Origin of the sequence: Streptomyces sp. NPDC007164 (assembly GCF_040634135.1) — a bacterium.
GTDB lineage: Bacteria > Actinomycetota > Actinomycetes > Streptomycetales > Streptomycetaceae > Streptomyces > Streptomyces sanglieri.
Genome location: NZ_JBEYFB010000018.1, coordinates 1 through 55,500 on the forward strand (window position 1 = coordinate 1; position 55,500 = coordinate 55,500).

Consider the following 55,500-nt stretch of genomic DNA (forward strand, 5'->3'; position numbering starts at 1 on the left):
CACCACTAAAAACATTTTTTTTTTTTTTTTTTGTGATTTTATGTGGTGTCATATACACGCCGTGATAGCTCCCCCACAACAAAAAAGACGACACAGCTAACGCGTCGTGCGCTCAATGGATCTATGGCGTTAGTAGAGTGACGAACTATGACGACACCCGACACCAGGGGCGACCGAGAGAAGGTCGTCTCGAAGCTGCCCTCCTGGCTTCGCCAGGAACTCAAGGTCCGCGCCGTTCAGCACGGCATCGACATGCAAGACGCCGTCGAAGCCGGCATTACGGCATGGCGCGGTCTCGGATCCAACCTCTCCCCCATCGACACTTCCAGGGCGGAGTCCTTCGCGACGTTCCTGCCCTCTCCCCTGTGGACCGGATTCCGCTCTGACTGCAAGCGTCGCGGGGTCTCCCTCATCCAGGGCCTGGCCCAGTCCGTACGGGTGTGGCTGGACAGCCATCCCGCACCTGTGGTGAAGCGCCCCGACATCGTCCGACGCGTCGTCATCTGCAACCAGAAGGGCGGCGTCGGCAAGACCGCCGTCACTGCCGGGACCGGCGAGGCTCTCGCGGAGGACTCCACCTCCCTGGTGCCGGTCCGTGTTTCCAAGCACTTCGCCGCGCTCCTCGAAGAGGACCAGGAAGCTGTCGGCGATCCGCTCGCGCTGGAGGATCTGCCCGGTCTTGGGCAGCGTGTCCTGCTCGTCGACTTCGACCCCCAGGGGCACCTCACTAAGCAACTGGGCCACGCTCCCCTGGCCATGGATGGGGACTCCCTCACCAATCACATGGCTGGTGATGGCAAGGGTTCGCTGAGCGATCTCATCGTGCCGATCGAGGAGGACCGGTTCGGTGGGCGCCTGCACCTTCTGCCTGCCTGCACCGATGCCTTTCTCCTCGATGTACGACTCGCCTCCGTCCGTGCACGGGAGTCGGCCCTCGAACGAGCCCTTGCCGCAGTCGAGCCCGACTACGACGTCATCCTGATCGACTGCCCTCCGAGCCTTGGGCTCAGCATGGACGCTGCCACCTACTACGGGCGCCGTCGCCCGCAGGAAGTGCCGGGCAACTCCGGTGTTCTCATCGTGGTCCAGGCCGAGGACAGCAGCGCCGACGCCTACGAGCTGCTCACGTCGCAGATCGAGGACATGCGCAATGACCTCGCTCTCGACGTCGACTACCTCGGCCTGGTCGTCAACCACTACGACGCCCGTCGCGGTTACATCGCCACCTCCTCGCTCCAGTCCTGGATGGCCATAAAGGATCCGCGAGTCGTGGGCGTCATCGGAGACCTCAAGGAACAGAAGGAAGCCGTCCGTGCCAAGCGGCCGCTTCTTGCCTATGCACCCCGCTGCGAACAGTCCGTTGCGCTTCGCGCCCTCGCCCGGGAGATCAGCAAGTGAGCAAGGCCAAGAACCTTGGGGCCGGTTCCTCCTTCGCCCAGGCCCGCCCCATCAGTGCCCGGCGGGCCGCGATCGGTGCGGCTACGGGTGTGCCGACGGCCGGCGTCCCCGATCCGACCGAGCTCTCTCTGAACCTCATCAGCCAGAACCCCGACAACCCCCGCGAGGAGCTGCGCGATCTTGAGGGGCTGGCAGAGAGCATTGCGGAGATCGGCCTTGTCAACGCTGTAACGGTGGCTTCGATCGAGGCCTACCTGGAAGAGCGTCCGCACCGTGCGGCCGACCTCGACGAGGGGGCGCGGTACATCGTCGTCGACGGCCATCGGCGTCTTGCCGCGGCCCGTCTTGCCGGTGCTGCGAAGATTCGCGTCAGCGTCGACAACGCCCTGGTCTCTACGGACGAGGCGCTGCTTGAGGCAGCGTTCGTGGCCAACGTCCACCGTGACGACATGAACCCGCTGGAGCAGGCGCAGGCGCTTCGTACGCTCGTCGACTTCTACGGTTCTCAGACCAAGGCTGCCAAGAGGCTCGGCATCGCGCAGTCGACCATTTCGTCGAAGCTCTCCGTCCTCGACCTCGATCCCCAGCTCCAGTCGGATCTGGTGGAGGGGCGCCGCAAGATCGAGCACGTACGGAATCTCTCCAAGCTGCCGCCCGAGGAGCAACGCCAGCAGGCGGATGCGCGGGCTGCCGCAGGGGTTCAGCGACGCTCGGCGGTACGCGAGCTATCACGGCGTGATAGCTCGGAGAGCGGGAATGCGGATGAGTCGGGGGGTGGGGCCGATACGTCAGATGGTCTCGCCGTCCCGGATAGCTCTGGGGAACATCGGTCGGAAGTATCACGGCGTGATAATCCGGGGGAGGCTCCGGCAGAGCTATCACGGCGTGATAGTTCGGGGGAGAGCCAAGCCGATCTATCACGGCGTGATAGCCCGAGCGAGGAGCAAGCCGACCTATCACGCCGTGATAATCCGGGAGCTCGGGCCTCGGAGCTATCACGGCGTGATAGCTCCGAGGCCCGGGAAGAGGTGTCGGCGACGCACGATGAAGTGCCCGGGCAGCGGTCGGAACGCGCCGGACGTCAGGTCGCTCCGGCTCAGCTGGCCCCGGGGGAGTCGGGCATCGTTGCACTCGGCAAGGTTACGAAGATGCCCTGGCACGACGGTCATCAGGTTGCCGACCTTGTTCTGAGGAAGATGGACGAGGCTCAGCGGAAGATCCTTGTCGACAGGATTCTTGCCGAGGGCACCAACTCGGTTCGATGAGTGGTCCGGTGGGGAGGTGGGCCGGGGTGCCGGGGTATGGACTCCGGTTCCTGGCCCACCTCCGCCACGGCCACGGCCCGCTCACCGGGGTGGTCTGCTGCGGGCCGGCCTGTAGTGGTGGGGCGGGCGAGGAACTGCTCGGCGCAGCAGGTGTGTTGGCTGCCGGTGTGACAGAACTCCGGTTGTCCGGCCTGCAGTTTCATGACCTCGACAGGCGCGACTGGCTGGTTTGTGCTGTGAGCGCAGTCGAAGGGGAAGCCGCTTGAGCCTGGACGGAGACCGGCTTGAGTGGCTTGAGCGGTGGGGGAGTGGGCTCAGCGACTGGATGTCAGCGACTGAATCAGCGTTGAGTCGCTTCGTTCTACGAGGGAAAACCGCAGGTCAGAGGGGCTTGTTGGGGGAACAGCGACTGAAGCGACTCAAGTTTCAGGTATATGGAGACATTCGTGCGTGTGCGTGTGAGCGCGTGTGTGCGTCATATATGGCGAGCTTGAGTCGCTTCAGTCGCTGTTCTGTGCCGAACAGGCCTCTGACCTGCGGTTCCATGCGTCTGTTGGTCAGCGACTGAGCGACCGTCCGTCTCTGGGCCCTCGGTCGTGCCTTCGCTGGAGCATCTTGCAGATGCGTACACCTGTTCTGTCCCATGTGCCTCTCCTCTCCCCCAGATTTCGCTAATCTGATTTTGGGAGTTGAGTCGCTTCAGTCGCTGATGGGGGAAGTGAATGGCAGCTGAGCTGCAGGTTTCGCGCAGCGACCAACGGCAGTTCGGAAGATCTGCATCGGTCGCTGCGCAGCCTCTGACAACTGCCTCGTGGTGTGCGCGCCAGGGGTGGCCGGTTCATCCTCTTGCTCCGGGCCGTAAAACGCCTGTGGGCAACTGTGAGGTGTGCCGCGTTCAAGGTCATGCCCGAGGGGGGTGCGACTGTATTCGTGAGGGTCGCTGGTGTCATGGTTTTCATGCGGCGACGCTTGATTTCGACCGGATCCAGCAGTGGTGGGGATCCCGGCCCGATCTCGGGGTGGGAGTTGCCACCGGTCCTGCCGGCCTCGTAGTCATCGATATCGATGCGCATGCGTGTGAACTCCCCGACCGTGACCGGCTGCTGCCCGGTGTCGGGATCTCCGCAGGCGTCGACCTGACCGGGCTGGCCAATGGCTTCCACACACTGGGTGTGCTGGCTGCCCTGCGTGGCACTGCCAGCCCGGCGGACGACGAGTCGACGCTGCGTGTCCGTACCCCGTCCGGGGGGCTCCACGTGTGGTACCGCAACGACAGCGGTCACCGGTGGCAGTGTTCCTCCGGGTCGGGCGGTGGCCGCGCGCTCGCCTGGCAGGTCGACGTCCGGGCGCACGGCGGGTACATCGTGGCGCCCGGGACCGTGACCCCTGCGGGGGTCTACCGGCCCGTGGGGCCAGTGCGCGTACCGGCTGCGCTTCCCGCCTGGCTTGCCAGGGAACTGGAGCGCACCGGGCATCTGCCGTCTGCTTCCGTGCCGGGAACCCGGCCGGTGCCGCCCCGTGCCCGGCAGGCGGTTCTCGCGGCCGGTGGTGGCCGTGGTGTGGGGGACCGGGTGCTGACCGGAGTTCTCGCCGAGGTCGTCGCGTGTGCGGCGGTATCCGAAGGCGCCGCGTTCTCCGAGAAGTTGAACCGGGCCGCGTACACCGCAGGAGGTCTGGTCGCGGCGGGGCACCTCACCGAGGACGAGGCGACGCGGGTGTTGCAGGACGCGGCCGAGCGGGCCCGTCCGGGGCAGCAGCGGCGTTGTCTGGCGATCATCCGGGGTGGTCTGAGCGCAGGTCTGTCCCGCCCGCTGTCCCTCGGGGGGCGGGCATGACTGTGGACGAGGAGAGAGCACTCTCTGCCTTCGACGTTCAGGCGGTGGCCGCGCAGATCCTTGCGCAGCCGGTTCCGGCGCCCCGGCAGAGCGAAGAGTCCGCGCGGTATCAGGCTGCTGCCGCGCAGGGGGAAGGCGAGGCGACGGCGGACGGGTTGCTGCCCGACACACTGACCGACCGCGGGAACGCCAAGCTGTTCGTCAAGCTCTACTGCAACGACTACCGGCACGTCCCCGGGATCGGCTGGTACCGGTGGGACGGCACCCGGTGGCAGATCGACGAGGACGACACGGTGATGTGGTCGGCGGGCGATCTGGCGGAGTCCATTGCCACTACGGATCCGCGAGGCGTCTACACCCCGACAGCGTTGCAGCAGCATCGCCGCCGCACGCTGAGCACCAGCGGGATGAACGCGATGCTGACCCAGGCGAAGTCAGCCCCGGGGATGGTGCTCAACGCGGCGCGGCTGGACGCGGATCCGTACGCGTTGTGTACGCCCGCAGGCGTCGTCGATCTGCGTTCGGGGCGCATTCGTCCCGCCGAGCCCACGAAGGACTTCCATTCCCGGTCGACCTCGGCCGCGCCGGAGCCGATGCCGACGCCGCGTTGGAACCGGTTCCTGACCGACACCTTCGGTGAGGGGCCGGACGGTGCGGAGATGATCGACTTTCTCCAATTGCTGCTCGGCTACTCGGTCACGGGGGATGTCGGCGCCCAGGTCATGCCGTTCCTGTTTGGCTCCGGGAAGAACGGAAAGTCCGTACTGCTGGACGTCTTGATGAAGTTGCTCGGGGACTACGCGGACGCGGCGCCTCCGGGGTTTTTGATGTCGCGTCCGTACGAGGGGCATCCCACCGATCTGGCGGAGCTGCACGGCCGGCGCGTGATCGTGTGCAGCGAGGTCAAGCCGGGGGACCGCTTTGACGAGGCCCGGGTCAAGCTGCTGACCGGTGGCGACCGGATCAAGGCGCGCCGGATGCGGCAGGACTTCTTCAGCTTCGAACCGACGCACAAGATGTGGCTGCTCGGCAATCACCGGCCCGAGGTGGGCACGGGCGGCTTCGCGTTCTGGCGGCGTATGCGGCTGATCCCGTTCGAGCGGGTCGTCTCCGACGATCGCAAGATCGACAACCTGGCGGACATCCTCGTCACCCAGGAAGGTCCGGGCATCCTCAACTGGCTCATCGAGGGCGCCCGCCGCTACCTCGGGGGCGACAAGGACCTGACGGGCCCCGAGCGGGTCCGCATCGCGACCACGGCGTACGCCGAGACCGAGGACCACACCGGGCGCTTCGTCCACGAGACCTGTCGGCTTGAAGCCGATCTGCGCGCAGAGCAATCCCAGCTCTACGCGGCCTACAGGAGCTGGTGCCAGAATGAGGGGGCGCCGGCGATATCGTCCCGGGCCTTCGCGGCACGTGTCCGCGAGGTGGTGGGACTGGCGTCACCGAAGGAAATGATCCTTTCCAACCAGCGCAAGTACTACCCGGGCATCGGCCTGCTCGCGGACGAGGAGACAGTATGAGTGCCCTCATCGCAGAGGACGAGATCGTCGACGAGATGGATCTCGTCTGGCTTGAGGACATCAGTCGGCTCGACTATGTCCGTCAGAGCCTGGACCGGTTGCCGACCCGGCGGGGGAGACCCGCGTACCACCGTGACGGCCGGATGGTCGGGTACGCGCTGCTGGGTCCGAAGGCCAAGCCTTCCCGTTCCTCGGGTACGTTCCGGCGGCGGGTGTTCTGGTTGCTTCCGCACGACCGGGACACCGAGCCCGACGGGCTGTACGCGAGGGGGGCGCCGGCGGAAGCCGTGGATGTGCGGACGCTGGCGCCGGGCAGCAAGGGGCACAAGACCGAGCGTTCAGAAGGCGGTCCGATGTCGTCCACGATGCGGGAGCTTCAGCCGTAGTCTCAGCCTCGACTCCAGCCGTGGTCTCAGCCTCGACTTCAGCTTCAGCTTCAGCTTTGGCTTCGGTTTTGGCTTCGGCTTTGACTTCGGCTTTGACTTCGGCTCCTGGACCGGTGTCGGGCGCAGTTGGGCACGGCTCGGCGGCCGGTTTCCTCGGCGGATGGATTAGAAACAGGCCGTCCGGTATATTTTTCCACGGGGATGGATCATGGCCAGGGGAGGCGTCGCGGTGCAGGGGGAACAGCCGGTGCGGGCACAGGTCGTGGTGGTCGGTGGGGGACCGGTGGGCATGCTCATCGCCGCCGAGCTCGCCGGGTACGGAGTCGACACAGTGCTCCTGGAGTCCAGGGCCGAGGTGTCCGAGCAGCCCAAGGCGACCACGCTGCACGCCCGGGCGGTGCAGACGCTGGCTCGGCGCGGCCACCTGCCGGGGCAGGGATATCCGTACACCGGTGGCGCGGCGGAGAGTGCCTTCCACTTCGCGGGGCTGCCAGGACTGGTCATCACGGCTCCCGCGCGCGAGCCCGAGCCGATCCTCAAGTGCCCCCAGGCCGAGCTGGAGCGGCACTTCGAGGAGCGGGCACTGGCGGCCGGGGCACGGATCCTGCGTGAGCACCGGGTCACCGAGCTCGTCCAGGAGGGCGGCGGGGTACGGGTCACGGCCGATGGGCCGCAGGGGAGCGTGGTCTGTCTCGCCGAGTACGCGGTGGGGGCGGACGGCGCCCGCAGCACGGTCCGGGCCCGGGTGGGTATCGCCTCCGACACCCACCCGGCGACGGTGTCCGCGCTCATGGGGACCGTCATGCTCGCGCAGCCGGACGATCTCACCAAGGGCTGGCACCAGACCCCGCGCGGCTGGATCGTGGCCAAGCGTGACGCGGAGGGCCGGACACACATCCGGACGCTGAACTGCACCGGCGCCCACGCGGATCGACAACTGCCGCTCACTCTGGAGGAGTTGCGGCAGGAGGTCTCCTGGATCGCCGGCCGGGACATCGCGATGGACGAGCCGCGCTGGCTCAGCAGGTTCAGCGACTTCGCGCGGCTGGCCAGGAGCTACCGCGCGGGGCGGGTCTTCCTGGTGGGCGACGCTGCGCATGTGCACTTCCCGATCGGCGGGCAGGGCCTCAGCGCCGGGGTGCTGGACGCCCTCAACCTGGGCTGGAAGCTGGCGCTGGCGGTGCACGGCTCGGCGGGCGCGGGGCTGCTGGACACCTATGGCCTGGAGCGCCGTCCGGTGGCCCGGCAGGTCATCGAACAGACGCAGGCGCAGCTGGCGCTGATGCGGCCCGGTACCGAACTCGACGCGCTGCGCCGGGTGTTCACCGGAATCCTGTCGGCGGACCGTGAGCACGGGCATCTCGGCGGTCTGATCAGTGCCCAGGACACGGTGCTCCCGGACGACCGGGACGGTGGGGCCTCCGGTGGAGCGACGGGGACGTTCCTGTGCAATGCGGTGCTCAGTACGGCGGATGGAGAGACCGATGTGATCGGGCTGCTGCGCCAGGGCAGGCCGTTGCTGCTGCTCTTCGGCGAGGGGGGCGCCGACCGGCGGGAGACGGCCCGGGAATGGGCGGGGATCCTGAATGTGGTGCGCGCCCGGCCCACCGCCGAGGTGCCGTACGACGCGTTGCTGGTGCGGCCCGACGGCTACATCGCCTGGGTGCCGGGCGGTCGTGACCTGAAGGAGGCGTTGTCGGAGTACTTCGCCGAGGGCGCTGTGGCTGCGGGGCGTCGTTGACGGTGCCCCGCAGCCACGAGCGGTGCTCAGCCGGTCGCTTCGACCAGGTCCCGCATCTCGGCCGCCTTCAACGCCTCGTCGTAGACCGCGGCTCCCCGGCCCTCGGAAAGATCGAGCGAGGCGAGGATCGAGGGCACCACCGCACTGGGCAGTACGTGGCGCATCAGGGCGGAGACCCGGCCCACCAGGTCGCGGTACTCGCAGACGGCCTGCGACATGGACTGGATGCCGGCGAAGGAACCCACGATGACATCGGCCGTCTCGGACGGCGAGATGTGTGGGAGCAACTCGCCCTGGGCCTGCGCCTGTTGGAGCAGGTCGAGGCCGACCTCGACCCAACGCAGAAACGGACCGCTGCGATCGAGGTTCTGCGCCAGCTGGTCCATGGTCAGCCGCACGCCGGCCCGGACCATGGGGTCGGTCTGCAGCCGGTGGGCCTGGAGCATCACGACATCCACGATCTCCTGCACCTTGGAGACGCGGGGAGGGACGATGATGCGCTGGTCCTGCTCGGCGAGGACTCCCTGGGCCAGATCTTCCTTGGAGTGGAAGTGGAAGTACAGGGCGCCCTTGGTGACTCCTGCCTCGGTGAGGATCTGGGAGATCGTGGCCGCTTGGTACCCGTGTTCCTCGAAGATCTTGGCCGCTGCCGAAAGGATCGTCTGACGGGTACGGATGGCTCGTAGCTGCTCAGCCACTCTGCCTCCTCCCTCCTCAGGGTGGTGAACGTCGGGTGGCGGTAAAGAAACCGTCCAGTTCGTATCTTACAGGCCGCTTCCTTGGCAGTACCGGCCGGGAGAATGTCGGGCAAGAGAGGCAAAACCAATGATTCTTGTCACCGGTGCCACGGGGACCATCGGGCGGGAAGTTGTCCGAAGGATCCCTGCTGACCTGGCAGTTCGCATCATGGCCAGGGATCCGGGACGGGTCACGGGAGCGGGAGCGGCGGCCGAGATCGTCCACGGAGATTTCTCGGATCCGGGATCACTGGCGGGTGTTCTGCGTGGTGTTCGCACCGTTTTTCTGGTGACCAACCCAGGCGGTGACGACGACGCGGGCTTCATCCGGGCCGCCCGGTCGGCGGGGGTGCGGCACGTGGTGAAGCTGTCCGCCGCCGCGGTCGCCGACAGCCGGGCCGAGGACCTGATCACCCGGTGGCAACGCCGTAACGAAGAGCTGTTGCGCGCATCCGGTATGGAGTGGACCTTGCTGCGTCCCCGCGCGTTCATGTCCAACGCGCTTTCCTGGGCCGGCTCCATTCGCTCGGGCGACGTCGTACGGGCCCTGCACGGGTCGTCGTCCAACGCCTGCGTCGATCCTCGCGACGTGGCGGAGGTTGCGGTATGCGCCCTCACCGAGGACGGCCACGCGGGCCGGACCCACACCCTGACCGGACCGGAGGCGGTCTCCGCGGTCGAGCAGACGGCCCAGCTCGCGGAACTGCTGCGCCGTCCGCTCCGGTTCGAGGAGCTGGGCCCTGAGCGGGCGCGTGCCGCGCTGGGCGCGCGCTATCCGGCGGACATCGTCGAGGCGCTGCTGGAGAGCGCGGAGCGCGGCCGTGAGGGCGCCAAGGCGGCGGTGGACGGCACGGTCGCCGCTCTGCTCGGCCGGCCGGCCGGGACCTTCCGCGGATGGGCGGGCGATCACCTGGGTGCCTTCGGGAACGGGGACCGGTGAGGACGCACAGGTGAGGACGCAGGGACGGCGGCTGCCCAGGTGGGCGGCCGCCGTCCGGCACGGTTGAGTCACTGTTCGGCACGGATCAGACCCCGTGCGGCCCCGCGGTCACCGTGGAGCTGAAGACCAGTGCACCGTCCTGATGAGCGGTCACCAGGACGCTCCGGTGGCCCTCGGAGGAGGTGTCGGGCAGCACTGCCGCCTCGATCGTGCACGGGAAGTCCAGTTCGACGTACCGCTTGAACTCATTGGCGATGGTGAGTGGGAGGTAGGACGACCGGCCGAGGGCCGCCGCCGTGGCCTGGCGGGCGGCTTCGACGAGCACCATGCCCGGCACATGGTCGACCGCATGCTCGAAGAGCACGGGGTGGCGGGTGTCCACCCGCAGCTGCCAGTGGTTCTGCTCGTTGGTGGGGGAGAGCACCACGTCCATGGGGGACATGCGCCCGACGCTCTGCGGGGCTGCCGGGCTGCTCAGCGGCATCTGGTACCGCTCCCCGCCGGGAATGTGCTCGCCGCGCACCCGACGGTAGACCGCGGGCGCCATGCAAGAGAAAGAGCCGCCACCGGTCGCGACGGTGTTCCCGTCATGGTGGAAGACCGCCTCGAAGCGCAGCCCCGACAGGTTCCGGCCCCGCCGGTTGATCTCCGTGCAGTGCACGTCGATGCTGAGAGAAGCCGGCTCGTACCCCATCAGCAGATACTGCGGACGTACGGAGAAGTCGAGGTCCCAGACGAGGAACTGGTGGCCGAAGGGCACCCCGAACTCCGCGTGCCCCAGGAGTATGCCGATCTGGCGGACCGTCTCGCAGCCTATGAGCGGATCGTGGTAGCCGTCCGCGACCGGGGTGAAGAAGCTGTGGCCGCGCGGCCACTGGGCGGACACGACGAAGCGGGTGTCGTCGACGCGGTCCCAGTCGGTGAGCATGACCTCCGAGACAGTGGTCCGGTGTACGAGTTCTTTGGGAACGGTCATAGTCAAAGTGGTGGGGTAGAAGCCGCCGGGCTTGATCGTGGACGCCTTGGCGCCCCTTGCCAATTCTCCGTCGAACGCTGTCTGTTCGACCTGAAACGTGCTCGCAGACATTGCTCCCCCTGTGCGGGTGCGAGAGGTGTGGTAGAGGCTGTTCCTTGGCCCGAAAATACAGACCAGCCGGTTTAATTTCTAGTGTTCTTGGCTCCTTCTGACCCACAAACAGCGGAGGGGTTCACTCCGATTCGCCTGTTTTTGGGAACGGGCCAGGCCGAAGCGTTCTGGAGCAGGGGTTTGCGTAGCTCTTGGCCTTGTGGATCGAGATGCGCCGCGGTGTTCTGCCGCACGGTTGGGCCGCTTCGGGGTTTTGGTGGATGGGTGAGAGATCCTTCAAAAACCGCATGTACGGTTTGTTATAGTTGCCGCCTGCCCTTTGGCAAGCACGGCAACTTCTGGCAATGACGGAGCAGTTGATGGCCAAACAGGAACGTGCGGTGCGTACGCGTGACACCCTGATCCGGTCCGCGGCCGAGGTATTCGACCGTGATGGCATCTCGACGGCGTCGCTCACCGCGATCAGCTCACGAGCGGGGGTGAGCAACGGGGCGCTGCACTTTCACTTCGCCAGCAAGGCCGCCCTGGTGGACGTCGTCGAGGAGGTGGCGCTGACCAGGTTGCTGGCCGTCACGAGCAGCACGTTGCCACTCGGGGCGAGTCATGTGCAGCTTCTCGTCGACGTCACCCATGCGCTCGCCGACGCGCTGCGCGGCGATGTGGTGCTGCGCGTCGGATTCGCGCTGAGCGGTGAGACGTCCCGCGCGCGCCGGGTGGATCTGCGGGAGCGCTGGCGCTGCTGGGTCGAGGAGACGCTGCAACGGGCCGAGGCCGAGGGCGAGCTGTGCCGGGGGGCCGAGATCAGGGACGTGGGCACCGCCGTGGTGGCCGCTACCGTGGGATTCGAGGTGCTCGGGGTGCGGGACTCGACGTGGCTCGCGGCGTCGACGGTGGCGCGGTTCTGGCGGCTGCTGCTGCCGTCGCTGGTGCCGGCGGTACGTCTCGCCGTAATCGAGGCCGGAGGGACCCGGAGTCCGTAGGCGGTGGTGTGATGGAGCCCCGGTCATTCGCGCGGTGCGAAGGACCGGGGCTTCTTCGTGCTCGGTTGCGGCGACGACGTGTTGCGCGAACGGTTGGCGGCGATCCTGTGCTGAGACACGCGGAACACCGTCGATATTTCCGACGCCTTTGACTGCGCCCGCCCTTTCACTCCGTGGCCGGAAAGGTGCGCTGCCGTGGTGATGAATCGGATTGCAGTGGTGCTGGAGTGGTCATCGAATACCTTCGGGGAATACTGAAGGCCGGTCGCTGTGGTGCAATTGGTGGATCGGAATGTGGGTGGCACGAATGGGAGTGCCGTGGATTCGGGCTGCGGCACTTTTGCATACGGCGGCCACTGGCCACGCGTTGTATATGTCTTACGGGCAGCCCCCGAGTACCGGTCTCTTGCGTGTTGTGTCCTGTGCGCTGTTCCTTATCGCTTATGCCTTACGGCCGGAACGGCGGTAGGCATAAGCCGCGTACGCGCCGAAGATCAGCAGCCAGGCGACCAGCACCACGATGCCCGTCATGCTCGGCGCCTCGCCGTCCGTCGTGTGCCAGCCCAGCTCGCCGAAGCGGTAACCCGGCGTCCACTTGGCCACCGAAGCCATCCAGCCCGGGAACTCGGTGATGGGGAACCACAGCCCACCGACCAGCGCGAGCGCCAGGTTGCAGACGATGTTCGTGACGTTCGTGGTCTGGGACGAGAGCTGGTAGCCGTTGGCGATCCCGAGCATGGTGAACGGCAACGAGCCGACCCACAGCAGCAGCGTCAGCACGACCCACTGCCAGGCCTCCAGCCGTACACCATTGACGATCATGGCCGTGAGCAGGACCACCACGATCGCCGGCAGCACCATCAGCGAGCCGGTCACTGCCCGCCCGAGAACCACCTGCGCCGGAGACAGCGGTGTGATCCGCAGCTGCCGCAGCCACCCCACGGCCTTGTCCTCGGCGACCGCAGTGCCCGAGCTGAGACCGGCGCTCAGCGCACCGTACGACGCCAGCCCCACCATCGCGGTCACGGCCCAGTCGTCCGTTCCGCCGGAGCCGCCGCCGACATTGGTGAACATGATGTACATGAGCACCGGCGTGCCGATGCCGAAGATGACGAAGCCGGTGTCACGGAACGTACGACGCAGTTCAAGATTTACGTAGTTGGAAACGAGGGCGACCGAACTGGCCATCACGCGCCTGCCTTCGGGGTCTGGACAGCGGAATCGGACGAGGCGGAGGGGATGGAGGGGGCGGAGGGAACGAGCGGGCGGTCCGCGTCACGACCCGAGTGGTGCGCCGTCAGGGCCAGGAACGCGTCCTCCAGGCCCGCTGGGGCGACTTCGAGACCCCGCGGCGACAGCACGCCCGGAAGGGCGCCGACCGTCGCGTCCGAGTCCGACGTACGCAGCCGCACCCGGCCGTCCACGACCTCGACCGACAGCACACCCGGCAGCGCGGCCAGGCCGTCCGGCAGCGTCCCGTCCGGCAGCGTCCCGTCCGGCAGCGTCCCGTCCGGCACGGTGAAGGAGACCATGCTGGACCCCACCGTGTGCTTGATGTCCGCGCCGCTTCCGTCGGCTATCAGCTGTCCGCTGTCGATGACGACGATCCGGTCGGCGTTCTGGTCCGCCTCCTCCAGGTAGTGCGTGGAGAACAGCACCGTCTTGCCCCGGTCGGTGAACGCGCGCATCGACTGCCAGAACAGCCGGCGGGCCTCCACGTCGAGCGCGGCCGTCGGCTCGTCCAGCACCAGCAGATCGGGGTCACCGGCCAGCGCGACCGCGAAGCTGACCCGCTGGGCCTGACCGCCGGAGAGCTTGTCCGCGCGCCGCCCCGCCAGGTCGGCCAGGCCCGCCAGCTCCAGCGCCTCGTCCACCGGCATCGGATCGGGATACGTCCGGGTCACGAAGGACACCAGTTCACGCACCGTCACCCGGGAAACCGGCTTGGAATCCTGCAGCATCGCGCCGACCCGGCCGTCGCTCACCGCATGGCTCGGGGGCTTCCCGAACAGTTCCACCGTGCCGGAGGTCGGGTCGTCCAGACCCAGCAGCAGACCGATGGCCGTCGACTTGCCCGCGCCGTTGCGACCGAGCAGGGCGACTCTTTCGCCCGGCCCGATGGTGAGATCGAGTCCGTCGACAGCGCGCACTGCGCCGAACTCCTTGACAGCGCCGGTGAAATTAACCACCGGTATCGCCCCGTGTGTTGTTGTCATGATCGGAACTGTAATGAGACGGCCGGGCATTCGGTAGACAGAGATGTGGGGATTTCAGTCGTGCAGAACGCGTCCTGTACCGGGCGCCGTTACGGGGATCCGCGACTTCTTGAAGGGGACGGATCGCCGTGCCCCGATTCACCGTGCGGTAGTTGGTGATTCCGCACAGCAGGAATGTGCCGGGTGATCGGTGGCCGGAAACGACGTGCCGTAGTGCCGGGTGGTGGCTTCGCCGAGCACCGTAGCGGGATTCCGGGCCTGTCCGGTCGCTACTGTGCGGTCACTACTGTCCGGTCGCTACTGCGCGGTCGCCATGTGCGGCAGCCGTGTGCGCGCTCTTCTTGCGGGCGCGGTAGGCGGCCGCCTTGATCTTGTTCCCGCAGGACTCCATGCCGCACCACTGTCGCCGCATCCCGCGGGAGCGGTCGATGTAGACGCGGGTGCACTCGGGGTTGCCGCACTCCTTGAGCAGGGGCACGTCCGGCCCGCTCAGGAGTTCGACCGCTTGGCGCGCCACGGTGGACAGGGCTTCGTCCGGCGTCGCCTCCGTCCAGCGCCCCGAGGCGGTGAGCTGCGGTGCGGCGGGCGGTTTGCGCGCCGCACCGTTCAGCACGTCCAGGGCGTCGTCGGCGTACTCCTCGCCGAGGCGGCGGGCCGTGACCAGCTGGTAGACGGCCTCCCGCACGGCGATCGCGCGGTCGACGTCGGCCCGGTCGCCGGGGGAGACCGCGTCGACGATGCCCGATTCCAGGTACCACGCCCTCAGCCGCTCCGGCGTCGCGAGCATTTCGAACCGCACCGAGCGCCGTGCCCGGAGTGTCGCGGCGAAGTCGAGCGCCGGATTCCCGCATACGAAGACATGTTCCAGGTTCACATCACCATTCTGGCAGGTGACGATCGGGCGGGCAAGGCTCGTCACCGTGCGCGCGGCCGGAGCGCAGCCGGATCTCGCGGCCCTGCCAGCGCCTGCGCAGCCAGCGGTCGTGGCTGGCCAGGACGATCGCGCCGGGCCCGGCACCCAGGGCGGCCTCCAGCTCGTCGCACAGCCGAGGGGACAAGTGGTTCGTCGGCTCGTCGAGCAGCAGCAGCTCCGGCGGACGCGCCACCAGGAGCGCCAGCGCGAGCCGGCGGCGCTGACCGACCGACAGCTGACCGACCGGCTTGTCCAGGTCTGCCTCGTGCAGCAGCCCCAGCGAACGCAGCGGGACCTTCTCCACCCGCTCGGCACCGAGCGAGCGCTCATAGGTCTCATGCCCGGTCCGGTCGGGGTGGGAGAACACGGTGTCCTGGGCCAGCAGCCCCACCGTCAGCCCCTTCCGCCGTCTCACGTCGCCCTCGGCCGCCAGACGCCCGGCGAGCACGGACAACAGCGTCGACTTCCCCGCGCCGTTGCCGCCCGTGACGAGGAGGCGCTCGGTCGCCGGTATGTCCAGTCGTGCGACGTCGAGCCTGCCCGGCACCCGTACATCACGCAGGGAGACGAGGGTGACGAGGGTGGCGGGGGAGTCGACGGAGTTGGGGGAGTTGGGAGAGTTGAGGGGGTTGAGGGGGTTGGGGGAGTCGTCCACCGGGTTCTCGGCGGGCGCGGTGACGGTCAGTGCGGTGCCGTGGAATCGCAGCGGCTGCGGCGGCTCACCGGTCTGGCTGCGCTCCAGCCCGTCCAGCCGGCGCGTGGCATTGCGCACCCGTCGCGAGATCTGGCTCTGCACCCGTCCGGCGCGATGGCCGTAGCCCATCTTCTCGTTGTCGCGCCGCTCACGGTCCGGCGCCACGAGGCGCGCGGTGACCCCGGCCGAGTGGCGCAGCGCCGCCAGTTCCTCCTGCTCATCGGCGTACCGCCGCTCCCAGCGTTCCCGCTCGGCGCGCTTCTCGCCCAGGTAGGCGCTGTAGTTGCCGCCGTAGCGGACCGGGCCGTCCATGGCCGGGTCGAGGTCGACCAGATCCGTGCAGACGGCGTCGAGGAAGGCCCGGTCGTGGCTGGCCACCACGACGACCCCGGGCAGACCGCGCACCTGCTCCTCCAGGAAGGCGGCGGCGCCGTCGTCGAGGTGGTTGGTCGGCTCGTCCAGCAGCAGCGCCGAAGGGCGCCGGACCAGCAGAGCGGCAAGCGCCAGCCGGCCGCGCTGCCCGCCGGAGAGGGAGCCGAGCGTCCGGTCGTGCCGGAACGCGCCGAGGCCGAGCCCGTCGAGCACCATCGCGGCCCGCCGGTCGGCGTCCCAGGCCTCCCGGTCCTGGGCCTGTTCGAGTTGTCGGCCGTACGCGTCGAGCAACTCGGCACAGTCGGGAGAGTCCTGCGGTGCGTGGGCGAGCCGCTCGGTGAGGCGTTCGAGCTCGGCCAGGTCGTCGCGGGCCTCGCGCAGCGCCTCGTCCAGCACGTCGGCGATCGTCGACGCGTCGTCGAACGGCAACTCCTGGTGCAGAAAGCCCAGGTCGGCAGGGCGGGTGATGCTCCCGGCATCGGGTTCGTCCGCTCCGGCGAGCAGCCGCAGCAGCGTCGACTTGCCGACGCCGTTCTCCCCGATCAGCCCGATGCGGTGGCCGGGGGAGGCGGTGAGGGAGACGCCGTCGAGAACCCGCCTGGCTCCCAGGGTACGGACGACGTCATGGGCGAGCAGGGACGGTCGAGACAAGGTGGTCCACCTGATGTGATCGGTGCTGCGGCCCGCCGGGTGGTGTTCCACCTCGGGCGCGGGCCCGGTCGGCACATCAGCGGCTCACATCTCGGGTGTCCCGGTTCCCCGTGATCCCGTCCCGGTCCCGTGTGTTCCCGTTTCGCGCGTTGCCGTCTCCGGGGCTCCGGTCTCCGTCAGCCTGCCGTCGGCCAGCCGCAGCCACCGGTCCACGCCGATCCGGGCGAGAAAACGCTCGTCGTGGCTGACCACCACGAACGCTCCCCGGTATGAGCCCAGCGCGCTCTCCAACTGGCCCGCGCTCACCAGGTCCAGGTTGTTCGTCGGCTCGTCCAGGAGCAGCAGCTGCGGAGCCGGTTCGGCGCACAGCACGCAGGCCAGCGTGGCGCGCAGCCGCTCGCCGCCGGACAGCACGCCGACCGGAAGGTGGGCCCGGGGGCCCCGGAAGAGGAAGCGGGCGAGCAGATTCATCCGCTCCGCCTCTGTCCGGTGCGGTGCGGACGCGGTGAAGTTCTCCGCGACCGTACGGTCGAGATCCAGCAGGTCCAGCCGCTGCGAGAGGTAGGCGATGCGGCCGTCGGCCCGCTTGATCTGCCCGCCGTCCAGCTCCAGTTCGCCGTTGAGCAGCCGCAGCAGTGTGGTCTTCCCGGAGCCGTTGGAACCGGTCAGCGCGATGCGCTCGGGGCCCCGGACGGTCAGGTCGACGCCCGCTTCGGTGAACAGGCCCCGGCCGCCGTGGCGTACCTGCATCCGCTCGCCGAGCACGAGTGTGCGTCCGGCCGGCACGACGGTGTCCGGCAGGTCCAGCGTGATGCGCTGCTCGTCGCGCAGGGCGCGCCCCGCCTCGTCCAGCCTGGCCTTGGCGTCGGAGACCCGGGAGGAGTGCAACTGGCCGGACCGGCCCGCGGACTCCTGGGCGCCGCGCTTCATGTTCCCGGCGAAGATGCGTGGCAGGCCCGCGCTCTTGAGGTTGCGGGCGGCGTTGCTCGCGCGGCGCTCGGCGCGTTCGCGGGCCTGCTGCATCTCCCGCTTCTCCCGCTTCAGTTCCTGCTCGGCGTTGCGGATGTTCTTCTCGGCGACCTCCTGCTCGGCCCGCACCGCCTCTTCGTACTCGCTGAAGTTGCCGCCGTAGAAGCGCAGTTCGCCGCGTTCGAGTTCGGCGATGCGCTCCATCCGGTCGAGCAGCGCCCGGTCGTGGCTGACCAGCAGGAGGCAGCCGTTCCAGTCCTCCAGTACGTCGTAGAGCCGATGGCGGGCGTCGAGATCGAGGTTGTTGGTCGGCTCGTCGAGCAGCAGTACGTCGGGCCGTTTCAGCAGCTGGGCCGCGAGGCCGAGCGAGACGACCTGGCCGCCGCTGAGCGTGTTCAGGCTCCGGTCGAGGGCCAGACCGGCGAGGCCCAGCCGGTCCAGCTGGGCCCGGGTGCGTTCCTCGATGTCCCAGTCGTCGCCGATGGCCGTGAAGTGTTCCTCGCTCACGTCCCCGGACTCCACGGCGTCCAGGGCCCGGATCACCTCGGCGACGCCCAGGACCTCGGCCACCGTGAGATCACCGGTGAGGGGGAGGCTCTGCGGGAGATGGCCGAGCGTGCCGTTCACGGACACGGACCCGGTGCCGGGCCGCAGCTCGCCGGCGATCAGCTTGAGAAGGGTGCTCTTGCCGGAGCCGTTGGGCGCGACCAGGCCCGTCCGGCCGCTGCCCATGGTGAAGGACAGGTCGTCGAAGACCGGGGTGTCGTCGGGCCAGGCGAAGGAGAGGTTCGAGCAGATGATGGCGGCGTCGGACATGGAGATACCTCGAATGAGATACGGGCAGACGCAGAATGCTGCCCGGAACATGGAAGAAGGGGACGACTGAACGGCCACGACGGCGATGCTCCTGGGCATCGGCCGCTGGCCTGACAGGTCGGGGTCTCACCCCGAGATGTCGTCGTCACCCACCATGTCTGGTCTCCTCGATACGCGATCAACGCTTTCGCGAGCTTAACAGCCGCCCCTCGGCGACCTCTCGCGGTTTTTCCGGCGAGCGGGAGGGATCGTACGAGGGGCGGGCGTGGAGCGGACGCGGGGCAGGTGTGAAACAGGCGCGGGACGGGCGTGGGGGCTAGGGCCTCTCGTTTGGATCATGCCGGGCTCGCGTGCCCCGGTGCCGCACCTCGCCGCGTTGTCGTCGGTTGCCATGGCTCCTTCCCCAAGCTCTCGACTCCGCTCGAGCAGGGGAGACCCCATCTGTCGCCCTCCTCCGCCTTGCGATGCACGACACCGGACCCCGCTCCCTGATCCGACCTGATCCAAACGAAAGACCCTAGCGGCGTGGGCTACAGGCCGAGGTCGGCGGCCAGGCAGGAGAAGGACATCCACGAGCTCTCCGGGTCGTACGCATCCCTCGCGGACTCGTTCGGCGAGGCGGGCCTCACCTCGACCATGTCCTGGTAGGGCACGCGCTCGGGCAGCTTCCCGAACCGCTCGTGCCGGGCCGCTGCCGCGCTGTCCACCGCGATCTCGGTGATCTCGGTGTTCGCGGCGCCCACAGTCTCCAGGGTGTCCGCACGCTTCGCAGTACTCGCAGTGGTGGCGGTGTTGGCGGTGGTGGTGCTGTTCATGGCCGGACTCCGCTCGATCGTTGCGGATCGCGCCGTAGCGCCGGGCTGGTATCAGCGTCGCACCAGGGTCGTCACCTGTCAAGCCAGTGACGCTTGGGTGGTGCGGTCAGGAGTGGTCCACGTCCATGACCGCCCGGACGAAGTCGGCGGGTGCCGAGTGCACCGTGGTCATGTGGTGCGGCAGAGAGCGTGGTCGATGAGGTTGCGCAGTGCTTCTTCCTGACGGGCCGCGGTCTGCGGGTCCGCGGAGCGGCTGTGCGCGGAGACGGTGACAGCGCGCCGTCCGTCTGTGGTTGTCGCTGTCCGGATGACATATCCGAAGCCGCTTCCCCCGTGCCCGAGGTATCCGTCGCCGCAGGACAAGGGGGTGAAGAACAGTCCCAGGCCGTCCCGGGCGCCTGCCGGGTGGCCACTGTCCTGCGGTACCGGGACTGTGGTCCGCATGGCATCCAACTCGGCGGGCTTCAGCAGCCGTCCGTTGGCCAGGGCGGTGAAGAAGCGGTTGAGGTCGCGGGCTGTGCCGGTCATCGAGCCGTCGGCCCCGCTGTCGAAGGGCCGGTAGGGGATCGTGGTGTCGACCATCGGGCCGTACGCGGTGAACTGCTGGTAGTTGGCCGTATGCGGATGCGGGAGGAAAGGCTTTGTGCCCGGGGTGTCGGTGTGCCGCAGGCCGAGGGGGCGCAGGATGCGGTCGTGGACCTGCTGTTCCCAGGTGCGGCCGGTGACCTTCTCGATGATCATTCCGGCTAGTACGTAGTTCGTGTTGGAGTACGCCCAGCGGGTGCCGGCCGGGAAGTCGGGCTCATGGCGCATGGCCAGGGCGACCAGCTCTTCGGGCTGGTGGGCACTCCACCGGTTGGCGAAGTAGGTCTGGGCACTGGGGTCGGGGAAGACGTCGTAGATGTAGTCGGACAGGCCGCTGGTGTGCTGCAGCAGGTCGCGGATGGTGATGGTCCGGCCGTCGTTTCCGGTTCCGGACACGACCCCGGGCAGCAGCTGCTCCACTGTCTGGTCGAGGGAGATGCGCTTTTCGCCCACCAGTTGCAGCACGACGGTGGCGACGAACGTCTTGGTGGTACTGCCCAGACGCAGGTAGCCGTCGGCCGGAACCGGGCGATGAGTGACCAGGTCACCCACCCCGGAGCGGGCCGTGACGGTCCCGCGCGGGGTCTCCAGGCGAACCGCGACGCCGGTGACCTCGGCATCGCGCAGCGCGTCGGCGTCACGCTGCACGGACCAACCCGTGCCGGAGGGGTGCGGCGCGGCCGAAGCCGCAACGGAGGGCAGAGACGACACGGCCAGCGCAAGCACCGCAGCTGGTAACCACACACGACGAAAGATCATGACCTGAGGCTAGGAACGAGAGGGGCCACCAGCCATCCGGCACACGCCCCTTGTGAACGGGTGCCAGCCGGATGGACAAGCGCACCAGGCGTCCGGCACCATCACTGAGCTTCCACATCTGATCACGCCCTCTGAACAGCAGAAAGAGCGAACTCGACGAAGGAGAGCCGGACATGACGGCCCCGTACCCGCCGATCGACCCCTATGAGCACGGGATGCTCGACACCGGCGACGGCAACCTCATCTACTGGGAGACCTGCGGAAACCCCGACGGAAAGCCTGCTCTGGTCGTCCACGGAGGTCCCGGTTCGGGCTGCTCGGCGGGCCCGCGCAAGTCCTTCGATCCGGAGCGCTACCGGATCATCCTGTTCGACCAGCGGGGCTGCGGCCGGAGCACACCCCACGCCGCCGACCACACCACCGACATGACGCTCAATACCACCGAGCACCTGATCGCAGACATGGAGCAGCTGCGCGAACACCTCGGTGTCGACCGGTGGTTGCTGTTCGGCGGCTCCTGGGGTTCCACGCTCAGCCTCGCGTACGCCGAGCGGTACCCGGAGCGGGTGTCCGAGATCGTCCTCGCCGCTGTCACCAGCACCCGCCGCAGTGAGATCGACTGGCTCTACCGGGGCGCGGGCCGGTTCTTCCCGGAAGCGTGGGAGCGCTTCCGGGACGGTGTCCCCGAGGCCGACCGCGGCGGCGACCTCCTCGGGGCGTACGCACGTCTCATGGACGATCCCGACCCGGAGGTACGGGCCAGGGCCGCGACCGACTGGTGTGCCTGGGAGGACGCCGTCGTCTCCGCGGAGCCGAACGGCACGCCCAACCCGTACGGCGGCAGGCCGCCCCGGGCCATGCTGGCGCTGGTACGGATCTGCTCGCACTACTTCTCCCGCGGGGCCTGGCTGGAGGAGGGGCAGCTGATCCGCGACGCGGGGCGTCTGGCGGGTATCCCCGGTGTCCTGATCCACGGCCGCCTCGACATCAGCGGGCCGCTCGACACGGCCTGGGAACTCGCCCACGCCTGGCCCGGCTCGGAACTCGTGGTCATCGAGGACTCCGGCCACAAGGGAAGCGCCGCCATGAGCGCGGCCCTGTACGCGGCGTTCGATCGGTTCGCGCAACGGTAGAGCGGCGGGAACGCCCGGGTGCGCGAGTGCGTGCGTACCCGGGCATCACTCCAGGAACGCTGCGACCGTTGCCACGAACCGGTCCGCGTCGTCGAGCCAGGGGTAGTGACCTGCTTCTGGCTGTACGACGAGTGCGGCATCGGGGAACGACCCGGCCGCCTCGGCCACCGACCGGGGCGGGCTGTTCACGTCGAACTCCCCGGCGAGCAGTAGGACGGGAGCCCCGAAGCCGGCGAGCGCCGCGCGGGTGGCATCCGGCGCGAAGGCGCCCTCGGCCGCGAAACGGGCGACGGCCTCTTCGTTCTCCGGTCGGCTCGCCGTCAGGTGCTGCTGGGCCGCGGCGTCCCACCGCCCGTAGAAGAAGGGGCCGACGGCCTCCCAGTCGCTGCCGGTTCCCCCGGTGATCGCCTCCAGCGCGGCGAACGCCGCCGGGAACCACGGTTCCGCCCCGCGAAGCCGCGCGAGTTCACGCCGGGCCTCCCCGCTGATCGTGATTCCGAGGGCCCGGATGCCCGGGGCGATCAGGGCGAGCCTGCCGATGCGCTTCGGGTGGCGCGCCGCGTACCGCATCGCGAGGTTCGCTCCGGCGGAGTGGGCGAGCAGGTCGATCCGGGGGAGTCCGAGGTGGGTGCGCAGGGCCTCGACGTCCGCGATGAGGCGGTCGCAGCGGTAGGAGGAGATGTCGTCGGGAACCGCGGACCGTCCGGTGCCGCGGAGGTCCAGGACGACGAGCCGGCGGTGCGCCGACAGGCCGCCGAGATCGCCGAGGTAGCGCGAGTCGGCAGGGCCTCCAGGGATGCAGACGACCGGGGCGTCGTCGTTGCCGTCGTCACGGCCGTTGCCGTTGTCACGGCTGTTGCAGTTGCTGTTGTCGTTGTCGTCGCCGATTCCGTGTACGCGGTAGGCGAGCCGGGTTCCGTCGGGTGCGAAGAAGGTGGGCATGGCAGGGACCATGCCATTCATAACCAGGTTGTACAACCTGGTTATGAAGCTGGATCCGTGAGGTGTATAACCGACTCATGGCAGGCGAAGAGAGCACGCACCGGATCCCCGGGACGCTGACCGAGCAACAGGCCGGGCGGATGCTCGCCGACATGAACGAGGTCATCCGCGCGGGCGAGGAGATGCGGAAGCTGCGCGCCGAGATGATCAAGCTGTTCATCGGCTTCGGCTGGACGCAGGACAGGATCGCCCGGCTCGCGGCCATGAGCCAGCCCGCCGTGTCCAAGCAGATGGCGAAGTACCGGCCGGACGACGACCCGGCGCCCCCGATGGAGCTCTCCCTCGACCAGTACGACACCCCATGGCTCGAAGGACGGCTGTGGGCCCTCGCCGAGGAGATCTCGGAGACCCTCTCCGACACTGCCCGCTGCACCCGCTACGTCAATGCCGTCGCGCGCGGGAAGAAGCGCTTCACCCCCGAGAACGTCGACGAGCTGCGACGCCTCGTCGAGGAGGACCTGCGACTGCACCGGGCGACGCTGCCCGTCGGCCACCGGGACGCGTACGACAGGATCAGCCGCGGCCTCGACACCCCCTCGAAGCCCACCGCCACCGCCCCTGCCACCACGACCCCTGGCGCCGCCGGCGCGTCGGCCTCCGTGCGCCGCACCCTCGCACACCGGATCCAGCGCGACCGGCTCAGGGGCGACGCCTGATCCTTCGGGCGCGGCCCTCCACGTACACCGTTCATCTGCCGGGACGGCCCCGGTTGCTGCCGCCGGGGGAGCGGCCGAGACTGTCGAGCAGCCCGGCGGCCGCCCACCGGGGACGCATGCTGTCTGCCCGAGAGCAGGAAGAACATGGCCTCCACCGTTCCCACCGACGTCGAGAATCGTCCGGTCGCCGTCATCGGATCCGGCACGCTGGGCCGCAGGATCGCCCTGATGTTCGCCACCCGCGGTGGTGAGGTCCGCATCTACGACAAGTCGAAGGAAGCGGGCGAGGCGGCACGCGCCTATGTGGCGGCGAACGTGGCCGAGGTCGCCGCCGGGATCGAGGGCGGCTGCCCGGGGCGGGCCAGTGTCACGGACGACCTGGCGGAGGCGCTCGCCGGAGCCTGGCTCGTGGTCGAGGCCGTCCCCGAGCGCCTCGATCTGAAGAAGAGCATCTACGGCGAGCTGGACCGTCTCGCCGACCCCGACGCCATCCTGGCCAGCAACTCCTCCTCGTACCCGACCAGCCAGTTCATCGACGAGGTCAAGCACCCCGAGCGGGTGCTGAACATGCACTTCTACATGCCGCCCAAGCAGAACGCGATCGACATCATGTCCGACGGCCACACCGACCGGGCGATCATCGACCTGCTGGAGCGCGAACTGCCGCGCTACGGCGTGTACCCCTTCGAGGCGCACAAGGAGTCGACGGGCTTCATCTTCAACCGCATCTGGGCCGCCATCAAGCGAGAGTCCCTGGCGGTGGTCGCCGAGGGGGTCTCCACTCCGCAGGACGTCGACAAGATGTGGCAGATCAACATGGGCACGCCCGCGGGGCCGTTCCGCATGATGGACCGTGTCGGCCTCGATGTCGTCCTGGACATCGAGAACCACTACGCCGTCGAGCGCCCCGACCTGCCCGCCGGACCGCGCGAACTGCTGAAGAAGTACGTGGACGCCGGGCACCTCGGGGTCAAGACCGGCCAGGGCTTCTACGACGACTACGACAACCACGACGACCAGGCCGGCCACGACGACCAGGCCGACAACATCTGACCGCTGCTGAAACGCCGCCGGCTGCCGTTCGTAGACGCACGCGTATGTTGTTGAGCGCTATGGCTATGGTTCGTCTCGCCGCGTCGGAGTTGACTGATCCGCATGACGAACGAACAGAACATTCAGCAGAGCACTCAGCAGAACACCGAGCAGGCCGCCCCGAAGACGATCCTGGTGATCGGCGGCACCGGCAAGACCGGGAGCCGGGTGGCGGAGCGGCTCACCGCACAGGGGCTGCCGGTGCGTGTGGGATCCCGCAACGGCGAACCGCCCTTCGTGTGGGAGGACCCCGACACCTGGGAGGCAGCGCTCGACGGCGTCGGATCCGTATACGTCACCTACTACCCCGACCTCGGGTTCCCGGGGGCGGCCGAAGCCGTCGGAGCCTTCTCCGAGCTTGCCGTGAAGAAAGGCGCGCGCCGGCTGGTGCTGCTCTCCGGACGGGGTGAGGACGGCGCGGTCAACAGCGAGAACAAGCTCAAGGAGTCGGGCGCCGACTGGACCGTCGTACGGGCCAGTTGGTTCAACCAGAACTTCAGCGAGAGCTTCTTCCTGGAGCCCGTACTCGCCGGTGAGCTGACGCTGCCGACCGCGGAGGCCGTGGAGCCGTTCGTGGACGTCGAGGACATCGCCGATGTCGTCGCCGCCGCCCTCACCGACGACAGGCACATCGGCAGGACGTACGAGCTGTCCGGGCCCCGGTCGCTGAGCTTCCGCGACGTGGCCGCCGAGTTGTCGCGGATCACCGGCCGGGAGATCACGTACACCCCGGTCGGCCTCGACGACTACCGGGCGTTCCTGCGGGAGAACGGGCTGCCCGTCGAGTTCGCCGACCTGTTCGTCCTGATCGTCGACGGGCGCAACGCCGGGGTCGTCAACGGGGTGGAGGAGGTACTCGGCCGCAAGCCGCGCGACTTCTCCGCGTTCGTGAAGGATGCCGCCGCCACCGGTGTCTGGAACGTCTGACGACGCCCGGCAGCACACTGGAAACATCTGAGAGCGCCGGTACGGATCGTCGGTACAGGCCGTCGGTACAGGCCGTCGGTACGGATCCGGCCCGGTGCCGTACTCGCAAGCCGAATGGGGGATCACCACATGGACGTGCTCACCGGACTCCTGGACGGGCCGAAGGCGCGCGGCGCCTTCCTGCTCAAGTCCGTCTTCGACCCGCCCTGGTCGCTCCGTGTAGAGGACCGCGCTCCGATCTCCCTGGCCACCATGGTCCAGGGCAGCGCCTGGGTGATGCCGGACGGCGGGGTGCCGGCCCTCATCGGTCCCGGCGACATCGCCGTGCTGCGGGGCCCCGACCCGTACACGATCGCCGACGCGCAGGACACCCCCGTCCAGATCACCGTCGGTCCCGACCAGCGCTGCAACACCACCGTCGGCGAGGACGTCACCGACACGATGGCGCTGGGGGTGCGGACCTGGGGCGACCCGCTCGGGCAGGGCTCGTCCGTGATGCTCAGCGGTACGTACCAGGGGCCCGGCGAGATCGGGCGTCGGCTGCTGGGAGCCCTGCCCACTCTCCTGGTGCGGCCCGCCGCCCTCGGTGACACCCCGCTCGTGGATCTGCTGGCCGAGGAGATCGGCCGCGACGAGCCGGGGCAGGAACTGGTCCTCGACCGGCTCCTCGACCTGCTCTTCGTCAGTGTGCTGCGCGCCTGGCTCGCCGAGCCGGACGCCGGTGCGCCGGCCTGGTACCACGCCAGGTCCGACCCCAGGGTGGGACCCGCGCTGCGGCTTCTCCACGGTGATCCGGCCCATGCGTGGACGGTGGATTCACTGGCCCGCAAGGTCGGCGTCTCCCGGGCGGGTCTTGCCCGCCGCTTCGCCGAGGTCGTGGGGGAGCCGCCGATGACGTACCTGGCCTCCTTGCGGCTGGCTATGGCCGCCGACCTGCTGCGGGAATCGGACGTCACGGTGGCCACGGCGGCGCGTCAGGTGGGTTACAGCAGCGCGTTCGCGCTGAGCTCGGCCTTCAAGAGGGTGCGGGGGGTCAGCCCGCAGGAGTACCGCAGGAGCGGTGCTTCGCAGGTCGTCCTGCCCACGGCGACGCCGTCCCGGACCGTGGTGCTGGGCAGCGGCGGCTGACGGCCCGATCCGATCCCGTCACATCCCGCACGATTCTTGGTGCGCCGACTGTGACGGCGGCCGTTGCCGCGATCGAGTACCGCAGGGGCGCCGTACGGTCGCCCTGTGGGCGGGGCGGGGGCGCAGCCGCGCTCTACGTGGTGGCGTTGGTGATCACGTTCGCCTGAGCATCCCATCAAGGGGGTCTGGGAGACGGCCGACATCATGCGCACCCTGTTGTGGACCGCCGCTCTGGGCTGCCCGGCGCACCGCCTGAAACTGCACGGCCGCGGAGCGGCCGGTGTTCCGGACTGATCGTCCGGTGGTCGTGTTGTGCCGACCGACACCGGCCATCCGCGGCCTGGTTGCGCTGTGTTGGGCTCCCGCCCCGGTCACCGCCGGGTGCCGGGCTTCGGAAGCGGTCGGGGACGGGGGACCGAACGGGGCTTCAGCGGCTGCGGGCCGCGGCCGCCGAGGTTGAACTCGGTGAAGGTGCCGGCGCCGTGCCGGGTGGTGAAACGAACTCGCAAGTTGACTCCTGTGTGTGACTGCGATGTACCCTCCGTTTGGAGTGCTTTGAACGTAGTACTTCACTTGAAGTGGTGTCAATGTTTTTGGAGGATCTCATGCGTCAGAACCCGGCCCGCCGTGCCGCGTTGCTCGACGCGGCCATCGAAGTGCTGGCCGCCGAGGGCTCGCGCGGGCTGACCCTGCGGGCCGTGGACGCCAAGGCGCAGGTGCCCGTCGGCACCTGCTCCAACTACTTCGCCAATCGCGCCGAACTGCTGCGGCAGATCATGGAGCGCACCCGCGAGCGCCTGACGCCGGACCCGGCGGAGGTCGCCGAGGCCCTGGCCGCCCCGTCGTCCCCCGAGCTGGTCGCGCAATTTCTGCGCGACGTCTACCGGCGCATGGATGCCGACCGCAGCAGCTACCTCGCCATGATGGAGCTGCGCCTGGAGGGCGTCCGCCGCCCCGAACTGGGCGCCGAGCTCAACAGGATCTTCCGCGTGGCGCTGGAGGAGAACATCCGCTTCCATCTCGATGCGGGGCTGCCCGGCGACCGGGTCGATGTCATCCTGCTGTACCTCGCCGTGCACGGCATGATCGTGGACGACCTCACCGTGCCCGACGTCCTCGCGGGTTCTGCCGGCGAACTGATCGACGAGCTGTGCCGACGCCTCCTGCCCCGCGACGCGGCGGGGGACGCCTGAGCGGAGGCGGCCCTACCCGGGGACCTCCGTGCGCTCCCACCATTCGTAGACGGGCAACTGCCCCTCGGCCGTTTCGCGGTGGCGTGCCGTGGCCCTGAAGTGTTCGTACCCGCCACGGAACGGGACCTTGATATCGGGCCCGGGCCCGGGTGCGGTGAGAGGGACGATCCGGTCGGGGAGATCGTCGGGGCCGCCTTCGAGGACTGCTTTCGGTGCGTCGGTCATGGCGAGAGTTTCTCCGGGTGGTGGCCCGGCTCCTCCGTGACGCGCCGAAGGGCTCACCGTCGCCCACCGCGCCCCACTCCGACGGCGCGCATGATAACTTCGTAACAAGTTGAATAGTTGTCCCTCCGGGAGGTGCGCGGGTGCTGCAGATCCAGATCGGTGCCGAGCGCGCGGCGGACCCGGACGACCGTCTGATGCGGACCACCCTCGGGTGGCGCCGGGGCATGAGCGAGGACGAGGCGTGGGAAGCCGGACGCGGCATCTGGAAGTTCAACGCCGACCGGGCCCTGTCGCAGGACGAGGTGCAGATCATCAACACCGAGGGCACGGTCCTCGCGGTCGCGAGGATCATCGGCATCTCCAAGCACGGTGACCGTTACGCTCTTGAGGGCGACCTGCTGCGTGACGACCCCCGCGTCGGCCGCCCGACCGGTAGTCCGCATCTGTCCCGCAACCCCGTCACCTACATCTGACGGGCCCATGAAACCGACGGGCCCCATGACACTTCAGTCGCCGCGAAGGGAGCGCTCCGGTGAGTGACTTCGACGCCATCGACGCGCTGCTCGCGGAGGTCGGCCCGCAGGCCGAACTCCCGCCGCCGGACGTCCGTCGCGAGCTGCGGGAGCAGGCCAGGTTCTCCAAGGCCCAGGTGGCCCGGGCGCTCGGCGTGAGCCCCAGCACGGTCGGCGCGTGGGAGGGCGGCCGCGACCCGTCGGACGAGATCCGCGCCAAGTACGCGTATTTGCTGAACGGGCTGGCTGCCAAGTTCCCCAACGAGCCGGCAACGGAAGCGCCGCCCGCGGAGGACGAGGACGAAGCCGGGGACGAGAGCGACAACGGGAGTGAGGGCGAGAGCGAGGCCGGGGACGAGGTGGAGTCCCTCGTCGCTCCCGAGGCGTGCGTGCTGTGCGGAGCACCGGCCACGCACCGGGTGGCGGGCTTCGCCCAGCACCTGGACCCGTCCGACTGCCGCCCCGCGACCGCCACCAGCACGCAACCAGCCGGTGAGCAGCCTGCCGGTGAGCAACCTGCCGGTGCACAGCCCACCAGCACGCGACCCACCAGCACGCAGCCCGCCGGTCCGGTCCCTGAAACCACTCCGTACCCCTCCCAGCGCCCCCGGAGCCCGGCCAAGCGCGCGTTCCAGGAGCAGTCCGGGCCCGGAGACCTGATCGGGCAGACCGTTCAGGCGGCGCTCGCCGAGTACCGGGGCGATGTCGAGGCGACCCTCGCGGCGCTGCTGAAGCGGGCGATCCCGGACGCGATGCGGCTGCTCGACGAGACCCGTAAGGGCGCGCGGTACGACATCGTCGCGCACCCGTGGATCCCGGACATCCTCCGCAAGCAGACCTCCAAGGGCGCGGACCGGATCTGGGAGGCGCGCCCGAAGTGGACCCGTCATGAACTGCCGCCCGGCCGCCACGAGGTGACCGCGCTCGACATCAACGGCGCCTACCTCTCCGCCCTGAAGACCCACCTCCCGCTCGGCCAGCTGGAACACAGCGCCGGATTCGCCCACGACCGCCGCCGCGCCGGCGTCCACCTCATCACCCCGCCCGCGTGGGAACACGAAGCAGTGCTGCCCAACCCGATCGGCAACCGGGACGAGCCCGGCCCGCTGTGGGTCACCGAACCGACCCTGCGCCTCCTGCTGCGCCTCTCCGGCCCGAAGCACGCCCTGTGCGAGCCCCCGGAGATCCACGAGTCGTACACGTCCGGTGCTACGGAGAACCTGCTGGAGAAGTTCCGCGTCGCCCTCAAGGAGGCCAGGGACACCGCGATCGCCGCCGACGACGAGGTGACGCTGGAGTACGTGAAGGCGATGTACTCGAAGTTCGTCTCCACGATGGGGGAGTCGAACTACAACCGGGAGCTCTACCGCCCGGACTGGATGCACATCATCCGCAGCCAGGCGTTCTCCAACCTCTGGATGAAGGCCCTCAAGGCCCACGACGAGGGACTCACCGTCGTACGTGCGATGGGCACCGACGAGCTCCACGTCATCGGCGACTGGCACCGTGTCTTTCCCGAGGGCCGCGGTGTGACCGAGGTCAAGATGAAGGACGTCTACACCGCGGGCGTCGATGTCGTCGATCTCGTCGATGACGTCGAGGGCACCGAAGACACAGAAAACACCGGGGACATGTCGGGGGAGGAGGAGTAGGTGCCCGAGAGGACCATCGACTTCGGGAAGTTCGGCGCCCGGGGCATCAAGGGCAGCGATGCCGTCGCGCACAAGCTCGACGAGCTGTCGGGCGGCATCGTCACTCCGGTGACCGTGAAGCGTGGTCTGATGGCGCGGCTGCACTACCTCACCAAGACGGAACACAGCCGCCGAGCGGCCAGGGACGCCGGACTGACGGTCACCGACCGCACGCTGAAGGCATGGCTGGAGGAGAGGCGCAGCCCGACGAAGGCCAATCTGGAACGCATCGAGGCCGCCTACCGCCAGGTGCGCCGCCAGAACGTCGCCCGGCACCTTCTCCGGCGCCTGAACGCCAATGGCGGTACACGGGTGGAGATCCACCCGCTCAACCAGTCGCAGGTGCCGCGACCGCTCCAGCGGATGGTGGAGTACCGCACGATGAACGTCCGCCGCTGGGACCGCATCGTAGAGGCATGGGCGTCCGGCGACCATCAGGGCCTGGACGACGCCTGGGAGGACACCATCGTCGACCTGGGGTCGCAGTGGGGACAGTACGAGTACGTCACCAACATCGGCTTCGCCGCGTAGCCGACCTTGTGGGGTCTCAACAACCGCGCCACAGCCCGGGCCTGTTACGGAAGTGGATCGCTCGCCTGTCAGACCTGCCTGGGATGCTCCGGGCATGGAAATGACAGTGCAGCTGACGATCGACTGCTCCGATCCGCAGAGAATGGTGACTTTCTGGGCCGAGGCCCTGGGCTACGTGCCCGAGCCTCCGCCGGGCGGGCACGCCACGTGGCGTGCTTACTGGGCGGCGATGGGGGTGCCCGAGGCGGAATTGCCGGCCGGTGCCGGGGATGTTCCGGAGTCGATCATCGATCCTGCGGGACATGGACCGAGGGTGTGGTTCCAGCAGGTTCCGGAGCCCAAGATCGCCAAGAACCGGTGGCACTTCGACCTGAAGGTCGGCGGGGGCCGTGACGTCTCGCTGGACGTCCGCACACAGCGGGTCAAGGCTACGGTGGAGCGGCTGGTCAAAGCCGGTGCCACCGTGCTGCGGATCAAGGATGAGCCGGACATGGGGCTCTACGCCGCCGCCATGCAGGACCCCGAAGGCAACGAATTCGACGTCGTCTGAGGGCCGTTGCGACGGTGCTGGTCACAGCCACTCGTTCACGGCTGCGACCAACACCGTCGTCTCAGTACATGGCATCGCGCCCCAGCCGCTCCTGCTGCCGTACACGCCGCTTCATGACGATTGCGGGGATACCGAGCGCCAGCAGCACCGGGATCGCGGCGGCAATCCCGAACCAGAGGAAGATGGCGAGATAGCCGTAGGCGGCGGCGTCCACGTCTGCGTCCGCCTTCACCAGCAGGACGATGCCGGCCAGGACAGCGAGCACCATGAGACCCGCTACGGCGATCGCGAGCCAGAGCAGGATGCCGGCCCAACGCCGGTACCCGGCACTGACCTCTTGGAACCGTGGCGGGCCGTACGCGCCGTACGCGCCGGGCGGACCGGGCGGACCGGGCAAGGGCCTTGGCACCGGGTGTTGGGCCGGCCGCTGATCAGACATGAGGCCCAGTTCTACGGTGCGCGGCCCCGGAGCACCAACTTCCGCCGCCACAGCAGGCACCGCGCCGGAGTGTCGTCCCCCGGGTCACTGCTTCACCGAGTCCCACGCGCCGGCGTTGAAGCTGCGCAGGAGGGCGATCAGTGCGGCCCCGAGCCGCCAGTCCACGCCAGGTGCGTGTACATGCAGTTTGTCGCCCTTGGACCTGAACTCCAGCGGCATTTCCCCGTTCGCGCGCCACCGGATGCGCCGGGGTGCGCGTGCGAAGCCGCCCTCGTTACCAGGGACGCTGTCGAAGACGCTGATCACGAGGACCACCGTCATCAGGGGCAGCAAGAGCCACCACATCCACCACCATACGATCCTGCCTTTGAAGCCCACCGCTTCGGAGCCGCCGGTCTGCTGCACGGTCCAACGGGTGCGCAGCCCCCTGCCGCGGAGCGCCTTCTCGCGTACGAGCGTGCCGATGACCTCGCCGTGCGCGCCGAGAACCTGAAACCTCGCAACGCCGCTGCCGGCCGACAGGGTCACCACGGTGGCCACCCGCTCCTGGCGTTGATCGTCGGCCCACAGGGCGAAGGAACGGGCCCCTCCGCCCCGGGCCGCAAGGTACGCGGACGTGCCTCCCGGTGGCAGTTCGCGCTCCACGTACACGGCCGACGGCGCCGGTCCCGACCCGTCGGAGAAGCTGACCATGCCCGCCACCTTCGCCTGCCCCTGGCCGTCGACTCGTCTCGGCCCGCCGTACATGGTCAGTACGTTGCTGCTCATCCGACGTGCTCCAAGTGGTCGTCGCGTGCCCGGGCCGGCCCAGTCTTTCTCACCGGCCACCCCACGAACTACTTGTTCCCCTTGGCCAGTTCGAGGATCAGGACCACGACCGTGAGACAGATGCAGGTGCGCATCGCGCGGATGTACGTCGACGACCCCGGGTACCCCGGGGCAGCCCGTCGGCCCGTCGGCCCGTCAGCCCGCTGAATCCGCTCAATCCGCTCAGGCCGTTCCGTTCACCGGGGCCAGCGTGAGGTAGGCCATCCCGAGCACTCCCCGGTAGCCCCTCAGCCAGCTCGCCCGGTGCCGGTCGACGCGCTCGCGCGTCTCCTGCGCAAGCGGGTGGTCCGGGTGAGCGGCCAGCCACTCCTCCACGTCCGACTGGTAGCCGGACTCGAACTCCTCCCACTCGTCGGCGTCGGCCGTCTCGATCCAGAGGGGCCGGAACCCGGCGGCCACCGCCACGTCGACGAGGCCTGCCAGATCGTGGTGTTCATCGGCACGGGCGTCCGGCCACATCGCGGCCAGTTCGGCGGAGGTGGGGGAGCGCTGCCAGAAGCACTCGGCGAGCAGGACTCGTCCCCCGGGCGCGACGATCCGGCGAAGCGCACGCAGTGCGTCGGCAGTGTGCCGGGGCGGTTCCTCGTCACTGAGGGCGTGGCTGGCACCGAGACACAGGACGAGGTCGGCGGGCCCGTGGGACGTCTCCCCGGCGGGCCCCTCGACGAACTCCACGCGGCCGGACAGCGCACGGGCCTCGGCATTCGCGCGTCCCCGGGCGAGGTCCTCGCCGTTGAGGTCGATGCCGATCCCGGTCGCCCCCGGCACCGCGTCGAGCACGCGGAGCATCAACTCCCCCCAGCCACAGCCGATGTCCAGGACCCGCGCCGGGGCTCCCCGGCCGAGCCTGTCGACGATCCGCGCGGCTCGCGTCTCGGAGAGCGGGCCGAGGAAGGTGAGCCGGGTCAGACGCGGCGGAAGATCGATTTCGGTCATGCGGGGCAGGCTAATGCCGACGGGCCCGCCCACGACACCGAGTTATCGCCCCGCCGAGTCACCTCGTCCGCCGTCCCGGCCCCAGGTCAGAGCCGGTACAGCCACAGACCGACGCCTTCCCGTCCGACCCGCATCTCGACCCATGCCGTATCGACGACGCCCGGCGGTGGCGGAACCGCGAGTTCGAACAGGAGCGGCGCGCCGCCCACGTCCAGCAGTGCCGAGCCGTCCCCGGTGGGGCTCAGCCGGCCCCGGAAGGCGATGTGGTGACCGTCCTCCCGTAACCCGGGCGGACCGGAAGCGCGGCCCCGGTCTCATTCCGCCGGACCGTCGTGCACCAGCCGGTGCAGGGCCTTGTCGAGCCGGGCCTTCCGGGTCTCCGGGGTGAGCGCCTGGAGCAACGGAAGGATCAGCTGGTAGCGCCCCGACCTGTTGAGCGCCTCGAACGCCTTCCTGGCCCCGGGATCCGCGTGGGCCCTGCGTACCTCGGCAGCCTCTCGGGCACCGCCGTCGGGCTCGTGCTCGCCGCGGCGGGACCGGGAGCGCTGCTGCTCGCTGCTCGGCGGCTTCCTCGCACAGGAATGGGCGCTGTGCCCCGCGCTCCTGCTGACGGCCGCGGCCATGATGCTGTCCCCCGCCCTGATGGCCCTGTCCCCGCTCGCCCGACTGGGGCGGACCCTTCCGGCCCCGCTCGCGCGATGACGGCGCAGCGCCCCGGACGGGGGAGTGTCCGGGGCGCTGCTGCATGTGGTGCGCGGCTCCTGCGCGTACGCGGCACCGCCGCTGCGAACGCGTACCGCGCGGGGTGCCGTCTCAGAACTCGTCGGCGCCGTTGCGTAGTTCGTACGTCCAGTAGCCGGTCTTCGCGGCCGCGTCGTCGACCGCGATTCCGCCCTTAGGCGCGGCGACGGTCTTGCTGCCCTCGGCCGGGCCGTCGGCGGCGAAGAGGTTCACGTAGAAGGAGCTGACGGCGTGGTTCTTCTCGTCGACACCGCCGTTGTTGATCCGCACGGCCGCGTAGGCCGGGGTGCCGGCGTTCAGCACGATGGGGGTGCCGGGCTTGCTCTTGGCGACCGCAGGGACGTCCTTGGAGGTCTGGGGGAGGTCGCCGAACCCGAGCAGCGGGTACTGGAGCAGGGTGCAGGCGTGGCCCGAGATGTTGGTCGCGGTCAGGGTGATGTGCGTGGTGGGCGGGCCTGCCTGCTTGGCCGCGGAGATCTTGACGTCGTTGACGGTGCAGGCCGGGGCCTTGGCGGTGGACTTCTTCTTGGCACTGGCCTGAACGGCGCTGGTCGAACCCGTCGAACCCGTCGTGCCCGCGCCGCCGCCGTTGCTGCCACCGCTGCTTCCGCTCGTACCCTGCTCGGCGGAGACGGACGCGGCGGCCCCGTTGTCCTTCGAGCCGTCCTCACCACCACAGGCGGTGAGCGTCAGGCTGAGGGCGGCCACGGCGGTCGCGGCGAGTACGGCAGGGCGGCGGATGGGCGTACGCATGTGGGGCTCCCCGTGTGATGCGGTCGGTGCGATTTACGGTTGCTGCCGGGTGCGGCGGCTGGTCTGCTCATAGCTTTGGCCCCCTTCCTGCCGTTCTGCTGACGTCCGGCTGATGAACCACTGACGCACTCGCCGACCTGGTGACTCTTCTGGAGGACGAGGACGAGGACGAGGACGAGCCGGCCATCTGCGCATGGATCTTCTCCTCTGCGGGACGTACGCGTCCGCCGCTCCGAGCAGTCGGTGTCGGGGTGCCGGCCGCGGGGGACAGGGCGGCGCGGAAGTGAGCGTCCGCGACCCGGTCGGCCGTCAGGCGTCTCGCCTGTGCAGGACCAGGTAGCCGCCGATCAGCGCGGCTGCCGTCCAGGCCAGCAGAATGACGAGGGCCGCGCCGGATCCGTAGCCGGGGCCGTAGCGTCCGTCGCCGGACGGCCCGGCGATGTGCATCAGTTCCAGGCCGGCCTGGTCGGGCAGATACCGCAGGACGGGCTTCAGGGCGGGGATGTTTCCGAGCCCTTGGGAGCCGAGGAACAGCAGCGGCAGCAGGATGCCCATCGCGACCGCCGAACTGCGTACGACGGTCGCGATTCCCATGGAGAAGGCACAGATCAGGGTCAGGTAGACGATGGCTCCGGCGAGCGCGGACGGGACTCCGTCCGCGGTGAGCCCGGTGCGGTACGGGCCGAGCACCGCCTGTGCCGCGAGGAACGTGACGACGACGATCACCGTCGATCCGGCGAAGGCTGTCAGGGTGCCGGCCAGCATCTTGCCGGCGTAGAGCAGACCACGCCGGGGTACCGCGGTCAGCGAGGTCCGGATCGACCCGGACGAGTACTCGGAACCTACGAGCAGCGCGCCCAGCACGACGAGGGCGAGCTGCCCGAGAGTCACGCTGTACAGGGCGGCGACCAGCGGATCGAAGTGGACGACGTGCTCGATGTCGGAGCGCCAGTTGAACGCAATCAGGGTGCCGATGCCGGTGCTGAGTACGAAGGCCAGCAGCAGGGTGTAACCGGTCGAGCGCAGCGTCCACACCTTGGTCCATTCGGCGGCGAGAACCGCCCGGGGCGAGTTGCTGCTCATCGGTGTGCTCCTCCAGACTGTTCCGCTTCGGACTGTTCCGTTCCGGAATTTTCTGTTTCAGACTGTTCCGGTGTGGGGTGTTTTATGTCGGGCCGATCGGTTCCCGGCCGTTCCGAGCGGTACTCGACCGCGGCGGCGGTCAGCCGCATGAATGCCTCTTCCAGGGACGCGTGGGTACGGGTCACCTCGTGTACCGGCACCGCGTGTGCCGCGACGAGTTCGCCGACCCGCTCCGCGTCGGTGGACGCACGCAGACTCCCGTCGGCGCAGTCGGCGACCCCGATCCCTGCGCCGGCCAGCACATCGCGCAGCCGTTCCGGTTCCGGCGTGCGCACCCGCACCCCCGCCTCCGTGTGTTCGTCGATGAACGCGGTCATGCCGGTGTCCGCGAGGAGCCGGCCGCGACCGATCACGACGAGGTGGTCGACGGTGAGTGCCGCCTCGCCCATCAGATGACTGGACATCAGGACGGTGCGTCCTTCGGCCGCCAGGCCCCGCAGGAGGCGCCGGATCCACCGGACGCCTTCCGGGTCGAGCCCGTTGACCGGCTCGTCGAGCACCACGACGGCGGGTTCGCCGAGCAACGCCGCGGCGATTCCCAGCCGTTGGCCCATGCCCAGCGAGTACGACCCCGCCCGCCGGTGCGCGGCGCCCTCCAGCCCGGCCAGCTCGATCACCTCATGGACACGGCGTGCCGGGATCCGGTTGCTCCGGGCCAGGCACCGCAGATGGTTGAGCGCGGTCCGGCCGGGGTGCACGGCCCCGGCGTCGAGCAGCGCACCCACCGTACGCAGCGGATCGCGCAGCTGCCGGTACGGTGCGCCGCCGATGCGTACCTCGCCGGCCGTCGGCCGGTCCAGGCCCAGCATCATGCGCAGCGTGGTGGATTTTCCGGCGCCGTTGGGTCCCAGGAACCCGGTCACCAGGCCGGGCCGTACCCGGAAGCTGAGCCCGTCCACCGCGGTGGTGTTCCCGTAACGCTTGGTCAGGTCGGTCACTTCGATCATGCCGGTGATGGTTCGCGACCCGCGGGTCCCACCGCATCGGGCCCGGGGCCGACGTCCTTCCCTCCACCCACGGGTGGAGACGGGACCTCATCGGGGGCCGGGCCTCCGACCGCAGGGGGGCGCGCCGGGACAGCCCGGGGGCGGAGGCGGAGCGTCGTACGCCTGGTTAGGGTCGAGAGGTGCGAGCAGGTACTGAGGTGGACCCGGACGACGACCATCCGATCCTGGCCCGGCGGCTGAGTCGACGCCAACGCATCACCCTGGACTGCGCGTTCGTGTTCGTATACGCGGCCGCGCTGCTGCTGACCGGTTCGACGGCCGCCCCGCCCTCCGTGACTGCCTCCACGGCCCCGGAGCCGTGGGAGCTGCCGGTACTCATCGCCGCAGCTACCGCACCGGTCGCCGTACGGAGGATCTGGCCGTTGCCCGTGTTCGTCCTCGTGCTGGTGGTGACTGCCGTCGCCGTTGTACGGGACGCCACATGGGATCCGTTCCTGTCGGCGGCGTACGCCATGTACACCGTCGCCCTCACGCTGCCGTCGCACCGGTGGTGGCAACGATGGCTGCCCGGACTGGCGTTGGCGGCCCTGGCCCTGGCCGGTGCCGCCGGAGCGACGCATGCGGGCGACGCGTACTGGTGGCGCGGTGGCCCGGGGCTGCTGCTGCTCGGTCTCACCGCGCTGCTCGCCTCCTGGCAGCTGGGGCGGGCCGCGCGGCAGCGGCGCGCGTTCGCCGTCCGGGCGGCGGAACAGCTCGCGCAGCGAGCCGTCGCGGAGGAACGCCTGAGGGTCGCCCGCGAACTGCACGACGTCGTCACCCACAGCATGGGCCTGATCGCGGTCAAGGCCGGTGTCGCCAACCACGTCCTGCACGTCAGACCGAAGGAGGCGCACGACGCGTTGCGGGTCATCGAACGCACCAGCCGCACCGCGCTGAACGACATGCGCCGGATGCTCGGTGTGCTGCGCACCCCCGAGGGCGAGCGGCAGCCGGTGTCCTTCGGCCCGGTCCCCGGAGCTGTCGCACTTCCCGAACTCGTCGGGCAGGCCGGTGCGCAGCTGACGGTGAGCGGTATCGAGAACCTGCCCGACGGAGTCGCGCTGGCCGTCTACCGGATAGTCCAGGAGGCGCTGACCAATGTCGTCAAGCACGCCGGCCCGGGGGCCCATTGCCGGGTGGTGGTCGGCGCGAACGGCCGCGAGGTCCGGATCGACATCACCGACGACGGCGACGGCTGGGCACCCCTGGCGCGGACGACGGGCGGCCATGGCATCGTCGGCATGCGCGAACGCGTCGCCATGTACGGCGGCACCCTCACCGCCGGACCGCGTCCGGAAGGCGGCTTCGCGGTGCACGCGTCCCTGCCGTACGAGGAGAGCCCATGACCCGCCCCGCCGATGTGTCCGCCGCCCCGGTCCGGGTGCTGATCGCCGACGACCAGGCGCTGCTGCGCGGCAGCCTGCGGGTGCTCGTCGACGCCGAGCCCGGCCTGGTGGCCACGTCGGAGGCGGCGAACGGCGCGGAGGCGGTGCGCAGTGCCCGGCAGGATCCGCCGGATGTGGTCCTGATGGACGTACGGATGCCCGGGCTGGATGGCATCGAGGCGACCCGGCAGATCTGCGGCTCTCCCGGCACGGCGGACGTCAAGGTGCTGATGCTGACGATGTTCGACCTGGACGAGTACGTCTACGCCGCGCTGCGGGCCGGTGCCAGCGGATTCCTGCTCAAGGACACGCCGCCCGCTGAACTGATCGCGGCGATACGGGTCGTCGCCGCAGGCGATGCCCTGCTGGCACCGGCTGTGACCCGGCGCCTGATCGCGGAGTTCGCCCATCGCCCACAGCCCTCGCAACCGTTGCCGCGCGCGCTGGACGGTGTGACCGGGCGCGAGCGCGAGGTCCTCACCCTCGTGGCCCGTGGCCTGTCCAACACCGAGATCGCGGAACGGCTGTACCTCGGCATCGCCACCGTGAAGACCCACGTCGGCCATCTGCTCACCAAGCTCGACTGCCGCGATCGCGCCCAGTTGGTGATCGTCGCGTACGAGAGTGGCCTGGTCACGGCGGCAAGGCCGCCGATCGGTCCGTGACCACCGGTTCCCCGCCCGCAGACTCCACTCTCATGCGCTGAACCCGGACTTCATCGGCGCATGCGTTCGAACGCGGTGGGTGTCGTCCGCCGGCGGAGGAACTCCTTGATGTCCCGGGCGCACTCGGCCGGGCTCGCACTGCTGGTGTCGCACTCGATGTCGTAGACGCCGTGGGAATGGACCTGGTCGAACTGGCCGGCGGCCAGCCCTGCCGGACGATCACCGCGCGCCTGCTCCCGCCGCTCCAGCTCCGGCAGTGGACAGCGCACCGCGACGAGGATGACGTTCCGAGGGGGAAACAGGGCCAGGCAGTCCTGGAGACGCCAGGGCTCGCTCAGGACGTGGTCCACGACGACGGTGTTTCCCACGGCGGCCATGCCCGCGACCGCGCGGTGGAACCCCATCCAGGTGAGCTTGAGCGTGACATTCAACTGGTCCGGGGGCATCTCGGGCGTCGTCCGCATGGCATGGAACGCGTCCACGGGCATGTGGAAGCACGGCTCGCCGAGGGCCGTCACGAGCTCCCGGGCGATGCTCGACTTGCCCGAACTGGATGTGCCGTTCAGAAAGATGATCGACCCGTCGGCCGCCGGCGGGTTCCGGTGCGTGGTCCAACTCCTCTCGCCATTCGGCTCGTTCATCGGATCAGGTGCGTACGCCCGGTGCGCCACCCAGGGTGTTCGTATACCAATACGCGCGAGGTGGGAGATTCGAGAGGGGTTATTTCGGGCAAATGCTGTGACGGTCTTTGGGGCTCTTGCCTGTCTCATTGTCTTGGTATACAAACCGGATTCCGGTCCGCATCGGATGGACAAGGAATGGACAAGGGGCTCGGCCCCGATGTCTCAGACCAAGCCGAAGGAGTCCCATGACGCCCACTCCCTCCCCACCGTCCCGACGCGGTGTCCTCGCGGGTGCCGCATCCCTGGCGGGCGCCGGTGTCGCCATGTCCGCGGGTATCTCGTCGGCCGTGGCCGACTCCCGCGGCGAATCGCGCCGTGAGCCCCGCAACGCGGTGGTCTTCCGCGACGTGCGGCCCATGGGCGCGGCGAAGCCGGTGGACCTCACGGTCGTCGACGGCCGCATCGCCCCTGGCCGGGCCCCCAGGGGCGCCAAGGTGATCGACGGCGGCGGGCGCATCGCCCTGCCGGCCCTGGTCGACGCGCACATCCACCCCGACAAGACGACGTGGGGCGGCGACTGGGTGTCGCGCAAGCCGGCCGACAGCATCGCCGAACTCGCCCAGCAGGACGCCGAGTTGTTCCGCAGCCAGCGTCGACCGGTGGCCGAGCGGGCGTACGGGCTGATGGCACACGCCGTGACCCGGGGTACGAGGGCGATGCGGGCGCACGCCGACATCGCCCCGGCCTACGGCCTGGCCTGCGTGGAAGGCCTGGGGCAGGCACGCGAACGGCTCAAGCACGCGCTCGACGTACAGATCGTGGCCTTCCCGCAGCACGGCGTCATCCGTACCCCCGGCACCGCGGAGCTGCTCCGGGAGGCCGCCCGCAGCGGGATCGTGGACATGGTCGGCGGGCTCGACCCGATCAGCTTCGACCACGCCCTGGACGAGCAACTGGACCTGCTCTTCGGCCTCGCGGACCGGTACGGCGTCGGCGTCGACATCCACCTCCACGACCGGGGCGAGACCGGCCTGGCGGTGCTGCGCGGCATCATCGACCGCACCCGGGCGCTGTCCCTGAAGGGCAGGGTGACCGTCAGCCACGTCTTCTGCCTGCCCGGCCTCTCCGACGCCGAACTGGCGAAGACCGCCGCTGACCTGAGCGATCTGGACATTGCCCTGACCACCGTGGCACCGAGCGCGTCGCTGGTCCTGCCGATCGAGAAGCTGCGCGAGCACGGCGTACGGGTCGGGCTCGGCTCCGACGGGGTGCGCGACTCCTGGAGCCCCTTCGGCAACGCGGACATGTTCCACCGGACGCACCTGCTCGGCTGGGTTACGGACGTGCGCCTCGACAAGGAACTGTCCGCCTGTTACGAAGCCGGCGCGCACGGCGGTGCCGACGTCATGCGGCTGCCCCGCGCCGACCTCTCCCCGGGCTCGCCTGCCGACTTCGTCCTGCTCCGCGCCGAATGCCTGCCGCAGGTCGTGGTGGACATGCCCGCACGCGACATGGTGGTGCACGGTGGACGCGTGGTCGCCCGCGACGGCCGACTGGTCTGACGACTCCCGGCCCAGAGCCTCTCGCCGAACGATTCAACGGCCGTTGGCGCCGCGACGGCGCCGGACCTGGCGGGGACCGGGACCGATCCCGGCGCCAACGGCCGTACGCCGATGCTCTTCGAGGCAGCCGCCCTATTGTTGGCCGATGCGTTCAAACCATATTGACCGTCCAGCGGATCTCGACATGGTCCGCGAGTCCTATGACCGGGTGGCCGACAACTACGCCCACATGGTGGTGACGACGGGAATAGGCGACATCCGCCGTCATCCATGGCTCAAGGCGTCGATCGACGCCTTCGCCGACACGGTGAACGATCTCGGGCCCGTCCTCGACGTCGGCTGCGGGCCCGGCACGGTGACCGCCTACCTCGCCGAACGCGGACTCGACGTGTCCGGGGTCGACCTCTCGTCCGGCATGATCGAAAACGCGCGCCGTCTTCACCCGCAATGCCGCTTCAGCGTCTCCTCCGCCACCGACCTCGACCTTGCGGAGGCGTCCCTCGGCGGCGTACTCGGGTGGTGGTCACTGTTCAATCTCCCCCGCGACGTCCTTCCCCAGGTTCTCGCCATGTTCGCGCGTGCCCTGAAGCCGGGCGGCCACTTCATCACCGCGACGCACGTCGGCGACGAGGACTTCGCGCGCACCGACGCCTACGGAGGAGTGCCCGTCCGCTGGACCACGTACAAATGGCGGCCGGAACAGTTCATGGACCTGATCGAGCAGGCCGGACTGCGCCCGGTCGCCGAACTCCGGCTCCCCGCGGATGAGCACACCGGGCCGGGCGTGGTCATCATGGCCGAGCGCCCCGCCTGAACACCGGACGGGTGCTGAGCGGCCCCCCCGGCCCCGGCCCCGTCCCTCCGCCTGTCCGTCTGTCCGCCTGTCCCTCCGTCCCCGTCCTGTCGTCCCCGTCGTCCCCGTACGCGCATAAGGTGACGGGGCGGCCCGGACGAGGTCCGGGCGGCCGGGACAGGCTGGAAGGCACAAGGAGGACGGCACACGTGACGGCAGGCACCGGCCGGAAGGGCGACGGGGAACAGCCGTCCGCCCCGGCGACGCGCATCCCGCTGAGCGAGGTCGCGCGCCGGGCCGTCAGGGATCGCATCATCGACGGCAGCTACGCCCAGGGCAGCCGGGTGGTGGAGCGGGAGATCGCCCAGGACCTCCAGATGTCGCGGGTGCCGGTGCGCGAGGCGCTGCGGGCCCTGGTGGAGGAAGGGCTGCTCGATCTGCTGCCGCACAGCGGCGTACGGGTGCGCCGGCTGGAGCGTGCCGAGGTGGAGCACCTGTACGACGTGTGGGAGCCGCTGGCCATTCAGGCCTCACGCCTCGCCGCCCGCCGCGTGGCCCTGGCCGCACCGGGCGAGCCCGGCGGGCTGGCGGAGCTGCGGGCCGTACTGGAACAGGCGGAGGCGGCCGCCGCCGCAGGGGACCGGACGCGGGAGAACGGCGCCGGGACCACCTTCCACGACGGGATCGTGGCGCTCGCCGACAACCCGCTGCTGGCCCAGCTCATGCAGCGGTTGAACGGCCAGCTCCGCCTGCTCTTCGGCCTGAACACGGAACCCGCTCCCATGCGTGCCCAACACGGCGAGATGTACGAACGCATCGCCGCGGGAGACGCCGACGCGGCTGCGGCGATCACCCTCCTCCACGTACGCAAGAGCCGGGAGCTCGCACTGCGCGCGGTGACGGCCCCTTAGCTGGGCTTTGGCACGTGTCTGGGCAGGCGGTGGTTGCGGTAGTTGCGGTGGCTACGGTGGTTTCCTGCTGGTACGCGGGCGGATGAATTCGCTGCCTGTCGTGGCCGGTCGGTGGAGTCTGCCGGGAGGCGCCGCCGGTGGCGCTCGCCTCCCGGTGGATGACCGGCACACACCCGCAAGGGTGTCGAAGGCCGTGCCCGGTGGCTCAGGAAGAGTGGGGGCGGTGCTCTTTCGTCGAACGCCCATGATCCAGTGCCGCACATGGCAACACTTCTCGACAAAGCGCAGCTGTTCCGCTCTCTGCACGTGCCCGGAACGCCGGTGGTCCTGCCCAACGCATGGGACGCGGCGTCCGCCCGCGTGGTGGCGCACGCCGGTGCACCCGCAGTCGCGACCACCAGCGCCGGGGTCGCCTGGTCACTCGGCCATGGCGACGGCGACCGTCTGACGCGTGACCAGGCGCTGGACGCGATCACACGGATCACAGCCGTCGTCGACGTGCCGGTCACCGCCGACATCGAACGCGGCTACGCGACCGACCCGGCAGGCGTGGCCGAGACCGTGCGTGGCGTCCTGGCGGCCGGAGCCGTGGGCATCAACCTGGAGGACACCCTGCGTCCCATCGCCGAGCAGGCGGAACGTATCGCAGCAGCACGCAGGGCCGCCGACGAGACCGGCGTCCCGCTGTTCATCAACGCCCGCATCGACACGCACCGACTGCCGCCCGGCAACCGCACGGCCTGGCTGGACGAGACGCTGGCCCGCGCACGCGCCTACGCGGCAGCCGGCGCGGACGGCATCTTCGTCCTCGGCACATTGACCGCCGAGGCGGTCAGGCCGCTCGTGGTCTCCCAGCCCCTGCCGGTGAACGTCCTGGCCGGTCCCGGGGCACCGCCCGTGTCCGAGCTCGCCGGGGCGGGAATCGCCCGTATCAGCGCGGGATCCTCCATTGCCGAGGCGGCGTACGCCCTGGTCCGGCGAGCAGCCCACGAACTGCTGGAGAAGGGCACGACGACGGAGTTGGAGGGCGGATTCGACTACGCAACGCTCAACGCGCTGCTCCTGACCGAACCGCCGCGCTGAGTCCCAGGCCCGCACCCGGGCCCAAGTGTGTCGCGAAACGGTGACGGCAAGGCCATGACCGGCGGACTCGTAGCAGGGTGGTCCCGCAATCCCCTTCCGAAAGGTGTCCAGGCCATGCGCCCGACCCGCCCTTCCAGGCCCCTGCTGTTCGCGGCCGCACTCGTCGTAGGTGTCTCACTCCTGACGGCATGTCAGGAAGATGGCTCGGTGGAGCCCGCCGGGACGCCGGCGGTGAGCCCGTCCCCTGGGACGAGTGGAACGCTCGGGCCGGGAACGGTCTCCTACCTGACGCCGGGCAAGTACGCCATCCATGTGTCCGGTACGGGGCAGCGGTTCTCCGTCTCGGACCGGACCGAGGTCTACGGCGCCGGAAACATCTGCGGTGAGCACACCCCCGAGGCCACCGACCGCTGCACGCTGGACGAGCTGAAGGAGGCGGGCAACGGCGGCGTGATGGCGATCGTCGTGGTGGAGAAGGGGGTCGCCACCCGGATCACCGAGGTGTTCACCCCGAAGGCCAGCCCTCCGGACGTGGGCCACTCGACCGAGTGAGAAGAGCTCGGGCCCGGGGGCGGGGTGCTTCGCTATGCGCTCCGGTCCAGTGCGTCGGCCGCGCGCGACAGGTATTCGGCGAGGGTCTCCTGGCCGGGAGAGGGCACGTCCATCAGCCCCCAGCGGCCGACCTTCCCGGTCCCGGTGTCGAGGAACGACCCCGCGTACGGGTCGTCCGGATTGTCCGCGGTGAAGGGCAACCAGCTGCCGGGCCATTCGCCGGTCGAGACCATCATGGCGTGCAGATCGGTGGCCCGGTCGATCCGCAGCAGCCCTTCCCCGTGCAGGAAGGTGTTCAGGTCCTCCGCCGCCTCCTCGTCACCGACCAGCAGCGCGGGCAGCGGCCGGCCGCCGCGGACCCACAGCCACAGGATCTGGTCGGGCAGCGGGCGCCCGAGCATCTCCGCGTAGCCGGGCTCCCGCTCGAATTCGGCCGGGTCCGGTGCCTGCGGGTACAGCTCGCTGCCCGCCCCCATGTCCCACAGCCACCTCAGCTTGAGGGGCAACGGAAGGGCGAGCGTCTCCTGGTAGCCGGCCATCATCTCGAACGTCGCCAGATGCGCGGGCATCTCATGGGTGCCGTCGTGCAGCAGCCACAGCGCCTTCAGCCCGGCGGGCAGGGCACGACCGGTGTTCTGCTCGGCCGCGGCCAGCTGCTCCGGGGTCGCGGGCGGACGCAGCGTCGCCCGTGACATCGGGGCGTGCGCCCTCAGCCACGTTTCCGTTCGGCCCCACGCCGCCACGACGACGGCGTCGGCGTCATGCGGCTCGTCCTCGTGGTGCGTCATGCACGTCAACCTATACGGGCTGTGCGGGCTGTACGGGACGGATCTCAGCCCTTCCGTCGTCGGCCGCCCCGTGGCGACGGAACATCGGGGCCGGCCCGGAACCGCTGCCGGTACTCCGTCGGTGTTGTGTCGAGTTTCCGGCGGAACGCCCGGATGAGGGTGTCAGTGGTACCGAACCCGCAGGCGGACGCGATGCGTTCGAGCGTGGCGTCGGTGGATTCGAGCTGGTTGCGCGCCCTTTCGACGCGGACCGACTCGACGTACGCACTCGGGGTCATGCCGAGCTCGGTCTTGAAGATCCGGGTGAGCTGCCGCTCGCCGACATGGGCGTACTCGGCGAGGTCCACGACGGTGAGCGGTGCGCCGACATTGGCCATGATGTGGTGGCGGAGGTCCTCGATGCGCCGTGTCGTGGAGAGGGGTTCGAGGGGGACGCTGAACTGGCTCTGCCCGCTCGGCCGCTTCAAATACATCACGAGTTGCCGGGCGACACGCAGTGCGACGGCCTCGCCGAAGTCGTCGGCGACGAGGGCGAGCGACAGGTCGAGACAGGCGCTGATGCCCGCTCCGGTCCACACGTCGCCCTCGCGGATGAAGATCGGGTCCGCGTCGACCTCCACCGCGGGGTGGTCGGCGGCGAGTTGTTGCGCGGTCGACCAGTGGGTGGTGGCGCGCTTGCCGTCGAGCAGCCCGGCGGCGGCGAGGATGTGTGCTCCGACGCAGACCGATGTGACCCTCCGTGTCCTGGCGGCGAGTGCCTTCACCCGGTCGACCACGGTGGGGTCGGTGAGGGCGTGTACGCGGCGTCGGTCGTCCACTTCCACCGACCCGGGCACCAGGAGGGTGTCGATGCTCCGCGTGGCCGCCTCTTCGAAGGTGGTGTCGGGGAGGATGCGTACGCCGGCGGAGGTGGTGACAGGGTCCATGGTCTCGGCGGCGAGAAGCACGGTGTAGCCCGTCTCGTCGTCCGTCTCGCGTCGCAGGAGGGCGAACACCTCCGGGGGCCCGGTGACGTCCAGCAGGTCGACGCCCTCGAAAAGGACGATGACGACGAGTCGTTCGACGGCGCTCATGGGGTCTTCGCGTTCATTGGGTCTCCGGTTTCATTGGGTCTCCGCCGGTCGGCAGCAGCGATGTATACGCCTGTGATGTCCGCATCCGCGACTTCCATATCTGTGACGTCCACACCTGCGATGTCTGCATCCGCGATGTCGGTATCTGCATGTTAGATGGCATTGCCGACATGGCCCGGCCGGCCGTAGCGTTCTGGATGCGGCTCACCGAGTGGGTGGGCGACAAATCCTGGCTCGACCTGAGGCGGTAATTCCATGGCCACGACGACTCTGCGCGAACTCAACGGCCTCGACGAGACACCCGCGTCGCTCGCCGATTCGACCCTGATCCTGGTCGACTACCAGAACACCTACGTCGGTGGTGTGATGGAGCTGGAGGGCTGGCAGGCCGCGCTCGACTCCGCCGCCGCGCTGCTGGGCCGGGCCCGTGAGGCGGGTACGAAGGTCATCCACGTCATCAACGACGGCGGCGAGGGCACCCCGTACAACATCCGGGCGGAGATCGGCCGGATCCACCCGAGCGTGGCGCCGGTCGAGGGCGAGCCCGTCGTCGTGAAGAAGGCCCCGAACGCCTTCGTCGACACCGACCTGGCCGAGCACGTCGACGCCGCCGGCAACAAGGACGTCATCGTCGCGGGCTTCATGACGCACATGTGCGTCACGTTCACCACGGAGGGCGCGTTCCTGCGCGGGAACCGGCCCACGGTGGTGGCCGACGCCTGCGCGACGCGCCCGCTGCGTTCGGTCGGCACCGAGCTGACCGCCGACCAGATCCACCACAGCGCGCTCGCCACGATCTCCGACCTCTACGGGGTCGTCGTCGAGTCCGGGAAGTCCCTGACCTGATTCGCCGGGACCGATCTGCGGAGGCAGCCCACCGTTCCGCGCTACTCGGTGCCGCGCGCGGTCCCGTAACCGTGGAGGAAGGTGTCGACGGCCCTGGTCACACAGTCGCGCATCCGGGCCGGGCTCAGCGGGGGGCTTCCGTAGGGGCGGACGGAAATCTCGGAGGACACCAGGGCGATGAAGTGCAAGGTGCCCAGAGCCGAGTCCTCGATGCACAACAGCCCGGCCTCCGTGAGCTGTTCCAGCTGTCGGGCGACCTCACGCTGTACCCGCAGGGGGCCGGCCTGCTGCCAGGTGTCGATCACACTGGCGGGGAAGTGCTGCACTTCGGCCATGATCTGCTGCATCATCGCGAAGTGCTCGGGGAACTGGGTGCGTTGGCCGACGAAGGCGCGGCCCAGTGCGAGCAGGTCGGCCTGCGGGTCGGCGCCGGTGACCTGCTCGTGCACGGTCGCGATGAAGGCGTCCGCGACCTGGCTGGCGCTGTCGTGCACCACGTCCGAGAAGAGGTGGTCCTTGCCGTCGAAATGGTTGTAGATGGTGCGCGTGGAGACCCCGGCCTCGGCGGCGATGGCCTCGATGCTGGTGCGGCTGTATCCCTCCCGGCCGAAGACGGTGCGCGCGCCCTGTGTGATGGCCCGGTGCTTCTTGGCCCTCCCGCCGGGGCGGCCCGCGCCGGACGTGCGCGGCACCACGGCCGCTGCCGGATCGGCGGGCGCTGTGGGTGTGGTGTTCAGGGATGCCTCCGGTTGCTCGATTGGTCCGTGCCCGATTTACCGTGCACGTTGTACTTCACTTTCCGGTCCTTGCGCTACTCGGCGGCCCGCACGCGTGGTGCGGGCCCCACTCCCAGGGGTGGCATCTCCAGGACCGTCTTGCCCCGGCTGTGCCCGCCCTCCACCGCCCGGACCGCCAGTGCGGCCTGCTCGAACGGGACCACTCGGGTCACCTTCGGATCCAGGGCACCGGTCCGGACCAGCTCCACCACGGCGCCCAGGACCGACGGATCCCGCACCGGTCCGACCGGTACGCCGCCGAGCGCGGCGACGGCCTCCCGGTCGGCGCCGCTCACCAGCCGCGCCCGGTCCTGGTCCGGCAGGAGGCCGGCGACCTCCTCCAGGACCGCTCCTCCCACCAGGTCGAGGACGCCGTCCACACCGTGCGGCGCGGCGGCCCGCACACGTGCGGCAAGACCCGGCCCGGAGGCGACGAACCGTACGCCGAGCGCCTCGGCGAACTCCCTTCTGCCCGCGGCCGCCGAGCCCACCACGGTCAGCCCGCTGCCCACCGCCACCTGGGCAGCCGCCACCCCGACCCCTCCCGCGACCCCGGTCACCAGCAGCGTCGCCCCCGGCGGCAGACCGAGTTGGCGCACTGCGCCGTAGCCGGTGGCGGCGGCGATCGGCAGCACGGCGGCGTCCGTCCAGGCGACCTCCGGCGGCTTGTGCACTGCTGCCCGCGCGGGCAGCAGTGTGTACTGCGCGTACCCGCCGGTCAGCGGTCCGCCGAGGACCGCGTCCCCCAAGGCGAAGCCGGTGGTGCCGGGGCCGAGCGCGACCACCTCGCCCGCGGCTTCGCCGCCCATCACCGCAGGCAGCCGCACCACGGGAGCCCCGGCCGGCCGACGGCCGGAACGGCGCTTCCAGTCCACCGGGTTGACCCCCGCCGCCCGTACCGCGATCAGCAACTGGCCGGGACCCGCGACCGGTTGAGGGAGGTCCGCGAAGTGCTCGACCTCCGGTCCGCCGAAGCGTTCGTAGACGTAGGCCATGGGCATGCGACACCTCGATGCTTCCGACGGACGTTAATTGCCATGCTGATTGCATTTTAGCTGAGCGGCCCACTAGGCTCCGCGAACGTGGGCGGAGCCCCGTTCAGAACACGGAGCCCCGTTCCGGACAGTGGGTTCCGCGCGGTGAGAACAAGGAGCACAACGTATGGGCAGCACGGTCGTGATCGTCGGCGGCGGATACGGAGGGGCCGCCCTGGCCCGTCAGCTCGACCCCGACTTCGACGTCGTACTGATCGACCCCAGGGACGCCTTCGTGCACGCGGTGGCGGCCTTGCGCGGGCTGGTCGACGCGGACTGGGCACAACGGATCTACTTCGGCTACGAGGGCCTGTTCACCCGGGGCCGACATCTGCGCGACCGCGCCGTGAAGGTGGACGCGGGCGGTGTCACCACCGCCGGCGGCACCCGGGCCGACGCGGACTACATAGTCCTCGCCACCGGCTCCTCCTACCCCTACCCGGCCAAGCCCGACACCGAAGGCAGTGCCGACTCGCAGACCCGGCACGCCGCGACCCGCGCCGAACTCGCCGCAGCGTCACGGGTGTTGCTGCTCGGGGCCGGCCCCGTGGGGCTGGAGCTGGCCGGGGAGATCACCGAGCAGTGGCCGGACACCGAGGTCGTGCTGGTCGATCCCGCCGACGACGTGCTCGGCGGCCGCTATCTGCCCGAGCTGCGCCGCTCGCTGCGCGAGCAACTGACCGCGCGTGGCGTACGGCTGGAGCTGGGCAGCGCGCTGACGGCACCGCCGTCGGTGCCGCCGGGCATGCACGAGCCGTTCTCGGTCACCACGGCGGCGGGCGTACGGATCGACGCGGATCTGTGGTTCCGCTGCTACGGCGTGGTGCCGCTCAGCGACATGCTGCACGGTGAACTCGCCGCCGCCCGGCGCCCGGACGGGCATGTGGAGGTGGACGAGTATCTGCGGGTGGCCGGCGCGTCCAACGTCTTCGCCGTCGGAGACGTCACGGCCGTCCCCGAGCCGAAGCGGTCCAAGGCCGCGTCCGAGCACGCGGCCGTGGTCGCAGACAACATCAGGGCGCTGGCCGCCGGCCGGCCCGCGGAGCAGACGTACCGGCCGGGCGAGGACGCGGTACTGGTACCGCTGGGCTCGACCGGCGGTGCCTCGCAGGTGCCTGGACCCGACGGCCCGACGGTGCTGGGCGCGGCGGAGACGGCCCGCTACAAGGGCGACGATCTGCTGCTCGGGCGGTTCGCCGAGCTGTTCGGCACCTCGGCCTGATCGACCGGGGCCGGCCGATGGCACGCCGGCTCCGTTCGCGAGCGGCCCGGCTCAGCTGATCACGACACGATTCCGCAGCACCGTCTTCACGCACATCCGCCAGGATCGGGGGCAACACCCCGTCCCGAACGAGAGGTCGATGACCGATGGCCGACGGAACGCAGTCCCTCGCCGGAAAGGTGGCCGTGGTCACCGGCGGGGCGGGAGGGATCGGAGTCGCCACCGTGGAGGCGCTCGCGACCGCGGGAGCAGATGTCGTATTGGCGGACGTCGCCGAGGAGCCGGCTCGGGCAGCGGCGTCGGAGCTGGCCGCCAAGGGTCTTTCGGTGGTCGGGCGCGGCGTCGACATCACCTCGGAGGACAGTGTCAAAGGCCTGGTGGACTTCACCGTGGACACCTTCGGCGGCATCGACGTACTCGACAACAACGCGGCGCTGACCTCCGCGATCCGGCAGGACCGGGACGTGGTGTCGATGTCCGTCGAGCTGTGGGACCAGGTACTCGCCGTGAACCTGCGCGGTCCCATGCTGCTGTGCAAGCACACCGTGCCGGTGATGATCGAGCGCGGCGGCGGGTCGATCATCAACATCACCAGTGGCCAGGGCCTGTCAGGGGACCGGGTGATGGTCGCCTACGGCAGTTCCAAGGGCGGGCTGGTCGCGCTGACCCGCTTCGTGGCCGCCGCGTACGGTGCGGACGGCATACGTTGCAACGCCGTCGCCCCCGGGCTGGTGCGCACTCCGGCGCTGGAGGCGGACATGCCCGCACCGGTGCAGGAGATGTTCCGGAGCGCGAACCTCATTCCGCGGCTGGGCACACCGGACGACGTGAGCCAACTGGTGGCCTTTCTCGCCTCCCCTGCCGCCTCCTTCATCACCGGGCAGGTGCTGTCCGTGGACGGCGGCTTCCTCGCTCATCTCCCCACTCTCTCGCCGCTGCCGCCGCGTTGAGAGCGTGACGTCCCGCGCCCGAACGGCCCCGGAGCAGTCACGACGGACTGCTCCGGGCCGCTCACATAGCCGAGGACGCCGAGGATGCCGAGGGCGTCAAGGGCGTGGAGGGCGTCGAGGACGCCAGGGAGGACGCACGAGGCTCACCGAACGCGCAGGTCATCCCACCCAGGGGGTGATGCCCGCCTCGATCGCCGTCCAGTCCGCCGCTCCGGCCCAGGCGTAGTAGCCGTCGGGCCGCACCAGGACCGCCTCGCGCGCGGTGGCGGTGCCGCCGTCCGTGCGATGGGTGACGACCAGTCGCTTCCGCCGCTCGGCGGCGTCGAACCCGGTGGGTTCGCGCGGCTTGTCGCACTTCCCGGCCGCCGGCAGGACGAGGACGAACCGTCCCTCCCGCAGCACCTCGTAGAGCCGGCCGCGGTCCAGCGCCAGATCCGGCGCCCGCTTCCCCACCAGCGGGTGCGCCCCACGCCCCGCCGGGTAGGAACAGCCGATCCCGGTGACCTCGCCGACCGCCTGCCGTGCCACCGGCGGCACATGGGTGACCACCAGCTTCCGTACCGTGCGCAGGGCCACCTCCAGTGGATTGTGTGCCATGGCCAGCCGCAGGTTGAGGCCACTGCTGCGCAGCACCGCCTTGCCGACCGGGTGGCGCTCACTGTGGTAGGTGTCCAGCAGCGCGTCGGAGGCCCACCCACCGAGCACGGCCGCCAGCTTCCAGCCGAGGTTGACGGCGTCCTGAAGACCGGTGTTCATTCCCTGGCCGCCGGCCGGCGAGTGCTGATGGGCGGAGTCGCCGGCCAGCAGCACGCGACCCACCCGGTAGTCGGGCACCTGGCGCTCGTCGCTGTGGAAGCGGGAGAGCCAGCGCGGGTCGTGCATCCCGAAGTCGGATCCGAAGGCCCGCTCGATGATGGCGCGCAGCTCCTCGAACTCGACGGGGGCGTCGTCGGGTTCGCCCCGGTGGGCCCGGTCCCAGCCGCCGACGCGCCAGTAGCCGTCGCCGAAGGGGGCGATGAAGCCGAAGGCGTCACCCGTGCCGTGCACCCGTACCGCGAGGGGCGGCTGCGCGGTGAACTTCACATCGGCGAGTGCCACCGACCGGATCACCACCTTGCCGGGGAAGGGCAGCCCGAGCGCCTCGCGCACCGCACTCCGCGTTCCGTCCGCGCCGACCAGATAGCCGGCTCGCAGGGTTGTGTCGTGCTGTGCGGCGCGCACCGAGACGGTGACGCCCGCGTTGTCCTGCGTCAGGCCGAGGACCTCGGTCCCGTAGCGGATGACCGCGCCGTTCTTCAATGCCCGGCGCAGCAGCAGCCTCTCCACCTCGTACTGCGGAGTGACCAGGAGGAAGGGGAATCGGGACTGCAGCGCGCCGATGTCGAACGGAATGGATCCGAAGAGTCTCAGCTCGCTGACGACCTGGCCGGTGGCGACGAGTTCGTCGGCGAGGCCGCGGGCGTCGAGGAGTTCGAGGGTTCTGGCGTGCACGCCGAAGGCGCGGGTCAGATTGCTGATGCCTTCCGGGCGCTTCTCGACCACCACGACGTCCACGCCGGCCGCCGCGAGGTCTCCGGCAAGCAGCAGCCCGGTGGGTCCTGCTCCGGCCACGACGACCGGGTGGGAGCCGGGGGTTGTCTCGGGGCCGTCGGCGGCGGGGGGCTCAGGGGTGTGGGACATCCGCAACTCGCTTCCTACAGTCGGAATTACTGCAGTCGAAGGACGCGGGGGTGCTGGGGTGCCGGGACAGGCGGCTCCATGCTGCACCAGGACGTCGTCGGCGCGGCCATTCACGTAGCTCGCCTGACTCAAACGACCGCAATCAGTCAAGTTCATGCGCGCTTCTGTCATTGCCCGGCGCCGGTCTGACATTGCCGCGGAGTCCCGGAGAAAGCCTGACGAAGCTCTGCACTGACCTGTCTTGATCGCCGACTCCGGATCCGATGAACCTTGGAGCCGCGGGTCGGTGTGTTCACTCGGGGCTTTCCGGGCGCGGCGTGAGTCGCGACATGTGTTGCGGCGCGGGCGCGGCGTGAGTTGCGGCATGCGTCGCGGCACGAGTGTGAAATGTCATGCACATTACATGAATGAGGAGTGGGTACGCATGCACAGCACCTTGATCGTCGCGAGACTGGAACCAGGCGCGAGCACGGATGTGGCCCGGCTGTTCGCCGACTTCGACGCCACCGACATGCCGCACCGGATGGGCACACGGCGGCGCCAGCTCTTCTCCTACCAAGGCCTGTACTTCCACCTCCAGGACTTCGACGAGGACAACGGCGGCGCGCTGATCGAGGCGGCCAGGAGCGACCCGCGGTTCATCGGCATCAGCAACGACCTGAAGCCGTTCATCGAGGCGTACGACCCCGCGACCTGGCGTTCCCCGGCCGACGCGATGGCGTCCCGCTTCTACTCCTGGGAGGGGTCCGCGTGAGTGCCCGCCGCGTCGTCATCACCGGCCTGGAAGTCCTCGCCCCCGGTGGTGTCGGTGCCAAGAACTTCTGGAACCTGCTGAGCGAGGGCCGTACGGCGACCCGTGGCATCACCTTCTTCGACCCCACGCCGTTCCGTTCGCGCGTCGCCGCCGAGATCGACTTCGACGCGTACGAACACGGCCTGACCCCGCAGGAGATCCGCCGGATGGACCGCGCCGCGCAGTTCGCCGTGGTCGCGGCGCGCGGTGCGGTCGCCGACAGCGGTGTCGAGTTCGGCGGCCTCGACCCGTACCGGACCGGCGTCACCGTCGGCAGCGCGGTGGGCGCCACGATGGGCCTCGACGAGGAGTACCGCGTCGTCAGCGACGGCGGTCGACTCGACCTGGTCGACCACCGGTACGCGGCGCCGCACCTCTACAACCATCTCGTACCCAGTTCCTTCGCCGCCGAGGTGGCCTGGGCGGTCGGTGCCGAAGGCCCCAGCGCCGTGATCTCCACCGGCTGCACCTCCGGAATCGACTCGGTCGGCTACGCGGCCGAGCTGATCCGGGAGGGCTCGGCCGATGTCATGGTCGCCGGGTCGTCGGACGCGCCGATCTCTCCGATCACCATGGCCTGCTTCGACGCCATCAAAGCCACCACACCACGCCACGACGACCCGGCGCACGCCTCACGCCCCTTCGACGGAACGCGCAACGGATTCGTGCTGGGCGAGGGCGCAGCCGTGTTCGTCCTGGAAGAACTGGACAGCGCCCGCAGGCGAGGCGCGCACATCTACGCCGAGATCGCCGGATACGCGACCCGCTCCAACGCCTACCACATGACCGGACTGCGCCCGGACGGCGCTGAGATGGCCGAGGCCATCCGGGTCGCACTCGACGAGGCGCGGCTGCCCGGCGAGGCCATCGACTACATCAACGCGCACGGCTCGGGCACCAAACAGAACGACCGTCACGAGACCGCCGCGTTCAAGCGGAGCCTGGGCGCGCACGCCTACCGGACGCCGGTCAGCTCGATCAAGTCCATGGTGGGCCACTCCCTCGGCGCCATCGGCTCCATCGAGATCGCCGCCTCGGTGCTGGCCATGGAGTACGACGTGGTGCCTCCGACGGCCAACCTCCACACGCCCGACCCTGAGTGCGACCTCGACTACGTGCCGCTCGACGCACGCGACCAGCTGACGGACGTGGTCCTCACCGTGGGCAGTGGTTTCGGCGGATTTCAGAGCGCGATGGTGCTGGCAGGCCCGGAAAGGAGACTGGTGTGAGCACACGTACCTCCGTCGTGGTGACCGGGCTCGGCGTCGCCTCCCCGAACGGACTCGGGGCGCGCGACCACTGGGAAGCCACGCGTGGCGGCGCGAGCGGCATCGGCCGGCTGACCCGCTTCGACCCGTCGGGCTACCCGGCCAAGCTGGCCGGTGAGATATCCGGGTTCGCCGCCGAGGAGCATCTGCCGAGCCGGCTCATCCCGCAGACCGACCGAATGACCAGGATCGCTCTCGCCGCAGCCGACTGGGCACTGGCCGACGCGGGCGTACGCCCCGGTGAGCTCGCGGGTTTCGACATGGGTGTCGTCACGGCGAGCGCGTCCGGCGGCTTCGAGTTCGGTCAGAACGAACTGCGCAATCTGTGGAGCCGGGGCAGCCAGT

General features: G+C 69.6%; 55 protein-coding genes and 1 pseudogene (1 of these 56 only partly in view). 32 read left to right on the forward strand and 24 right to left on the reverse strand.

The window, feature by feature from the left end:
• Positions 1–147 precede the first annotated feature (147 nt).
• The 6 genes from ABZ622_RS22360 to ABZ622_RS22385 all read left to right on the forward strand — a co-directional run bounded on the left by ABZ622_RS22360 (position 148) and on the right by ABZ622_RS22385 (position 8,151).
• Positions 148–1,398 carry a ParA family protein gene (locus ABZ622_RS22360; RefSeq protein WP_360545724.1) on the forward strand — a complete coding sequence of 417 codons (1,251 nt, stop codon included), beginning with the start codon at positions 148–150 and terminating at the stop codon, positions 1,396–1,398.
• Complete coding sequence (locus ABZ622_RS22365) at positions 1,395–2,663, forward strand: ParB/RepB/Spo0J family partition protein (RefSeq protein ID WP_360545726.1); 1,269 nt, start codon at positions 1,395–1,397, stop codon at positions 2,661–2,663. The genes ABZ622_RS22360 and ABZ622_RS22365 overlap by 4 nt, the downstream gene beginning before the upstream one ends.
• A gap of 722 nt (positions 2,664–3,385) precedes the next feature.
• Positions 3,386–4,498, forward strand: a complete 1,113-nt coding sequence (locus ABZ622_RS22370) for a bifunctional DNA primase/polymerase (protein ID WP_360545728.1) — start codon at positions 3,386–3,388, stop codon at positions 4,496–4,498.
• On the forward strand, positions 4,495–6,024 hold the full coding sequence (locus tag ABZ622_RS22375) for a phage/plasmid primase, P4 family (RefSeq protein ID WP_360545730.1): 1,530 nt from the start codon (positions 4,495–4,497) through the stop codon (positions 6,022–6,024). Before ABZ622_RS22370 ends, ABZ622_RS22375 begins: the two co-directional genes overlap by 4 nt.
• Positions 6,021–6,410, forward strand: coding sequence for a DUF6009 family protein (locus ABZ622_RS22380; protein WP_124723573.1), 390 nt, complete (start codon positions 6,021–6,023; stop codon positions 6,408–6,410). The genes ABZ622_RS22375 and ABZ622_RS22380 overlap by 4 nt, the downstream gene beginning before the upstream one ends.
• A gap of 208 nt (positions 6,411–6,618) precedes the next feature.
• Positions 6,619–8,151, forward strand: a complete 1,533-nt coding sequence (locus ABZ622_RS22385) for an FAD-dependent monooxygenase (protein ID WP_360545732.1) — start codon at positions 6,619–6,621, stop codon at positions 8,149–8,151.
• A gap of 26 nt (positions 8,152–8,177) precedes the next feature.
• Here ABZ622_RS22385 and ABZ622_RS22390 read toward each other — a convergent pair whose 3' ends face one another.
• A complete protein-coding gene (locus ABZ622_RS22390) occupies positions 8,178–8,849 on the reverse strand; it encodes a ScbR family autoregulator-binding transcription factor (protein WP_342282906.1) in 672 nt (223 codons plus the stop codon).
• 127 nt (positions 8,850–8,976) lie between these two features.
• Here ABZ622_RS22390 and ABZ622_RS22395 point away from each other — a divergent pair, with 127 nt between their 5' ends.
• Complete coding sequence (locus ABZ622_RS22395) at positions 8,977–9,828, forward strand: NAD(P)H-binding protein (RefSeq protein WP_360545735.1); 852 nt, start codon at positions 8,977–8,979, stop codon at positions 9,826–9,828.
• Positions 9,829–9,913: 85 nt separating this feature from the next.
• Here the strand turns inward: ABZ622_RS22395 and ABZ622_RS22400 are convergent, their stop codons facing one another.
• Positions 9,914–10,804, reverse strand: coding sequence for a ScbA/BarX family gamma-butyrolactone biosynthesis protein (locus tag ABZ622_RS22400; protein WP_360545738.1), 891 nt, complete (start codon positions 10,802–10,804; stop codon positions 9,914–9,916).
• A 455-nt stretch (positions 10,805–11,259) separates the two neighbouring features.
• On the opposite strand from ABZ622_RS22400, the gene ABZ622_RS22405 reads away from it, so the two are divergent.
• Positions 11,260–11,895: a ScbR family autoregulator-binding transcription factor gene (locus tag ABZ622_RS22405; protein WP_360545740.1), complete on the forward strand. Its 636-nt coding sequence runs from the start codon at positions 11,260–11,262 to the stop codon at positions 11,893–11,895.
• Positions 11,896–12,336: 441 nt separating this feature from the next.
• Here ABZ622_RS22405 and ABZ622_RS22410 read toward each other — a convergent pair whose 3' ends face one another.
• The 7 genes from ABZ622_RS22410 to ABZ622_RS22440 form a co-directional block, all read right to left on the reverse strand.
• Complete coding sequence (locus ABZ622_RS22410) at positions 12,337–13,083, reverse strand: ABC transporter permease (RefSeq protein WP_360545742.1); 747 nt, start codon at positions 13,081–13,083, stop codon at positions 12,337–12,339.
• On the reverse strand, positions 13,083–14,111 hold the full coding sequence (locus ABZ622_RS22415) for an ABC transporter ATP-binding protein (protein ID WP_360545744.1): 1,029 nt from the start codon (positions 14,109–14,111) through the stop codon (positions 13,083–13,085). The genes ABZ622_RS22410 and ABZ622_RS22415 overlap by 1 nt, the downstream gene beginning before the upstream one ends.
• A gap of 283 nt (positions 14,112–14,394) precedes the next feature.
• Positions 14,395–14,985: a CGNR zinc finger domain-containing protein gene (locus tag ABZ622_RS22420; RefSeq protein WP_360545746.1), complete on the reverse strand. Its 591-nt coding sequence runs from the start codon at positions 14,983–14,985 to the stop codon at positions 14,395–14,397.
• A gap of 1 nt (position 14,986) precedes the next feature.
• Entirely contained in the window at positions 14,987–16,741 is a 1,755-nt protein-coding gene (locus ABZ622_RS22425) for an ABC-F family ATP-binding cassette domain-containing protein (RefSeq protein ID WP_360545748.1), read from the reverse strand.
• Between the two features lie 84 nt (positions 16,742–16,825).
• A complete protein-coding gene (abc-f, locus tag ABZ622_RS22430) occupies positions 16,826–18,526 on the reverse strand; it encodes a ribosomal protection-like ABC-F family protein (RefSeq protein WP_360545750.1) in 1,701 nt (566 codons plus the stop codon).
• A gap of 530 nt (positions 18,527–19,056) precedes the next feature.
• Positions 19,057–19,341: a hypothetical protein gene (locus ABZ622_RS22435; RefSeq protein ID WP_360545752.1), complete on the reverse strand. Its 285-nt coding sequence runs from the start codon at positions 19,339–19,341 to the stop codon at positions 19,057–19,059.
• Between the two features lie 168 nt (positions 19,342–19,509).
• Entirely contained in the window at positions 19,510–20,685 is a 1,176-nt protein-coding gene (locus ABZ622_RS22440; protein WP_360545754.1) for a serine hydrolase domain-containing protein, read from the reverse strand.
• Between the two features lie 173 nt (positions 20,686–20,858).
• Here ABZ622_RS22440 and pip point away from each other — a divergent pair, with 173 nt between their 5' ends.
• Positions 20,859–21,818, forward strand: a complete 960-nt coding sequence (pip, locus tag ABZ622_RS22445; RefSeq protein ID WP_360545756.1) for a prolyl aminopeptidase — start codon at positions 20,859–20,861, stop codon at positions 21,816–21,818.
• Positions 21,819–21,863: 45 nt separating this feature from the next.
• Here the strand turns inward: pip and ABZ622_RS22450 are convergent, their stop codons facing one another.
• On the reverse strand, positions 21,864–22,760 hold the full coding sequence (locus tag ABZ622_RS22450; protein WP_360545758.1) for an alpha/beta hydrolase: 897 nt from the start codon (positions 22,758–22,760) through the stop codon (positions 21,864–21,866).
• Between the two features lie 77 nt (positions 22,761–22,837).
• Between ABZ622_RS22450 and ABZ622_RS22455 the strand changes: the two genes are divergently transcribed.
• From ABZ622_RS22455 to ABZ622_RS22475, 5 genes are all read left to right on the forward strand, one after another.
• Entirely contained in the window at positions 22,838–23,476 is a 639-nt protein-coding gene (locus ABZ622_RS22455) for a sigma-70 family RNA polymerase sigma factor (protein WP_360545760.1), read from the forward strand.
• Positions 23,477–23,620: 144 nt separating this feature from the next.
• Positions 23,621–24,529, forward strand: coding sequence for a 3-hydroxyacyl-CoA dehydrogenase NAD-binding domain-containing protein (locus ABZ622_RS22460; protein ID WP_360545762.1), 909 nt, complete (start codon positions 23,621–23,623; stop codon positions 24,527–24,529).
• 102 nt (positions 24,530–24,631) lie between these two features.
• Positions 24,632–25,495 carry an NmrA family NAD(P)-binding protein gene (locus ABZ622_RS22465; protein ID WP_360545764.1) on the forward strand — a complete coding sequence of 288 codons (864 nt, stop codon included), beginning with the start codon at positions 24,632–24,634 and terminating at the stop codon, positions 25,493–25,495.
• A 129-nt stretch (positions 25,496–25,624) separates the two neighbouring features.
• On the forward strand, positions 25,625–26,623 hold the full coding sequence (locus ABZ622_RS22470) for an AraC family transcriptional regulator (RefSeq protein WP_360545766.1): 999 nt from the start codon (positions 25,625–25,627) through the stop codon (positions 26,621–26,623).
• A 605-nt stretch (positions 26,624–27,228) separates the two neighbouring features.
• Positions 27,229–27,816, forward strand: coding sequence for a TetR family transcriptional regulator (locus tag ABZ622_RS22475; RefSeq protein WP_360545768.1), 588 nt, complete (start codon positions 27,229–27,231; stop codon positions 27,814–27,816).
• A gap of 12 nt (positions 27,817–27,828) precedes the next feature.
• Here the strand turns inward: ABZ622_RS22475 and ABZ622_RS22480 are convergent, their stop codons facing one another.
• The gene (locus ABZ622_RS22480; protein WP_266920778.1) at positions 27,829–28,041 is read right to left on the reverse strand and encodes a DUF5988 family protein; all 213 of its coding nucleotides are present in this window, start codon (positions 28,039–28,041) and stop codon (positions 27,829–27,831) included.
• Between the two features lie 140 nt (positions 28,042–28,181).
• On the opposite strand from ABZ622_RS22480, the gene ABZ622_RS22485 reads away from it, so the two are divergent.
• From ABZ622_RS22485 to ABZ622_RS22500, 4 genes are all read left to right on the forward strand, one after another.
• Positions 28,182–28,514, forward strand: coding sequence for a hypothetical protein (locus tag ABZ622_RS22485; RefSeq protein ID WP_360545770.1), 333 nt, complete (start codon positions 28,182–28,184; stop codon positions 28,512–28,514).
• A gap of 59 nt (positions 28,515–28,573) precedes the next feature.
• Positions 28,574–30,205 (forward strand): helix-turn-helix domain-containing protein, encoded by a 1,632-nt coding sequence (locus ABZ622_RS22490; protein WP_360545772.1) that lies wholly within the window; start codon positions 28,574–28,576, stop codon positions 30,203–30,205.
• Entirely contained in the window at positions 30,206–30,775 is a 570-nt protein-coding gene (locus tag ABZ622_RS22495; RefSeq protein ID WP_360545774.1) for a transcriptional regulator, read from the forward strand.
• A gap of 94 nt (positions 30,776–30,869) precedes the next feature.
• Entirely contained in the window at positions 30,870–31,325 is a 456-nt protein-coding gene (locus ABZ622_RS22500) for a VOC family protein (RefSeq protein WP_360545993.1), read from the forward strand.
• 61 nt (positions 31,326–31,386) lie between these two features.
• On the opposite strand, the gene ABZ622_RS22505 is transcribed toward ABZ622_RS22500, so the two are convergent.
• The 4 genes from ABZ622_RS22505 to ABZ622_RS22520 form a co-directional block, all read right to left on the reverse strand.
• Positions 31,387–31,722, reverse strand: a complete 336-nt coding sequence (locus tag ABZ622_RS22505; protein ID WP_360545776.1) for a hypothetical protein — start codon at positions 31,720–31,722, stop codon at positions 31,387–31,389.
• Between the two features lie 126 nt (positions 31,723–31,848).
• Positions 31,849–32,532, reverse strand: a complete 684-nt coding sequence (locus ABZ622_RS22510; RefSeq protein ID WP_360545778.1) for a hypothetical protein — start codon at positions 32,530–32,532, stop codon at positions 31,849–31,851.
• A 222-nt stretch (positions 32,533–32,754) separates the two neighbouring features.
• Positions 32,755–33,528 carry a class I SAM-dependent methyltransferase gene (locus ABZ622_RS22515; RefSeq protein WP_360545780.1) on the reverse strand — a complete coding sequence of 258 codons (774 nt, stop codon included), beginning with the start codon at positions 33,526–33,528 and terminating at the stop codon, positions 32,755–32,757.
• Positions 33,529–33,842: 314 nt separating this feature from the next.
• On the reverse strand, positions 33,843–34,151 hold the full coding sequence (locus tag ABZ622_RS22520; protein WP_360545782.1) for a YdeI/OmpD-associated family protein: 309 nt from the start codon (positions 34,149–34,151) through the stop codon (positions 33,843–33,845).
• Here ABZ622_RS22520 and ABZ622_RS22525 point away from each other — a divergent pair.
• A pseudogene (locus ABZ622_RS22525) lies at positions 34,081–34,230 on the forward strand (MFS transporter); the annotation flags it as partial. The gene ABZ622_RS22520 and the pseudogene ABZ622_RS22525 sit on opposite strands and share 71 nt — an antisense overlap.
• 111 nt (positions 34,231–34,341) lie before the next feature.
• Here ABZ622_RS22525 and ABZ622_RS22530 read toward each other — a convergent pair.
• The 3 genes from ABZ622_RS22530 to ABZ622_RS22540 all read right to left on the reverse strand — a co-directional run bounded on the left by ABZ622_RS22530 (position 34,342) and on the right by ABZ622_RS22540 (position 37,112).
• A complete protein-coding gene (locus ABZ622_RS22530) occupies positions 34,342–35,022 on the reverse strand; it encodes a DUF4232 domain-containing protein (RefSeq protein ID WP_360545784.1) in 681 nt (226 codons plus the stop codon).
• A gap of 309 nt (positions 35,023–35,331) precedes the next feature.
• Entirely contained in the window at positions 35,332–36,105 is a 774-nt protein-coding gene (locus ABZ622_RS22535; RefSeq protein ID WP_360545786.1) for an ABC transporter permease subunit, read from the reverse strand.
• Positions 36,102–37,112, reverse strand: coding sequence for an ATP-binding cassette domain-containing protein (locus ABZ622_RS22540; protein WP_360545788.1), 1,011 nt, complete (start codon positions 37,110–37,112; stop codon positions 36,102–36,104). Before ABZ622_RS22540 ends, ABZ622_RS22535 begins: the two co-directional genes overlap by 4 nt.
• Before the next feature lie 179 nt (positions 37,113–37,291).
• On the opposite strand from ABZ622_RS22540, the gene ABZ622_RS22545 reads away from it, so the two are divergent.
• Positions 37,292–38,497 (forward strand): sensor histidine kinase, encoded by a 1,206-nt coding sequence (locus ABZ622_RS22545; RefSeq protein WP_360545790.1) that lies wholly within the window; start codon positions 37,292–37,294, stop codon positions 38,495–38,497.
• Entirely contained in the window at positions 38,494–39,201 is a 708-nt protein-coding gene (locus ABZ622_RS22550) for a response regulator transcription factor (protein WP_360545792.1), read from the forward strand. The genes ABZ622_RS22545 and ABZ622_RS22550 overlap by 4 nt, the downstream gene beginning before the upstream one ends.
• Positions 39,202–39,251: 50 nt before the next feature.
• Here ABZ622_RS22550 and ABZ622_RS22555 read toward each other — a convergent pair whose 3' ends face one another.
• A complete protein-coding gene (locus ABZ622_RS22555; protein ID WP_360545794.1) occupies positions 39,252–39,842 on the reverse strand; it encodes an AAA family ATPase in 591 nt (196 codons plus the stop codon).
• 227 nt (positions 39,843–40,069) lie between these two features.
• Between ABZ622_RS22555 and ABZ622_RS22560 the strand changes: the two genes are divergently transcribed.
• The 5 genes from ABZ622_RS22560 to ABZ622_RS22580 all read left to right on the forward strand — a co-directional run bounded on the left by ABZ622_RS22560 (position 40,070) and on the right by ABZ622_RS22580 (position 44,725).
• Positions 40,070–41,386 carry an amidohydrolase family protein gene (locus ABZ622_RS22560; RefSeq protein ID WP_360545796.1) on the forward strand — a complete coding sequence of 439 codons (1,317 nt, stop codon included), beginning with the start codon at positions 40,070–40,072 and terminating at the stop codon, positions 41,384–41,386.
• 145 nt (positions 41,387–41,531) lie between these two features.
• On the forward strand, positions 41,532–42,200 hold the full coding sequence (locus ABZ622_RS22565; protein ID WP_360545797.1) for a class I SAM-dependent methyltransferase: 669 nt from the start codon (positions 41,532–41,534) through the stop codon (positions 42,198–42,200).
• A gap of 248 nt (positions 42,201–42,448) precedes the next feature.
• Complete coding sequence (locus tag ABZ622_RS22570; RefSeq protein WP_360545995.1) at positions 42,449–43,090, forward strand: GntR family transcriptional regulator; 642 nt, start codon at positions 42,449–42,451, stop codon at positions 43,088–43,090.
• Positions 43,091–43,351: 261 nt separating this feature from the next.
• Positions 43,352–44,173 carry an isocitrate lyase/phosphoenolpyruvate mutase family protein gene (locus tag ABZ622_RS22575; protein ID WP_360545799.1) on the forward strand — a complete coding sequence of 274 codons (822 nt, stop codon included), beginning with the start codon at positions 43,352–43,354 and terminating at the stop codon, positions 44,171–44,173.
• 114 nt (positions 44,174–44,287) lie between these two features.
• Complete coding sequence (locus tag ABZ622_RS22580) at positions 44,288–44,725, forward strand: hypothetical protein (protein ID WP_360545801.1); 438 nt, start codon at positions 44,288–44,290, stop codon at positions 44,723–44,725.
• A gap of 32 nt (positions 44,726–44,757) precedes the next feature.
• Here ABZ622_RS22580 and ABZ622_RS22585 read toward each other — a convergent pair whose 3' ends face one another.
• Together ABZ622_RS22585 and ABZ622_RS22590 are read right to left on the reverse strand one after the other, a co-directional pair.
• Positions 44,758–45,513 carry a hypothetical protein gene (locus ABZ622_RS22585; RefSeq protein ID WP_360545803.1) on the reverse strand — a complete coding sequence of 252 codons (756 nt, stop codon included), beginning with the start codon at positions 45,511–45,513 and terminating at the stop codon, positions 44,758–44,760.
• Positions 45,514–45,557: 44 nt separating this feature from the next.
• Positions 45,558–46,586 carry a GlxA family transcriptional regulator gene (locus ABZ622_RS22590; protein WP_360545805.1) on the reverse strand — a complete coding sequence of 343 codons (1,029 nt, stop codon included), beginning with the start codon at positions 46,584–46,586 and terminating at the stop codon, positions 45,558–45,560.
• 255 nt (positions 46,587–46,841) lie between these two features.
• Between ABZ622_RS22590 and ABZ622_RS22595 the strand changes: the two genes are divergently transcribed.
• The gene (locus ABZ622_RS22595) at positions 46,842–47,432 is read left to right on the forward strand and encodes a cysteine hydrolase family protein (protein ID WP_360545807.1); all 591 of its coding nucleotides are present in this window, start codon (positions 46,842–46,844) and stop codon (positions 47,430–47,432) included.
• Positions 47,433–47,473: 41 nt separating this feature from the next.
• Here the strand turns inward: ABZ622_RS22595 and ABZ622_RS22600 are convergent, their stop codons facing one another.
• Complete coding sequence (locus ABZ622_RS22600; RefSeq protein WP_360545809.1) at positions 47,474–48,127, reverse strand: TetR/AcrR family transcriptional regulator; 654 nt, start codon at positions 48,125–48,127, stop codon at positions 47,474–47,476.
• A 116-nt stretch (positions 48,128–48,243) separates the two neighbouring features.
• On the reverse strand, positions 48,244–49,209 hold the full coding sequence (locus ABZ622_RS22605; RefSeq protein ID WP_360545811.1) for an NADP-dependent oxidoreductase: 966 nt from the start codon (positions 49,207–49,209) through the stop codon (positions 48,244–48,246).
• Positions 49,210–49,369: 160 nt separating this feature from the next.
• Here ABZ622_RS22605 and ABZ622_RS22610 point away from each other — a divergent pair, with 160 nt between their 5' ends.
• Positions 49,370–50,464 carry an FAD-dependent oxidoreductase gene (locus tag ABZ622_RS22610; RefSeq protein WP_360545813.1) on the forward strand — a complete coding sequence of 365 codons (1,095 nt, stop codon included), beginning with the start codon at positions 49,370–49,372 and terminating at the stop codon, positions 50,462–50,464.
• A gap of 146 nt (positions 50,465–50,610) precedes the next feature.
• Positions 50,611–51,414, forward strand: a complete 804-nt coding sequence (locus ABZ622_RS22615) for a glucose 1-dehydrogenase (protein ID WP_360545815.1) — start codon at positions 50,611–50,613, stop codon at positions 51,412–51,414.
• Between the two features lie 159 nt (positions 51,415–51,573).
• Here ABZ622_RS22615 and ABZ622_RS22620 read toward each other — a convergent pair whose 3' ends face one another.
• Complete coding sequence (locus ABZ622_RS22620; RefSeq protein WP_360545817.1) at positions 51,574–53,094, reverse strand: FAD-dependent oxidoreductase; 1,521 nt, start codon at positions 53,092–53,094, stop codon at positions 51,574–51,576.
• A gap of 424 nt (positions 53,095–53,518) precedes the next feature.
• Between ABZ622_RS22620 and ABZ622_RS22625 the strand changes: the two genes are divergently transcribed.
• The 3 genes in view from ABZ622_RS22625 to ABZ622_RS22635 are tightly spaced (each overlapping or abutting the next) and all read left to right on the forward strand, a layout consistent with a single transcriptional unit that may run on beyond the window.
• Entirely contained in the window at positions 53,519–53,848 is a 330-nt protein-coding gene (locus ABZ622_RS22625) for a TcmI family type II polyketide cyclase (RefSeq protein WP_360545819.1), read from the forward strand.
• Positions 53,845–55,116 carry a beta-ketoacyl-[acyl-carrier-protein] synthase family protein gene (locus ABZ622_RS22630; protein ID WP_360545821.1) on the forward strand — a complete coding sequence of 424 codons (1,272 nt, stop codon included), beginning with the start codon at positions 53,845–53,847 and terminating at the stop codon, positions 55,114–55,116. Before ABZ622_RS22625 ends, ABZ622_RS22630 begins: the two co-directional genes overlap by 4 nt.
• Positions 55,113–55,500: the 5' portion of a ketosynthase chain-length factor gene (locus tag ABZ622_RS22635; protein WP_360545823.1), read on the forward strand. The gene runs 851 nt beyond the window's last position; 388 of the gene's 1,239 nt are visible here — the first part of the coding sequence; it begins with the start codon at positions 55,113–55,115; its stop codon lies beyond the right edge, outside the window. The genes ABZ622_RS22630 and ABZ622_RS22635 overlap by 4 nt, the downstream gene beginning before the upstream one ends.

Excerpts from the sequence above, each read along its gene's own strand:
- ABZ622_RS22575 (WP_360545799.1), top strand. The coding sequence starts at position 43,352 with ATGGCAACACTTCTCGACAAAGCGCAGCTGTTCCGCTCTCTGCACGTG.
- ABZ622_RS22590 (WP_360545805.1), bottom strand. The coding sequence starts at position 46,586 with ATGAGCGCCGTCGAACGACTCGTCGTCATCGTCCTTTTCGAGGGCGTC.
- ABZ622_RS22400 (WP_360545738.1), bottom strand. The coding sequence starts at position 10,804 with ATGACCGTTCCCAAAGAACTCGTACACCGGACCACTGTCTCGGAGGTC.
- ABZ622_RS22530 (WP_360545784.1), bottom strand. The coding sequence starts at position 35,022 with ATGCGTACGCCCATCCGCCGCCCTGCCGTACTCGCCGCGACCGCCGTG.
- ABZ622_RS22470 (WP_360545766.1), top strand. The coding sequence starts at position 25,625 with ATGGACGTGCTCACCGGACTCCTGGACGGGCCGAAGGCGCGCGGCGCC.
- ABZ622_RS22415 (WP_360545744.1), bottom strand. The coding sequence starts at position 14,111 with ATGACAACAACACACGGGGCGATACCGGTGGTTAATTTCACCGGCGCT.
- ABZ622_RS22375 (WP_360545730.1), top strand. The coding sequence starts at position 4,495 with ATGACTGTGGACGAGGAGAGAGCACTCTCTGCCTTCGACGTTCAGGCG.
- ABZ622_RS22500 (WP_360545993.1), top strand. The coding sequence starts at position 30,870 with ATGGAAATGACAGTGCAGCTGACGATCGACTGCTCCGATCCGCAGAGA.
- ABZ622_RS22395 (WP_360545735.1), top strand. The coding sequence starts at position 8,977 with ATGATTCTTGTCACCGGTGCCACGGGGACCATCGGGCGGGAAGTTGTC.
- ABZ622_RS22410 (WP_360545742.1), bottom strand. The coding sequence starts at position 13,083 with ATGGCCAGTTCGGTCGCCCTCGTTTCCAACTACGTAAATCTTGAACTG.
- ABZ622_RS22455 (WP_360545760.1), top strand. The coding sequence starts at position 22,838 with ATGGCAGGCGAAGAGAGCACGCACCGGATCCCCGGGACGCTGACCGAG.
- ABZ622_RS22405 (WP_360545740.1), top strand. The coding sequence starts at position 11,260 with ATGACGGAGCAGTTGATGGCCAAACAGGAACGTGCGGTGCGTACGCGT.
- ABZ622_RS22540 (WP_360545788.1), bottom strand. The coding sequence starts at position 37,112 with ATGATCGAAGTGACCGACCTGACCAAGCGTTACGGGAACACCACCGCG.
- ABZ622_RS22550 (WP_360545792.1), top strand. The coding sequence starts at position 38,494 with ATGACCCGCCCCGCCGATGTGTCCGCCGCCCCGGTCCGGGTGCTGATC.
- ABZ622_RS22370 (WP_360545728.1), top strand. The coding sequence starts at position 3,386 with ATGGCAGCTGAGCTGCAGGTTTCGCGCAGCGACCAACGGCAGTTCGGA.
- ABZ622_RS22625 (WP_360545819.1), top strand. The coding sequence starts at position 53,519 with ATGCACAGCACCTTGATCGTCGCGAGACTGGAACCAGGCGCGAGCACG.
- ABZ622_RS22520 (WP_360545782.1), bottom strand. The coding sequence starts at position 34,151 with ATGGCCGCGGCCGTCAGCAGGAGCGCGGGGCACAGCGCCCATTCCTGT.
- abc-f (WP_360545750.1), bottom strand. The coding sequence starts at position 18,526 with ATGTCCGACGCCGCCATCATCTGCTCGAACCTCTCCTTCGCCTGGCCC.
- ABZ622_RS22615 (WP_360545815.1), top strand. The coding sequence starts at position 50,611 with ATGGCCGACGGAACGCAGTCCCTCGCCGGAAAGGTGGCCGTGGTCACC.
- ABZ622_RS22605 (WP_360545811.1), bottom strand. The coding sequence starts at position 49,209 with ATGCCCATGGCCTACGTCTACGAACGCTTCGGCGGACCGGAGGTCGAG.
- ABZ622_RS22595 (WP_360545807.1), top strand. The coding sequence starts at position 46,842 with ATGGCCACGACGACTCTGCGCGAACTCAACGGCCTCGACGAGACACCC.
- ABZ622_RS22555 (WP_360545794.1), bottom strand. The coding sequence starts at position 39,842 with ATGAACGAGCCGAATGGCGAGAGGAGTTGGACCACGCACCGGAACCCG.
- ABZ622_RS22360 (WP_360545724.1), top strand. The coding sequence starts at position 148 with ATGACGACACCCGACACCAGGGGCGACCGAGAGAAGGTCGTCTCGAAG.
- ABZ622_RS22440 (WP_360545754.1), bottom strand. The coding sequence starts at position 20,685 with ATGATCTTTCGTCGTGTGTGGTTACCAGCTGCGGTGCTTGCGCTGGCC.
- pip (WP_360545756.1), top strand. The coding sequence starts at position 20,859 with ATGACGGCCCCGTACCCGCCGATCGACCCCTATGAGCACGGGATGCTC.
- ABZ622_RS22460 (WP_360545762.1), top strand. The coding sequence starts at position 23,621 with ATGGCCTCCACCGTTCCCACCGACGTCGAGAATCGTCCGGTCGCCGTC.
- ABZ622_RS22515 (WP_360545780.1), bottom strand. The coding sequence starts at position 33,528 with ATGACCGAAATCGATCTTCCGCCGCGTCTGACCCGGCTCACCTTCCTC.
- ABZ622_RS22610 (WP_360545813.1), top strand. The coding sequence starts at position 49,370 with ATGGGCAGCACGGTCGTGATCGTCGGCGGCGGATACGGAGGGGCCGCC.
- ABZ622_RS22535 (WP_360545786.1), bottom strand. The coding sequence starts at position 36,105 with ATGAGCAGCAACTCGCCCCGGGCGGTTCTCGCCGCCGAATGGACCAAG.
- ABZ622_RS22465 (WP_360545764.1), top strand. The coding sequence starts at position 24,632 with ATGACGAACGAACAGAACATTCAGCAGAGCACTCAGCAGAACACCGAG.
- ABZ622_RS22580 (WP_360545801.1), top strand. The coding sequence starts at position 44,288 with ATGCGCCCGACCCGCCCTTCCAGGCCCCTGCTGTTCGCGGCCGCACTC.
- ABZ622_RS22565 (WP_360545797.1), top strand. The coding sequence starts at position 41,532 with ATGCGTTCAAACCATATTGACCGTCCAGCGGATCTCGACATGGTCCGC.
- ABZ622_RS22380 (WP_124723573.1), top strand. The coding sequence starts at position 6,021 with ATGAGTGCCCTCATCGCAGAGGACGAGATCGTCGACGAGATGGATCTC.
- ABZ622_RS22435 (WP_360545752.1), bottom strand. The coding sequence starts at position 19,341 with ATGAACAGCACCACCACCGCCAACACCGCCACCACTGCGAGTACTGCG.
- ABZ622_RS22620 (WP_360545817.1), bottom strand. The coding sequence starts at position 53,094 with ATGTCCCACACCCCTGAGCCCCCCGCCGCCGACGGCCCCGAGACAACC.
- ABZ622_RS22480 (WP_266920778.1), bottom strand. The coding sequence starts at position 28,041 with ATGACCGACGCACCGAAAGCAGTCCTCGAAGGCGGCCCCGACGATCTC.
- ABZ622_RS22450 (WP_360545758.1), bottom strand. The coding sequence starts at position 22,760 with ATGCCCACCTTCTTCGCACCCGACGGAACCCGGCTCGCCTACCGCGTA.
- ABZ622_RS22385 (WP_360545732.1), top strand. The coding sequence starts at position 6,619 with ATGGCCAGGGGAGGCGTCGCGGTGCAGGGGGAACAGCCGGTGCGGGCA.
- ABZ622_RS22510 (WP_360545778.1), bottom strand. The coding sequence starts at position 32,532 with ATGAGCAGCAACGTACTGACCATGTACGGCGGGCCGAGACGAGTCGAC.
- ABZ622_RS22475 (WP_360545768.1), top strand. The coding sequence starts at position 27,229 with ATGCGTCAGAACCCGGCCCGCCGTGCCGCGTTGCTCGACGCGGCCATC.
- ABZ622_RS22585 (WP_360545803.1), bottom strand. The coding sequence starts at position 45,513 with ATGACGCACCACGAGGACGAGCCGCATGACGCCGACGCCGTCGTCGTG.
- ABZ622_RS22560 (WP_360545796.1), top strand. The coding sequence starts at position 40,070 with ATGACGCCCACTCCCTCCCCACCGTCCCGACGCGGTGTCCTCGCGGGT.